The following is a 57,044-nucleotide window of genomic DNA, read 5'->3' as shown; positions in this document are numbered from 1 at the left end:
GTTTGACGAACAGGTCGAACTCCGGGGTGCCGGGGGCGGCGTCCGGGCCGAGGATCGAGCAGTTCAGCGAGTCGGCCTCGGCGTTGAACCGCACCGAACGGCCGGTCACCACCGGGTGGGTGCGCAGTTTGAGGGCGGTGCTCGCGGACCCGGTGAACGCGACCAGGTCCTGCTCGGTGAGATGGTCGAGGAGGTCGCCCGCGCCGCCGCAGAGGAACTGGACCGTCCCCTCCGGCAGGATGCCGGACTCGACGATCAGCTCGACCAGCCGGGCCGTCAGGTACGCGGTCTGCCCGGCGGGCTTGATCAGGCTCGGCACCCCGGCGAGGAACGCGGGCGCGAACTTCTCCAACGGCCCCCACACCGGGAAGTTGAACGCGTTGATCTGCACCGCGACGCCGTGCAGCGGCGTGCACAGGTGCTGCCCGACGAACGTGCCGCCCTTGCTCAGGGGCTCCACGTTCCCCTCGACCAGGACGGTGTCGTTCGGCAGCTCCCGTTTCGCCTTGCTCGCGTACGACAGCACCACGCCGATGCCGCCGTCCACGTCGATCATCGAGTCGGCGCGGGTCGCGCCGGTGCGCGCGGACAGCGCGTACAGCTCGTCGCGGTGCTCGCGCAGGTGCAGGCCGAGCTGCTTCAGCAGGACCGCGCGCTGGTGGAACGTCAGCTCCCGCAGGACCGGGCCGCCCACCCGGCGCCCGTACTCCAGGGCCGCGGCCCGATCGACGCCGGACGCGGAGATCCGGCCGATCTCGGCACCGGTCACCGCGTCGGTGAGCGGCGCGCCCTCGTCCGTGGGGACGTGCCAGGAACCGGACACGTAACTGGGCAGCGGCGCCATCGGGCCTCCTCGAATTACCGACCGTCCATTCAGTAAGTACATTACCTGGTGAGGGCCCGCCGGAGAAGACGCGGGCCCGCGCGCTACCGCGCCTGCGGTAGACGGATTGGCAACTTCCGTAGGACGACGGCGACGACACCGCTCCGTACGCTTCGGCTGTACTCGTCACTCGTCATGCGACCGAAGGAACTCCCATGTCCGTCCGCTCCCTGCTCACCGCCGCCGGGGCCGCGCTGCTCGGGGTGGGCGTGCTCGCCGCGCCCGCGGCCGCGCAGGTCTCCGCCGCCGACGAAGGCCCCGGACGGGGCGGCGCCCTCCTGGCCCTGCTGGTCGCGCTGGTCGGTCTCGTCATCGGCGGGCTGGCCCTGGCCCAGGCCGCCGGTCGCCTCGGCGGCGGCGACGGGCGGGGCGCGGCCGTCGCGGCGCCCGTGGCGGCGGTGCTCGGCGTGGTCCTCGCCGTCGTCCACCTGGCGCGGGCCGACGGCGGTGTCGGCAGCGGCTCCGGACGTGGCGGCGCCGTTCTGGCCCTGGTGATCGGACTGGTCGCCCTGGCGATCGGCGGATTGGCGCTGGCGCGCTCCCGCCGCTCCCACCGCACCGGTTGACCGCCTCCCCTCCGTCACCGGCCGCGCCCTACCACGGACGCGGTACCGCGCCCGCGGTAGCGGTACCGGCGGAGTGCCTGCCTACGTACGACGACCTCGGGGGGCCGGATCCCGAGGATTGGGGTGGAACGCCCAACGACCCGAGGAGAAGATGATGCCAACCGAGACGCCGCCTTCGGACGGGGCTCTGGCGAGGCTCGCCCGGTTCTGTTTCCGGCGCCGGCGCCTCGTCCTGCTGGCCTGGATCGCCGGCGTGATCGCCGTGGCGTTCGTCGGCTTCGGCTTCGGCGCCGCCCCCGACAACGACTTCTCCGGCGGGGACTCCGGGTCGGCCAAGGCGCAGGACCTGATCGAGCGGCACTTCCCCGAGCGGCAGGGGGACACGCTGACGCTGGCGATCAAGGCGGAGAAGGGCATCGACGACCCGGCCGTCCGGCAGCGCGTCGAGAAGGTCGTCGCCGAGCTGGACGCCGCGTCGATCACCGGGCCGGTGGTCTCGCCGTACCAGGACCGCACGCTGGTGACCCAGGACCGCCGCATCGCCCGCACGACGATCCCGCTGACCGACAAGACCGTCAAGAAGACCGAGGTCAAGCCGCTGGTGACCACGGTCAAGGACGCCTCGGGCGACGGGCTGACCCTCGGGCTCGGCGGCGACAAGGCGGAGAAGGCCGAGACGCCCCCGCAGGGCCCCGCCGAGAGCGTCGGCGTCGTGGCGGCGGCGGTGATCCTCTTCATCGCGTTCGGGTCGTTGGTGGCGATGGGTCTGCCCATCGTGACCGCGCTGATGGCGATCCTCGGCGGCATCGCCCTGATCAAGCTGGTCGGGCACGTGTTCCCCGCGCCGGACTTCACCGTGCTGGTCGCGGCGCTGATCGGGCTCGGCGTCGGCATCGACTACGCGCTGTTCATCGTCACCCGCTTCAAGGAGTGCCTCCAGGACGGCGACGAGCCCGAGGCCGCCACGGTCAAGTCCATCGCGACCGCGGGCCACGCGGTCCTGTTCGCCGGAACGACCGTCGTCATCGCGTTGCTGGGCCTGGTGTTCATGGGGCAGCGGCTGATGACCGGCGTGGCCATCGGCGCGTCCGTGACCGTGCTGGTGACGATGATCGCCGCGGTGACCCTGGTGCCGGCGTTCCTGGGCTTCACCGGCCGCCGGATCGCCAAGGCCCGGCTGCCGCGCCGAACGCTCCGCCGGAGCGGGCGGGCCGACGCCGCGTCCCCGGTCCGCCGCAGTCCCGCCGAACGCTGGGCGGGTGTGGTGCAGCGCAGGCCGCTGGTCGCGGCGGCGCTGGCCGGCGCGGGCCTGCTGGTCCTGGCCGTGCCCGCGCTGTCGATGCGGCTGAGCCTGCCCGACGCCAGTGTCCAGCCCCACGACCGGAGCAGCCACACCTCGTACCAGATCCTGTCGGAGGGCTTCGGCCCCGGCTACGGCGCGCCGCTGATCTTCGCCACGGAGGTCCGCTCCGGGACGGCGGACCTGCGTCCCGTCGTCGCGGCGGTGGGTCGGGCCGACGGCATCGCCCACACCACGCCGCCCCAGCTCAGCAAGGACGGGCGGGCCGCCACCTTCATGGCCTTCCCCGAGACCGGGTACCAGGACGAGGCGACCGTCGACCTGGTGCACCAGCTCCGCGACGACGTGCTGCCCGGCGCGGCGGGCGGCGCCGCGGTGCACGTCGGGGGGCCGAACGCCGGGGCGATCGACTTCGCCGACGAGACCGGCTCGCGGCTGCCCCTGATGATCGCGGTCGTCATCACGATGTCGCTGCTGCTGCTGGTCGCGCTGGTCCGGTCCGTCACGATCGCGGTGCAGGCGGCCGTGATGAACCTGCTGTCGATCGGCGCCGCCTACGGCGTCCTCGTCGCGATCGTGCAGTGGGGATGGTTCGGCTCCGCCCTCGGGTTCCCCACCGAGATGCCGGTCACGACCTGGGTGCCGATGATGATGTTCCCGGTCCTGTTCGGGCTGTCCATGGACTACGAGGTCTTCCTGATCTCGCGGATCCGGGAGGAGTACGAGCGCACCGGCGACACCCGGACGGCCGTCACCCGAGGGCTGGCCCGGACCGCCCGGGTCATCACGGCCGCCGCCGCCATCATGATCGCCGTGTTCACCACCTCCCTGCTCGGCCCGGACGTCTCCATCAAGCAGATCGGGCTGGGGATGGCCGTGGCGGTCCTCATCGACGCCACCGTCATCCGGATGATCCTCGTCCCGGCCGTGATGGAGCTGTGCGGCAAGGCCAACTGGTGGATGCCCGGCCGTCGGGCGTCCGGAACGGCCCCGGCCGCGCGGTCCGGGGTGGGGGAGGAGGCCAGGATCTGACCGTCCCCGAGCCCGAGTGCGACGGGCCCCTCGGCGGGCCTATCGCGCGGCTCGCCCATGCCCGCCGGGCGCGATCGCCGTCCGGCATCCCGAGAGCCCCCGAGCCGGCGCGGCCAGCCCCCGTGCCGCATCGGCCGGGGGCTCTCAGTTGTTCGTGTTGACCTGGGAATACGGAAACACCGGCGCCCGCGGCAGGTGGTCTTCCAGCGACCTTGACCATGACGTGTGTCACGCCTTGCCCTCAGCGTTCGTCATGCTCGGGCGTGTGAGGAACGCACTCGTAGGCCGTGACAAATCTTCTCTGGTAACCCTCGAAGGCCGGGGTAATGATGACCCGCATGGCACCGATCCGGAGACACCACCAGGCGGCCGTCACCCGTCGCGGCGCACCGCGGGCGGCTCCTGTCGGACGCCGGACGGCCGGCGCCGTCTCCGGCGGCTGAGGGGGCAGCCGATCACACGCCGTTCACCGAAGTAGCGGACTTCGGAGCGGTATGTCCATCCCAGGGCAGGTTTCACACACGGGGAGCGGTTGGGGTCGAGAGGCGTTCGAACGGTTCGTTCCGCCTCTCCCCGGCCGCATGAACACGAAGTGGGTTGGATTGCGATGACCAGGCCGATGTTAGAGGGCCGGGTGCCCGCAGCGGTGCCCGACGCCGAAGGAATTCTGCGGGACGTGCTCGGCGGCGGCGCGGACCGGGAACTGCTCGAATTCGCGGAGGGCGCCGGAGGGGACCCCGGTCTGCTCGCCGAACTCGCTCACGGGCTCCTTGAGGAAGGGCTCGTCAGGAACGCCAACGGAACGTTTCAATTGGTCGAACGGCGCCTTCCCCGTCGCGTCGCGCGGTTCGTGATGCGCCGGATGGGCGAGCTGAGCACGCCCTGCCGCCAGTTCCTCAAGGTCGCGGCGGTGCTGGGCCGGTCGTTCATGCTGGAGGACGCCTCCAGGATGCTCGAACGTTCCTCGGCCGCGCTGCTGTCACCGCTGGACGAGGCGATCGCGTCCGGGTTCGTCGTCGCCGCCGAGCAGCGGTTCGCGTTCCAGAGCGACTTCGTCTGGCAGGGGATCATCGAGTCGATTCCCGCTCCCGCGCTCGGCGCGCTGCGACGGGAGGCCATGGAACGGCCCGGCCGGTGCGCGCGGCCGTTCGACCACGAGTTCTGGGTGACCGGGCGTCCGACGTGGGCGAACGAGCCGTCCGCGCCCCCCGTCGAGACCGGACCGGACACCGGCGCCGCGTCGTCCGGGGCGCACGGTCTGATCATGTGCGGGCGGGCCACGGCCGGGATCAGGGTCGCCGAGCGTATCCTCGCGAGCCCGAGCGTCCCGGCCGCCGCCCGGCGCGACGCGGAGGCGTCCGTGATCCTGGGATATCTCGTCCTGGGCCGGGAGGAGGCCGAGAACCACGCCCAGCGGATCCTGCGGGAGCGCGGGCCCGGAGAGGGCGACGTCGCCGTGTTGATGGCGCTGACGGCGCTCTCCAGCGCGCGCTGGAACACCGGCGAACTGGCGTTGGGACTCAGTCTCGGGCGCGCCGCGGTCCGTCACGGCACCGGAGCCGACGCCGTCTGGCGGATGCATCTCCAACTCGCGCTGGCCGCGAAGCTGACCGACCTCCGCGAGTTCGACATGGCCGGATCGCTGATCGACGACGCGGAGGCCGGTCTGCGCGAGGCGTCCGAGCCGGTGTGGACGGCCGCGCCCGCGGCGGTGCGGTCGCGGTTGTTCCTCCAGGCCGGACGGATGAGGGACGCCCACCGTCAGGCGGAACTGGCGATCGCCGCGACCGGGCGGGACGCCGTGCCCGTGCTGAGGCCCCTCGCGTACTCCGTCCTCGGCACCATCGCGCTCTACCGGGGAGACCTGCCCGCCGCCGCCGAGCACCTGAAGCGGGTGCGGGACGAACCCGGGAGCGACCGGGCGGTGCTCTACCCCGCGCGGTACGCGTGGACGGCCCTCCGCCTCACCGCCACCAGAGACGGGGCGCGGGCGGCCTTCACGCTGCTGTCCGAGGAGTACGGCGGGCTCGCGACGCGACGGAGCCTGTACATCGAGGACCCGGGCGCCGCCGCCTTCCTCGTCCGCCTCGCGCTCGACGTCGACGACGCCGACCTGCGGCGGGACGTCCTCCGGACGGTGGACGGACTCGCAGAGGACAACCCCGGCATCTCGGTCATCAGCCTCGCCGCGCTTCAGGCGAACGCCTCGGCGAACGGTGACTCCGCCGCTCTGGAGCGCATCGTCACGCAGTCGCCGGATCCCTTCTCCGTGGCCCTGGCGACGGCGGAACTCGCCAAACACGACGCCACGGAATCTCCGGACGAGAAACCAGGGCCGCCGATATATCCGGGCATGCCGTTCGCGCGCTCGGCGAATGGCGACCCGCACCACAATTCCGCACCGGTCGGGCACGAGAACGGCGCCGCGTCCCCGTTCCACGGTGGAGCCGACGACTGCGACTGCCCGCTCACCGACATGGAACGGAAGATCATGTATCTGGTGAGCGTGGGGCTGACGAACCGGCAGATCGCCAAACGCGTCCATTTGTCGGCGCACACCGTGAACTACCATCTGCGCAAGATCTACCGGAAGATCGGTATCAACACCCGCGCCGAACTGGCGCGCGTGGCCACGCTCTACGCCGAGCGGGCCCGCTCGGCCGGCCACACCACCGAGGACGCGGAGAAGTGGATCTTCGGTCATGCCGGGGACGCCGCCCACTGAGGCGCGCCGGGCCGTCCGGCCGCGGTCGGGCCGGACGACGCGGCTCCCGACGCGGCCCCCGGTGCGGCCTCGGACGCGGTCTCGTGGGCGATGAAGTGCCTGGTCAGCTCGACACGGCTGTTGATGTTGAGTTTGGTGAACACGCGCCGCAGGTGGCTGTCGACGGTGTGCGGCGACAGGAACAACACGCTCGCCGCCTCCCGGTTCGTCTTGCCGTCGACGATCGCCCGCACGACGCGCAGCTCCGCGCTCGTCAGGCTCGCCCAGCCCGACTTGGGCCGGTCGGCGCCGACGCCGCGCATGTTGGAGACGCCGAGGCGGCGCAGCTTCCGCTGCACCCGGGTCACGTCACGCTGCGCGCCGCACTCCAGGTAGAGGTCCATGGCCGATTCGAGGAGCCGGGCCGTCCCGGACTTGTTCCGGGTGCCCCGCTCCTCGCGTGCCGCGTCCTCCAGCGCGGCGCCCGCCGCCAGCGGACGCGCCGCGAGCCGGTACAGCTCGACGGCGCGGTCCAGGGCAGCCGCGTCGCGGCGCAGCAGGCCCTCGGCGTGCTCGGCGCCGCCCTCCAGCGACGCCACGGCCGGGTTGCGCCCGGCGACCTGACGGGCGAGCTCGGCCGCCCGCGCCGCCTCCGCGTCGAGACCGACCTGACCGGCCAGGCGCACGAGCGTCGCGGCCGCCGCCGGGGCCTCCGCGAACAGCAGCGGGTCGGGAGCCACCCCCGCCTCGACGTTGATCAGCGTCTGGACGGCCATCGCCGGGCGCCCGCTCACCGCGTGGAACCGCGCGAGCGTCCAGTCCAGGGCGGTCCTGTCGGCGACCCCGTCGCCGGGGGCGAGCCGTTCGGCGGTGCGCAGCTGCTCGCTGGCGGTGGCGAGGTCGCCACGGCGCATGCTGATCCGGGCCAGCGCGAGCCGGGCGGGGAGGGAGTCGGCCGGTGCCCGCAGATTCGCCCGGCCGAGCGCCTCCTCGGCTTCGGCGCGCGCCTCGTCGAGCCGTCCCGCCGCCACCAGCAGCCCGGCGCGGAGGCCGTGCCACAGTCCCCGCGGCCACGGTTCACCGAGCGCCTCCGCCTCCCGCCTGACGGCGTCACCGGCGGCGGTCGCCTCCGCGAACCGGTCGGTGGCGGTGAGGGCGCGCAGCAGCCAGGTCCACAGGGGGCGCTCGCAGGTGCCGCAGGACGCCGAGGGCGCCGGCAGCGGCGGCCGTCCGCGCCACGGCGTGACGACCGCGCCGGGCACGCCGCCCCCGTGCCTCGCGGTCTCCGCGAGCGCTCCCTTCAGCTTGGCGCGATCGAGTTCGCAGACGTCGGACCGCGCGAGCGTCCGCCGGAGAAGCTCGCCGGACAGGACGTGGGAGCCGGTGTCGCGCAGCCCACGGCTCAGCTCGATCACGAGCCGCGCCTCGGCCGCCGCGTCGGTCCCCGGCCCCGCGCCGGGGCGCACGGCGGCGCCGGCGAGGCGCCCGGCCTCGGCGCCGCGCCCCGCACCGGCGAGCAGGCGCAGCGCGCGTGCCAGCGTTCGCGGTGCCTCGTCGGACAGGTCGCCCACTGCCGCGATGGCGCGGGCCGCCATCTCGTCGCAACCACAGCCGGACGCCCGCGGGGGTGGGGACGGTGAGACGGTGGACGGAACCGGCCTCGGTCGCCCGGAGGGCGCTTGCCGAAGCGCGTCCCCGACGACTTCGTGGACGAACTCCACCTTCATGCCGTCGCGCCGCACCAGGCCGACGTGCATCGCCTCGTCGACAAGGGACGACAGTTCGTCGGCCGGCTCGCTCAGGAGACCCGCCGCCTCCTCGACCGTGAACGTCCGGCCGATGCGCCTCCCGGACACGAGCAGGCGCCGGACGGAGGGTTGCAGGTCGTCCAGCAGCCGGCCGACGGCGCGGCGAACATCTTCGGGCGGCCGCTCGGCGACCACCGACGCCCTGCCGTCGACGATGACCACCTCGCCCGCCTCGACGAACGCGCCGAACAGCGTCTTCAGCAGCCACGGGTTGCCGCCGCAACGGGCCGCCCACCCGAGCGCGGACGGGCCCGGCTCGGCGCCGAGGACGCCGGTGCACAGCTCGGCCACCGCCTCGTCGTCCAACGCCTCCAGGGGGAGCCGCGCGGCGACGTGGTCGATGAGCCAGCCGACGGCGTGCTGCGCGAGCGACCGGGCGGGGGCGGGACGCCGCGCGAGCAGCCACAGCACCGGTGAGGACGCGAGCGACCGCACCAGCCCCCGCAGGGCCAGCCCGCTGACGTCGTCCACCCGGTGCGCGTCGTCCAGGACGATGAGGAGGGGCCGCCGCCGCGCCGCGTCCTCGACCAGTTCCCCGATGCGGTCCATCAACCAGAACGGGTTGCTGTCGGGGCGGGCCAGCTCGTCGAGGTCCGCCTCGCCGGACGTCACCTGCCGCAGGAAGTTGGTCAGCAGGTGGAGGGGGACCGGCCTGCCGGACCCGTCGGCGCGGCCCGTGACCACGGTCAGACCGCGTTCGGCCCCCGCGAGGGCCGCGGCCTTCAGCAGGCTCGTCCGGCCGATGCCGAACGGGCCCTCGACGACGACGCAGCCACCGGAGCCCCGCGCGGCCGCGTCCACATGGCCGTCCAGCGCCGACAGTGTCCGCGCACGCCCCACCAAAGGATTCATGATTGGCCTCATGTTGCTCTGGAGATTCGTCCGGCACCTGTCATGGGCTTGACAAAGGATTGTCATCGAGTACCAGCGTGATGGCGTGCCCGCGATATCTCAAGGGGCGGCCATTGACACATTCGACTAGTAGTCGGTCGCCAATGCCCGTACGACTTGTCACTACTCACGCGAGTAGTGGGCAGCGCGGCACGGCGCGATTAACGTCGAAGTCATGCCGATTTGAGGTCGCCTTCCGGAAAACCCGCGAGGCGACGCCGGCGCACGCATTTTCCGGCAGCCGGGAGTTGAGAGCATGACCGTCAGCGATCTCGGTGCGGCCGCGGACACGGCCGCCATCGACGCCGCGATCGGCGACTTCCTCGCCGACCGCCGGGCCGAGACCGGCCCGCTCGGCCCCGACGTCGCGGCGGTGATCGACGAGCTGGAGGGCTTCGTGCTGCGCGGCGGCAAGCGCCTCCGGCCGTGCTTCGCCTGGCTGGGCTGGGTCGGCGCGGGCGGCGACGAGCGCGGTCCGGGCGCCGCGGCGGTGCTGACCGCCTGCGCGGGCCTGGAACTGCTGCACGCGTCGGCGCTGATCCACGACGACATCATCGACGCGTCCCCGACCCGCCGCGGCCGTCCCGCCGTCCACATGGCCCTCGCCGGGCTGCACCGCGCCCGGAACCTCACGGGGAATCCCGACGCGTTCGGCACGGGCACCGCGATCCTCCTCGGAGACCTGGCCCAGATCTGGGCCGACGTCATGGTCCGCGCGTCCGGGCTCCCGCCGGACGCGCAGGCCCGCGTCGGACCGGTGTGGTCCGCGGTGCGGTCGGAGGTCATGTACGGCCAGCTCCTCGACTCGTTCACCCAGGCGAACGGGGACGAGGGCGTCCAGTCGGCCCTCCGCGTCGACCGGTACAAGACCGCCTCGTACACGGTGGAGCGCCCGCTTCAGTTCGGCGCCGCGATCGCCGACGCGCCCCCGGGCCTCGTCTCGGCCTACCGCGGGTTCGGCGCCGACATCGGCATCGCGTTCCAGCTGCGGGACGACCTGCTGGGCGTGTTCGGCGACCCGGCGGTGACCGGCAAGCCGTCCGGCGACGACCTACGCCAGGCCAAACGGACGGTCCTGCTCGCGACGGCCCTCGAACTCGCCGACGAACGGGATCCGGCCGCCGCGCGGTTCCTCCGCGCGAGGATCGGCACCGACCTGTCCGACGGCGACCTCGCCGCCGCCCGTGCCGTGCTCGTCGACGTCGGCGCCGTCGACCACGTCGAAGGGCAGATCGCGCTGCGCACCGCGAGGGCCCTGGCCGTGCTGGAGGCGAGCGACGTCACCGCCGCCGCCAAGGAGCGGCTCGCCGCGATGGCGATCAGGGCGACGCGGCGGGAGCGGTGATGGCGCGCCCCGACACACGCCCCGACACACGCGCACTCGACCGGGCCGGTCGCACCGGCGTAGGACGCGCCCACGGCAAGGCCATCCTGCTCGGGGAGCACGCCGTCGTGTACGGCGCTCCGGCACTGGCCGTCCCGCTTCCGCGGCTGACGGTCACGGCCCGCGCCACCCGGCTCCCGTCCCCCGCCGACGGGGTCTCCTTCGCGATGGCGAGACCGGCGTCCGCGCCGGTGCGGCTCCGCGCCGCGGACGGCCTGCGGCGCCTGGCGGCGGAGTTCGCGGCGATGACCGGCGTCCGGGAGCGGATGGGCGCCGAGGTCCTCATCGACTGCGCCGTCCCGCACGGCCGTGGGCTTGGCTCCAGCGCCGCGTGCGCCCGCGCGGCCGTCCTGGCGTTCGCGGATCTGTTCGACCGGCGGCTCGACGCCGGGGAGGTGTTCGACCTCGTCCAGACCTCGGAGCGGATGGCGCACGGCAGGGCCAGCGGCATCGACGCGCTCGCCACCGGTTCCTCAGTCCCCCTCCTGTTCCGCTCCGGCACCGCACGGGAACTGCGCATCGGGTTCGACGGACTGTTCGTCATCGCCGACAGCGGCACCTCGGGCAGCACCCGCGACGCGGTCGAGCTGGTGCGAAGGAGATTCGAGCGAGCGCCCGGGACGCGGGCGTCGTTCGTCGACCGGGTCGCGGACCTGACCGACGCGGCCGCCCGCGACCTCACGGACGGCCGGGCCGCCGACTTCGGCGCGCGGCTGACCGACAACCACGCGCTCCTCCGCGACGTGGGCGTCAGCACGGACCGGATCGACGCGCTGGTCGACGCCGCGCTCGCGGCGGGCGCGCTGGGCGCCAAGATCAGCGGCGGTGGGCTGGGCGGGTGCGCGGTGGCGCTGGCCGCCGACCCGGACCGCGCCCACGCGGTCGAGCGCGACCTCCACGACGCCGGAGCTGCCCGGACCTGGATCGTGCCCGCGGGGAGGTACGCCGCACATGCCGAGTGACCGCCGGACCGCCGTCGCCCACCCGAACATCGCCCTGATCAAGTACTGGGGCAAGCGCGACGAGCGGCTCGCCGTCCCCAACGTCGACAGCCTGTCGATGACCCTGGACGTCTTTCCGACGACCACCACCGTCCGGCTCGATCCCGCCTCCGGGACGGACGGTGTGACGCTCGACGGCACGCCCGCGGCGGGCGAACCGCGGCGCCGCGTCGTCGCCTTCCTGGATCTGTTGCGGGAGCTGTCCGGACGCGCCGAACCGGCCGCCGTGGACACGCGCAACACCGTCCCCACCGGGGCGGGCCTGGCCTCCTCGGCGAGCGGGTTCGCCGCCCTCGCCGTCGCCGGAGCCGCCGCCTACGGCCTGGACCTCGATCCCACCGCGCTGTCCCGGCTGGCCCGGCGCGGGTCCGTCTCGGCCGCCCGGTCGATCTTCGCCGCCTTCGCGGTCTGCCATGCCGGACGCGGCTCCGGCGCGGCCGCCGACCTCGGCTCCCACGCCGAGCCGCTCGACGTCCCGGAGTTCGACCCGGCGCTGGTCATCGCGCTGGTGGACACCGGTCCGAAGACCGTGTCCAGCCGCGCGGCCATGCGGCGGACCGTCGCGACCTCCCCGCTCTACGGGGCGTGGGCGGCCTCCGCCGGGGCCGACCTGGCCGACATGCGGGCGGCGCTGCGGCGCGGCGACCTCGCGGCGGTGGGGGAGATCGCCGAACGCAACTCCCTCGGCATGCACGCGACGATGCTGGCCGCGCGACCGGCGGTGCGCTACCTGTCGCCCGCCACGCTGGCCGTGCTCGACGGAGTGCTGCGGCTCCGGCGGGACGGCGTGCCCGCCTACGCGACCATGGACGCCGGGCCGAACGTCAAGGTGCTCTGCCATCCCCGGGACGCCGCCCGCGTGGGCGCGGCGGTGCGCGAGGCCGCCCCGGGATGCGCGACCGTCACCGCCCGGCGCGGACCCGGCGCCCGCCTCACCGCCGGGGCCGACCGGTGACCGCGCGGCGGACGATCACCCGGCGGGCGCCGGGCAAGCTGTTCGTCGTCGGGGAGTACGCGGTCGTGGAGCCCGGCCACCCGGCGATCCTGGTGGCGGTCGACCGGCACGTCGCCGTCACCGTGACCGGGTCCGGCGGCGACGACGTCGTGATCGACTCCGACCTGCGCCCCGAGCCGGCACGATGGCGGCGGCGCGACGAAGGCCTCGGCCCCGTGGACGGGCGGGCGCCGGACGGCCTCACCCACGTGGTGTCGGCGATCGAGGTGGTCGACGCGCTGCTCGCCGAACGCGGGCTGCGTCCGGCTCCGATGCGCGTCTCGATCCGGAGCGGCCTGCACCGCGCCGGGACGAAGCTCGGCCTCGGATCGAGCGGCGCCGTGACGGTCGCCGCCGTCTCCGCCGTGGCCGCCCACCGGGGCCTGGACCTGTCGCCCGCAGACCGGTTCCGGCTCGCGCTGCTCGCGTCGGCCCGCCGCGATCCCGGCGGCTCCGGCGGCGACCTCGCCGCCGCCGTCTGGGGCGGGTGGATCGCCTACCGCGCGCCCGACCGGGCCGCCGTCCTCGACCTGGCCCGGCGCCGGGGCGTCCAGGAGGCCCTCCGCGCCCCGTGGCCGGGCTTCGGCCTGCGCCGCCTCCCACCGCCCCGGGGACTCGCCCTGGAGGTGGGCTGGACCGGGAGACCGGCCGACACCGCCACGCTGGCCGGACGCCTGCGCACGCGGACATGGCGGGAAGGCGCCGCGCGGCACGACTTCCTGGCCCGCAGCGACGCGTGCGTCCGGGCCTCGATCCGCGCGCTCGAACGCCGGGACGACCACGAACTGCTGCGCCGCGTCCGGGACGCCCGGAAGATCCTCACCGACCTGGACGGCGAGGCCCGGCTGGGCGTCTTCACCGCCGAGCTCACGGCGCTGTGCGACGCCGCCGAGAGCGTCGGCGGCGCGGCCAAGCCGTCGGGGGCCGGGGGCGGTGACTGCGGCATCGCGCTGCTGGACGCCGGGGCGGAGAAGGACATCGCGCGGCTGCGGGACGGGTGGGCCGCCGCGGGAGTGGTTCCGCTGCCCGTCCGCGTCCGGCCACCGGAAGGGAACACCGAATGATCGCCGACCGCAAGGACGACCACGTCCGGCTCGCCGCCGAGCAGCAGCGCCGGTCCGGCGCGCACAACCAGTTCGACGACGTGTCCTTCGTCCACCACGCCCTGGCCGGGATCGACCGGTCCGACGTGTCGCTCGCCACGCGGTTCGGCGGCATCGCGTGGCCCGTCCCGCTCTTCGTCAACGCGATGACCGGCGGTAGCGCCAAGACCGGCGCCGTCAACCGGGAACTGGCGATCGCGGCGCGCGAGACCGGTGTCCCCATCGCGACGGGATCCATGAGCGCCTACTTCGCCGACCCGTCGGTGGCGGACACGTTCGCCGTGATGCGCCGGGAGAACCCGGACGGGTTCGTCATGGCGAACGTCAACGCGAACGCCTCCGTGGAGAACGCCCGCCGGGCCGTCGACCTGCTCCAGGCGGACGCGTTGCAGATCCACGTCAACGCCGTCCAGGAGACGGTGATGCCGGAGGGCGACCGGTCGTTCTCCGGCTGGGCTCCGCGCATCGGGGAGATCGCGTCCGGCGTCGACGTCCCGGTGATCGTGAAGGAGGTCGGTTTCGGGCTGAGCCGCGAGACCGTGGCGCTGCTGCGGGACCTCGGCGTCCGCGCGGCCGACGTCGCCGGACGCGGCGGCACCGACTTCGCGCGCATCGAGAACGACCGGCGCCTGAACGACCGGTCCGAGAACGGCGGGCCGGAGAACGGCGGGCGCGAGCGCGCCGACTACTCCTACCTGAACGGCTGGGGGCAGTCCGCCGCCGCCTGCCTGCTGGACGCCGCGGGCGTCGGCGTCCCGATGCTGGCGTCCGGCGGGGTGCGCCATCCGCTGGACGTGGCGCGCGGGCTGGCGCTCGGCGCGTCCGCCGCCGGGGTCTCCGGCAGGTTCCTCACCACCGTCCTGGACGGCGGCGCCGCCGCGCTCGTCGCGCGCATCACCGCGTGGCTCGACCAGCTCGCCGCGCTGATGACCGCGCTCGGCGCGCGGACCCCCGCCGACCTGGCCCGATGCGACGTGCTCGTCCGGGGCGAGCTGCGCGCGTTCTGCGCCGACCGGGGCGTCGACACCCGCCGCCTGGCCACCCGCTCCCGATCCTCCAGCACCGCACCCGACACGATTGGCGGTATCCGATGACCGACACGCACACGACCGCCGGCGTTCCCATGAGATGGGTCGGCCCGGTCAGGATCTCGGGCAACGTGGCGACGACCGAGACGGAGGTACCGCTCGCCACCTTCGAGTCGCCGCTCTGGCCGTCCGTCCGGCGCGGCGCGAAGGTCTCCCGGCTGGTCGACGGCGGCATCGTCGCCACCCTCGTCGACGAGCGGATGACGCGTTCGGTGTTCGTCAAGGCCAGGGACGCGCAGACCGCGTACATGGCCGCGCTGGAAGTGGACGCGCGGTTCGACGAGCTGCGCGAGGTCGTGCGCGGCTGCGGCCGGTTCACCGAGCTCGTCGGGTTCCGCCACGAGATCACCGCCGACCTGCTGTTCCTCCGGTTCGAGTTCACCACCGGCGACGCGTCCGGGCACAACATGGCGACGCTGGCGGCCGACGCGATCCTCGCGCACCTGCTGAAGGCCATTCCCGGGATCTCCTACGGCTCGATCTCGGGGAACTACTGCACCGACAAGAAGGCGACCGCGATCAACGGCATCCTCGGCCGGGGCAAGAACGTGGTCACCGAACTGCTCGTGCCGCGCGACGTCGTCCGGGACGTCCTGCGCACGTCGGCGACCGCCGTGGCCGAGCTGAACGTGCGCAAGAACATGGTCGGCACGCTGCTCGCCGGGGGGATCCGCTCGGCCAACGCGCACTACGCGAACATGCTGCTCGCGTTCTACCTGGCGACGGGCCAGGACGCGGCCAACATCGTCGAGGGCTCCCAGGGCGTGACGGTCGCCGAGGACCGGGACGGCGACCTGTACTTCTCCTGCACGCTGCCGAACCTCATCGTCGGGACGGTCGGCAACGGGAAGGGCCTCGAATTCGTCGAGGAGAACCTGACACGGCTCGGCTGCCGGGCCGAACGCGAACCCGGAGAGAACGCGCGCCGCCTCGCGGTCATCGCGGCCGCGACGGTGCTGTGCGGCGAGCTTTCGCTCATGGCGGCGCAGACGAACCCCGGCGAGCTGATGCGGGCGCACGTCCGGCTGGAACGCGAGAACGCGACCACGAGGATCGGAGGCTGACATCCCATGTCCGAAACCGCTGAGGTGAAGGAACTCTGCGCGGTCATCGAGGAATGCGCCCGGATGCTGGACGTGCCCTTCGCCCGCCCCAGGGTGTCGTCCGTCCTGAACGCCTACGAGGACGCGTTCGGGCACGCCGCGACCGTCGTCGCCTTCCGGGTGGCGACCGGCGTCCGGCACGTCGGGGAACTCGACTGCCGCTTCACCACCCACCCCGACGACCGGGACCCCTACGCCTCCGCGTTGGCGAAGGGCCTCACCCCGGAGACGGACCACCCCGTCGGGGACCTGCTCTCGGACGTCCAGGCCCGGTGCCCCATCGACAGTCACGGCATCGACTTCGGTCTCGTCGGCGGCTTCAAGAAGGTCTACGCGTTCTTCACCCCGGACGACCTCCAGGACCTGTCGAAACTCACCGCCATGCCGGCCATGCCGCGCGCCCTCGCCGACAACGCCGGCTTCCTCGCCCGGCACGGCCTGGACGACCGCGTCGGCGTGATCGGAATCGACTACCGGAGCCGGACCGTGAACGTGTACTTCAACGAGGTGCCGGACGCGTGTTTCGAGCCGGAGACCATCCGTTCGACGCTCCGCGAGATCGGAACGGCCGAGCCGAGCGAACGGATGCTGCGGCTCGGGCGTGAGTCGTTCGGGCTGTACGTGACCCTGAGCTGGGACAGTCCAGAGATCGAACGGATCTGCTTCGCCGTGACGACCACCGATCTGGCGACGCTTCCCGTCCGGATCGAACCGGAGATCGAGAGATTCGTGAAGAGCGTCCCGTTCGGGGGCGACGACCGCAAGTTCGTCTACGGCGTCGCGCTGGCCCCCGAAGGGGAGTACTACAAACTCGAATCCCATTACCGGTGGAAGCCCGGGGCCATGGACTTCATCTGATCCGCGCCCGCGAGCAACGATCCGAGCAGTTCACCGAGGATCCGCGGGCCGTTCTGGGTGAGGATGGATTCCAGGTGGAACTGCACGGATCGGAACCCCGCGCCGCGCAGCGCGTGGACCTCGCCCGTCCGGCGGCTCCGGCTGACGTCGACCGGCCGGCCCTCCCAGAGGACGACGTCGTCCTCGGCGCACGCGGCGTAGGTGTTGTAGAAGCCGACGAGCTCTGGCCGGCCGAACAGGTCGATCGGCTTCTGCACGCCCTGGTTGGGCACCGCCCGCCGCACGATCTCCAGGCCCAGCTCGGCCGCGAGGATCTGGTGACCGAGGCAGATGGACAGGAACGGGACGTCACCGCGGAGCAACTCGCGGGTGAGCGCCCGCAGCGTGTCCATGCGCGGGTCCACCATGTCGCGCGGGTCGCCGGGGCCGGGGCCGACGATGACGAGGTCGAACCCGTCCGGGGGGCACGGCTCGTCGAACCGCCTGATCGTGGTCTTCAGGCCGAGGGCCCGCAGCTGATGGCCGAGCATCCCCATGAAGGCGTCCTCGTTGTCGACGACCAGCGCGTGCCGCCCGTCGAGCGCCGGGTGCGGTCCGTCGCGGCGGGTCCCGTCGAGCCAGAACCGCGACAGCGTGGCGTTCCGGCCCCGCAACGCCCGGCGCACCCGCGGATCGGCGGCAGGTGACGTGCGCGCCGCGGGCGAGGGCCCGCCGCGCGCCCCGGCGCCGTCCGCCGCGAGGCCGAGCGCCGCGAGCATCCCCGCGGCCTTGGCCCGGGTCTCGGCCACCTCGGAGGCGGGGTCGGAGTCGCGGACGAGGGTGGCGCCGACGCCGAGCCGCAGCCGCCCGTCGGCGGCCACCTCGGCCGTCCGGATCATGATCGCCGAGTCGAGCGTGCGGCCGCCGGCCGGGTCGCGTCCGATCAGCGCGAGAACGCCGCCGTAGTGGCCGCGGCCCGCCGTCTCGTGCCGGGCGATCACCCGGAAGGCGTTCTCGATGGGGCTGCCGGTGACGGTCGGCGCGAGCAGCGTCTCCCGCAGCACCTCGCGCACGTCGAGGTCGCCACGTCCGGTCAACACGTATTCGGAGTGGGTCAGCCGCGCCATTTCCTTCAAATACGGGCCGTGCGCCCGGCCGCCGTCGCCGCACATCCGGGCCATCATTTTCAGTTCCTCGTCGACCACCATATAAAGTTCGTTGGCCTCTTTCGGGTCGTGCAGGAACGCCAACAGACCGGAAATGTCGGGGCCGGACGGCGGATGGCGGTAGGTCCCGCTGATCGGGTTCATCGAGATGGTGCCGCCGGCCATGCCGACATGCAGTTCCGGGGACGCGCCGACGAACGTCCGCGCGCCGGTGTGGAACAGGAACGTCCAGTACGCCCCGGGCTCGCCGGCCAGCAGCCGCCGGAAGACGGCGAGTTCGGTGCGGACGGAACACTCCTCCAGCCGCGCGACGAACGTCCGCCTGATGACGAAGTTCGACCCGGCGCCCCGCCCGATCTCCTCGTCGAGCACCCGCCTGACGATCGCCGCGTACGCGTCTTCGCCGATGTCGAAACCCGCGTCCGACACGCGCACGTCCCGTTCCGGCAGCGCCGCCAGCGCCGCGTCGCGGCTCAGCTCGGCCTGCTCGTGGACCCGCATGGCAAGCAGCGGAGCGCGGTCGTCGCGGCAGGCGAACCCGCGCTCGGTGATCTGCCGGTACGGCACCGCCACGAGCAGGTCGTGGCGCGCGTCCCCTGCCGCGCCGGACGCCGGGGCGCCCGGCAGCGGCAGCCCGGCGAGACCGTCCACGGCGACGACCTCACCGGTCAGGACCTCCACCGGAGCGTCGCGCGCCGCGCCGGGCCGGTGCAACAGCGCGAAGGCGCGCCCGTCCCCGCCGAGGGCCGCCAGCGCGTCCCGGACGCCGCCCGCATGCGAATCCGTCCCGAACATATCGATCCCTTCGCCTGCGACCAGAACACGCCTTTCGATACTGCGGGGGCCGGAAGGAGTCGCACAATGACGTGAAGCCGCCCGAACATGCGATGGGCGTGTTCCCGTCAACGGATCGACGGCATTGGCGTGAACACCTTAATCGGCGGTACTACTCACGCGGGTAGTGGGCGGCCCGGTACTTCGCCTTTAGCATCGTGGCATACCCGTTCACGAGAGCGATGGAAAATGACTGAGGATCTGTTGGTCCAGAAATATGGCGGCAGTTCGCTGCGGACGCTCGACCGCGTCCGGCACGCCGCCCGCCGCGTCGCCGAGACCCAGCGGACGGGCAGGTCCGTGGTCGTGGTCGTCTCCGCCCGCGGCACCGGGACCGACGATCTGCTGCGGCTGGCCGCCGACATCGGCCCGGCCCGTTCGGGCCGCGAACTGGACCAGCTCCTCGCCACCGGCGAGTGCGAGTCGGCGGCGCTGATGGCCCTCGCCCTCGACGCGCGGGGCACCCCGGCGATCTCGCTGACCGGCCACCAGGCCGGGATCCGCGCCACCGGCCGGCACGGCGACGCGCTCATCTCCGAGATCGGCGCCGCCCGTGTACGGGCCGCGCTGGACGGCGGCGAGGTCGCCGTCGTCACCGGCTTCCAGGGGGTGGACCGCGCCGGGGACGTCGTCACGCTCGGGCGCGGCGGCTCCGACACGACGGCCGTGGCGCTGGCCGCGCGGCTGCGCGCGTCGGCCTGCGAGATCCACACCGACGTGGACGGCGTCTTCACCGCCGACCCCCGCGTGCTGCCGGCGGCGCGGCGGCTGCCGTGGGTCCGGCCCGACGTGATGGCGGAGATGGCGTTCGCCGGGGCGCGGATCCTGCACACCCGCTGCGTGGAACTGGCCGCGATGGAAGGAGTCGAGGTGCGCGTGCGGAACGCCTCGTCCCGGGCGCCCGGGACGACCATCGCCGAGCGGTGGGACGAACGACCGCTGGAGACCCGCCGGGCCGTCACGGCGGTGACGCACGACACCGACGTCGCCCGCGTCCTGGTGCACTGCCGGGACGGCCGCCGCGACCTCGCCCCCGAGGTGTTCGAGGCGCTCGCCGCCCACGGGACGGTGGTGGACCTGGTGGCCAGGTCCGGGCCCTACGAGCACGAGTTCCGCATGGGCTTCACGATCCGCCGCGGCGAGGCCGACACCGTCCGGGCCGCGCTGCACGAGGTCGCGACCGCGTTCGGCGGCGGCGTCCACGTCGACGAGGACGTCGGCAAGGTCTCCGTCGTCGGGATGGGGCTGCTCAGCCGCCCCGAGTACACGGCCACGCTCATGTCGGCGCTGGCCGCCGCCGGGATCCCGACGAGCTGGATCTCCACCTCCCAGCTGCGGCTGTCGGTGATCGTGCCGCGGGAGCGCACCGTCGACGCCGTCGCGACCCTGCACCGGGAGTTCCGCCTTGACCGGCACGAGCCGCCGGACGCCACACCCGCGGGCTCCGGCCGTTCCGCCACCGTCTGAGAGAGGCAGGGCCAGTGGCTGTGCACAACGCTTCGTTCGCTCGCGGTCTCCGCCTGCGGCGCCTGTTCCGGCACGGTGACGGGCGCCTGCTCGTCGTGCCGCTCGACCACTCCGTCTCCGACGGGCCGCTGCGCCGCGGCGACCTGGACCCCCTGCTCGGCGAGCTCGCCGGGACGGGCGTGGACGCCGTCGTCCTGCACAAGGGCAGGCTCCGGCACGTCGACCACGCCTGGTTCGGTGACATGTCGCTGATCGTGCATCTGAACGCCAGCACCCGCCTCGCCCCGGACCCGGACGCCAAGTACCTGGTCACCCATGTCGAGGAGGCGCTGCGGCTGGGCGCCGACGCGGTCAGCGTGCACGTCAACCTCGGGTCGCGGGAGGAGGCCCGGCAGGTCCGCGACCTGGCGACCGTGGCGGGGGAGTGCGAGCGGTGGAACGTCCCGCTGCTCGCCATGATGTACGCCCGCGGCCCGCGGATCAGCGACCCGCGGGCGCCGGAGCTGGTCGCGCACGCCGCGTCGCTGGCCGCCGACCTCGGCGCGGACGTCGTCAAGACCGACTACGCGGGCACGCCCGAACGGATGACCGACGTGGTGCGCGCCTGCCCGATCCCCGTCGTCGTGGCGGGCGGTCCGCGCCTGACCGAGCCCGACGCCGTGCTGGCCAACGTGTCCGACGCGCTGCGCGGCGGCGCCGCCGGGGTGGCGGTGGGCCGCAACGTGTTCCAGGCCGAGCGGCCCGGCCGGATGGCGGCCAGGATCGCGCGGCTGGTGCACGAGTCGCCGCGTCCCCCGGGCCACGACAACGTGGACGACCGCCTCGCCCTGACGCCCTGACATCCGCCGAGACCCCGACGTTCCGCTGAGGAGACACCTGTGAAACTGTGCTGGCTGGACATCCGCGACGCCGACGGGGCCAAGGAGGCGATCGTCGAGGAGGCCGTCCATCAGCGGGTGGACGCCATCGTGGCCGCCGACCCGGCCGACCTGGAACCGCTGCCTCCGACGGTGCGGAAGGTGCTCTTCCCGCACGACCGGGCACTGCCGGAGAAGCTGGAGCCCGCTGACCTGGTCATCGTCGACCCGGCCAGGCACGGGGAGCCCGCCGAGTTGGCGCACCGGCATCCCGGCGTGGAGTTCGGCCGGTTCGTGGAGATCACCGACGCCGACAGCCTCGACGACGCCTGCCGCTCGGCGCGCCAGGAGCGGTGGAGCGTGCTGCGGTTCCGCGACCCGACCAAGATCCCGTTGGAGATCGTGCTGGCCGCCGCGGCCGGGGCGGACGGCAGCATCGTCACCGAGGTCGCCGACGTGCAGGAGGCGAAGATCGTCTTCGGTGTGCTCGAACACGGCTCCGACGGCGTGCTGCTCGCCCCCCGCGCCCCGGGCGAGGCCACCGCCCTACGGTCCGCCGCGGTCAGCGGGGCCGCCGACCTGTCGCTCGTGGAGCTGGAGGTCACCGGGATCCGGCGGGTGGGGATGGGCGAACGGGTGTGCGTCGACACCTGCACGAACTTCCGCCTGGACGAGGGCATCCTCGTCGGCTCCCACTCCACCGGCATGATCCTGTGCTGTAGCGAGACCCACCCGCTGCCGTACATGCCGACCCGGCCGTTCCGCGTCAACGCGGGCGCGCTGCACTCGTACACGCTGTCGGACGACGGCCGCACCAACTACCTCAGCGAGCTGTCCGCCGGAGGCAAGGTCCTCGCCGTGGACGCGTCCGGCCGGGCCCGCGTCGTCACGGTGGGCCGGGTCAAGATCGAGACCCGGCCGCTGCTCGCGATCGACGCGGTCGCGGACTCAGGGGTGAACGTCAACCTCATCGTCCAGGACGACTGGCACGTGCGGGTGCTCGGACCGGGCGGCACGGTGCTGAACGTCACGGACCTGACCGCGGGCACGAAGGTCCTCGGTCACCTGCCGGTCGAGCAACGGCACGTCGGCTACCCGATCGACGAGTTCTGCATCGAGAAATGACGAGCGAAATGACGGAGTTGCGGGCGGGTCCCGTTCTCGACTTCCACGTGCGCCTGGCACCCCGTCCGGGGGCCGCCGAGCGGCTCCTGTCGACGCTGGACGGGTGCGGCATCGACCGGGCGGTGGTCTGCGCGGGCGGCACCATCGACCTCGAACGCCTGTCCCGCCAGCTCGTCGAGGGCGGGCACGTCGAGACCGACGCGGGCAACGACGCGGTGCTGGAGACGTGCGCGGGCACCGACGGGCGCCTGGTGCCGTTCTTCTTCGCCAACCCGTACCGTCCGCCCGCGGACTACCGGGAGAGGGCCGCCGAGTTCCGCGGGCTGGAGGTCTCGCCCGCCGTGCACGGCGTCGCCCTCACCGATCCGCGCGTCGACGCGCTCGTCGGCGTGGCCGCCGAGGTCGGCCACCCGGTGTACACGGTGTGCCTGGCGCGGCCCGGCGCGGGCGTCGCCGACCTGGTCGTCCTGGCCCGCCGGTTCCCGGACGTCGGGTTCGTGCTCGGGCACAGCGGCGTCGGCAACATCGACCTCCACGCCCTCACCCTGATCCGGGACGAGCCGAACATCCTGCTGGAGACCTCCGGCGGTTACACGTGCGTGGCCGAGGCGGCGCTGAGCCGTCTCGGCGCCGACCGGGTGCTGTTCGGCTCCGAGTACCCGCTCCAGCACCCCGCCGTGGAACTGGCCAAGTTCCGTGTGCTCGACCTGCCGCCCGAGCGGTGGCGGCGGGTCGCCTGGGACAACGCGCATCGACTGTTAGGAGAGGAGAAGCCGTGACCGAGAGCGATTCGGGCCTGCCCCAGCTCGGCCGGTGGAACGGGCCGGAGGACCTTCAGCGCCTCCAGGAGAAGCAGCTCGCGCAGACCGTCGTGTGGGCGTCCCGGTCGCCGTTCTACCGCGACCGGCTGGACGCGGCGGCCCTCCCCACGACGGTCGCCGACCTCGCCGACCTCCCGCTGACCACCAAGCAGGACCTTCGGGACAACTACCCCTTCGGGATGCTCGCGGTCCCGCGGGAACGCCTCGCCACCTACCACGAGTCGAGCGGGACCGCCGGACGGCCCACGCCGTCCTACTACACGGCGGAGGACTGGACCGACCTGGCCGAACGCTTCGCCCGCAAATGGATCGGGATCTCCGGCGAGGACGTCTTCCTCGTCCGCACGCCGTACGCGCTGCTGCTGACGGGGCATCTCGCGCAGGCCGCCGGACGGCTGCGCGGTGCGACCGTGGTGCCCGGCGACAACCGGTCCCTGGCGATGCCGTACGCCCGCGTGGTCCGCGTCATGCACGACCTGGGCGTCACGCTGACCTGGTCGGTGCCGACCGAATGCCTCATCTGGGGCGCCGCGGCGACCGCGGCCGGGCACCGTCCCGGCGACGACTTCCCGGCGCTGCGCGCGCTGTTCGTCGGCGGCGAGCCGCTCACGTCCGCCCGCCGCGCCCGCATCAGCCGGATGTGGGGCGTCCCGGTGATCGAGGAGTACGGCTCCACCGAGACCGGCAGCCTCGCTGGGGAGTGCGAGCACGGCCGGATGCACCTGTGGGCCGACCGCGCGCTGTTCGAGGTGTACGACCCGAAGACCGGCACCGTCTCCGCGGACGGCGAGGGCCAGCTCGTGGTCACGCCACTGTTCCGCGAGGCGATGCCCCTGCTGCGCTACAACCTGGAGGACGACGTCTCGGTCTCGTTCGACGGCTGTGACTGCGGATGGGACCTGCCGACCGTCCAGGTTCTCGGCCGGGCGGCGTTCGGCCACCGGGTCGGGGACGCGACGGTCACCCAGCACCGGCTGGAGGAACTCGTCTTCTCCCTCCCGGACTCCTACCAGGTCGTGTTCTGGCGGGCGCGAGCGGAACCGGACGCGCTGCGCGTCGAGATCGAGGTGCCGGAGGAGCACCGGGAGGCCGCCCAGACAGAGCTCGCCGCCTCGGTGCGGTCCGCGTTCGGCGTCGGCTGCGAGGTCACCGGGCTGGCCCCGGGGACCCTCGTGCCGCACGAGGCGCTGACCACCATGCCCGACGTGGTGAAACCGCGAAGCCTGTTCGGACCCGACGAGGATTGGGGCAAAGCGCTCCTCTACTACTGAGGAGACGACCACTACCCGTGGGGGGAACGACATGGCGCAGTTGACGGTGGCGGTGGCCGGAGCCGGGATCGCGGGACTCACGCTCGCCGCCGCCCTCTGCCGGAACGGAATCGACTGCCACGTCTACGAGCAGGCCGAGCGCCTCGCCGAGGTGGGGGCGGGAGTGCAGGTGGCGCCCAACGCCACCCGGCTGCTGCGCCGCCTCGGCCTGGCCGACCGCCTGAGCGCCGTCGCGGTCGCGCCGGAGGCGATCGAGGCGCGCCGCTGGGACGACGGCGCGCTGTTGCGGCGCACCCCGCTGGGCGACCTGTGCCGCCGCAGGTTCGGGGCGCCCTACTACACGCTCCACCGCGCGGACCTGCACGACGCGCTGCTCTCGCTCGTCCCGCCGGACCGGGTGCACCTCGGCGCCCGGGGCGTCGCCGTGACCCAGGACGCCGGGGCCGCGCGGCTGCGTATGGCCGACGGGGCGGAGATCGCGGCGGACCTGGTCGTGGGCGCCGACGGCATCCACTCCGTCGTGCGCGAGCACCTCGTCACCGACCGGCCCCGGTACTCCGGGCACACGATCTACCGGGGTCTGGTCCCCGCCGAGAAGGTGCCCCACCTGGTCGCCGAGCCGCGCGTGCGGCTGTGGTTCGGACCGGAGCGACACTGCGTGTGCTATCCGGTGTCGTCCGGCGAACAGGTGAGCTTCGGGGCGACCGTCCCCGCGTCGGACTGGCGGGAGGAGTCCTGGTCGGCTCGGGGTGACGTCGCCGACCTCGCGGCCGCGTACCGGGGCTGGCACGCCGACGTCGCCGAGCTGATCGGCGCGGCGGAGACGGTCGGCAGGTGGGCGCTGCACGATCGCGAGAGCATCGACCGGCTGGGCGCGGGACGGGTCGCCGTCATCGGTGACGCGGCCCACCCGATGCTGCCGTTCCAGGCGCAGGGCGCGAACCAGGCCGTCGAGGACGCCGTCGTGCTCGCCCTCTGCCTGTTCGGCGTGGACCCGGAAGGCGGCCTCGACGCCCTGGGCGCGGCCCTGCGCCGTTACGAGCGGATCCGCCTTCCTCGGACCACGCGAATCCAGCGCCAGTCACGCGACAGCGTGAAGACCTTCCACCAGGCCCACGGCGACGCGGAGACCCGTCGCGACACCGCGCGGGACTCCTCGGTGCTGGACGACCACCGGTGGTTGTTCGAGTACGACGCCGAGCAGGCCGCCATGACCAGCGGGAGCTGATGATGGAGTTGACCGGAATCGAATCGACGGTCGCACTGGTCACCGGTGCGGCGCAGGGCATCGGCGCCGCCGTGGCCGCCACCCTGGCGGGCGCCGGCGCGCACGTCGCGGCCGTGGACCGCAACGCCGACCGGCTCACCACCACCGTCGCCAAACTGGAGGCCGAGGGAGGGACCGCCCGCGGCTACACCGTCGACGTGCGCGACAGCGCGGCGGTGGACGCGCTCGTGCGCCGCGTCGAGGACGAGCTCGGCCCCATCGGCATCCTCGTCAACGCCGCCGGGGTCCTGCACACCGGCCGGGTGGTCGAGCTGCCGGACCGGCAGTGGGACGAGACTTTCTCCGTCAACGCGGGCGGCGTGTTCAACGTGTCCCGCGCGGTGGCCCGGCGGATGATCGACCGCCGTCGGGGCGCGGTCGTGACCGTCGCGTCCAACGCCGCCGGGGTGCCGCGTGTGGAGATGGCCGCCTACGCCGCGTCGAAGGCCGCGTCCGCGCAGTTCACGCGGTGCCTGGGGCTGGAGCTGTCCGGCTACGGCATCCGCTGCAACGTCGTCTCGCCCGGGTCGACCGACACGCCCATGCTGCGCTCGATGCTCGGCGAGGAGGGCGATCCGCGGCAGGTCGTCGAGGGCTCCCCGGCCGCGTACCGCGTCGGCATCCCGCTGCGGAAACTGGCCCGGCCGCGGGACGTGGCCGAGGCGGTCGCGTATCTCGTGTCCGACCAGGCGGGCCACGTCACCATGCACGACCTCTACGTGGACGGCGGCGCCGCGCTGCACGTCTGACGGCCCCCGACGAACCAGGAGGCTGACCATGGCCATGTCCCCGATCGCGCCCTACCGCATGCCGGGCGAGGACGACCTACCGCCCGCCGCGGTGCCCTGGCGCCCGCGCCCCGACCGGGCCGTCGTGCTGGTGCACGACATGCAGCGGTACTTCCTGCGTCCCTTCCCGGCCGGGCGGTCACCGCTGACCGGGCTGCTCGCCAACACCGCGAAGCTGCTCGCGACGGCACGCGCCGCGGGCGTGCCGGTGATGTACACGGCGCAGCCGGGCGGGATGACCCGCGAGGAGCGCGGGCTCCTGCACGACTTCTGGGGTCCTGGCATGGGCAAGGAGGAGGCCGAGCGGGCCATCGCCGACGACGTCGCCCCCGAACAGGGGGAGACGGTGCTGACCAAATGGCGTTACAGCGCGTTCTTCCGCAGCGACCTGGAGGAACGGATGCGGCGGTCGGGCCGCGACCAGCTGGTCGTCTGCGGCGTCTACGCGCACATGGGGTGCCTCCTCACCGCCTGCGACGCCTACAACCGCGACATCCAGCCGTTCCTCGTGGCGGACGCGCTGGCCGACCTGACCCTCGACGACCATCTGATGGCGCTCCGCTACGCCGCGGACCGCTGCGCCGTCCCGCTGTCCACGGCCGACGCGCTCGCCGCCCTGGAGACCGGTGATGGCGCCTAGCCGGCGGGGCTCGGGATGGCTGCCGTGCCTGCTGCTGGCCACGTTCGTCATCGGGACGGACGACTTCGTCATCGCCGGCGTCCTCCCGGTCATCGCCGCGGACCTCCGGGTGAGCGAGGCGGCCGCGGGCCAGCTCGTGACCGGCTTCTCCGTCACCTACGCGGTGGCGGCCCCCGCCATGGCCCTGCTCACCGCGCGGCTGCCCCGCAAAGCGCTCCTCGTCGGCGGGCTGGCGGCCTTCGCGGCGGCCAACCTCGCGACCGCGCTGGCCCCGAACTACGCGACGCTCATGGGAGCGCGGGTGCTGACCGCGCTGATCGGGGCCACCCTCACCCCGGCGGCCTTCGCCGTGGCCGAGCGGCTGTCGGCGCCCGAGCGGGCCGGACGCGCCATCGGCATGGTCGCCGCGGGGCTGACCCTGTCGCTGTTCGTGGGCGTGCCCGTCGGCACGCTGCTGGGCGAGAACCTCGGCTGGCGGTCGACGTTCGTGGCGGTGGGCGTGTTCACCTGCCTGGTGGTCGCGGCCGGTTCCGTGCTGCTGCCCCGGGTGCCGGGCGCCGTCCCCCTCGGGATGGGCGGGCGGTTGCGGAACCTCGGCCGTCCCGCGGTGCTGCTGTGCGCGGCGGGCACCGTGGTCGCCGCCGGAAGCGGCCTGATGACCTACACCTACATCGCCCCCCTGACCGAGGACCTGACCGGGCGGGGCGGCGGGATCCTGGCCCTGTTCATCGCCGTGGTCGGCGTGGCCGGCGCGGCGGGCACCGTCGCCGGCGGCCTGCTCACCGACCGCTGGGGCCCCGACCGCACGCTGCTGGCCTCGGTCGCGGGCGTGGTCGCCGCCACGGCGGTCTTGGCCGCCCTCGGGACGGGCGGACCGGAGACGGCGCCGGTGTGGCCGGTGGCCCTCACGCTCGCCCTCTGGGGATTCTCGGCGTGGAGCTTCACCCCGCCGATGAACACCCGGATCATGCGGCTGGCGGGCGAGGCGGGCACCGAGGCCGTGGCCCTCAACACCAGCGGACTGTACGTGGGAATCGCGATGGCGGGCGCGGCGGGCGGTGCCGTCCTCGCCGCCTATGACGGCACCGGGGTCGCCGTCGCCGCGACCGCGGTCGGCGTGGTCGCCTACACGGTGCTGGCCGCGTCCGTCCGCCGCTTCCCCGTCCGGGACGAACGTCCGACGTCGACAGGCAGGAAGGGAAACACCCATGTCCGAGCGTAGTCATGTCGTGGTCATCGGAGGAACGTCCGGGATCGGCCGCCATTTCGCCCGAACCCGGGCCGGGCACGGCGACGACGTGGTCATCACCGGCCGCGCGGAGGACCGGACGAAGGGGATCGCCGACGAGATCGGCGGGAACACCCGCGGGCTCGCGCTGGACCTCGCCGCCCCCGAACGGGTCGGGGACGCCCTCGCCGACGTGGAACGCGTCGACTGGCTGGTCCTCACGGCGCTCGACCGCGACCACAACATGGTCCGCGACTACCGTCCGGCCGACGCGACGCGCCTGCTGACGGTGAAGCTCACCGGCTACACCGCCGTCCTCCACGCCCTCGCGCCGCGGATGACCGACGAGAGCGCGGTCGTGCTGCTCGGCGGGCTCGCCAGCCACCGGCCCTATCCGGGGTCCACGACCGTGACGACGGCCAACGGCGGTGTCGCCGCGCTGGTCCGGACGCTGGCGGTGGAGCTCTCCCCGATCCGCGTGAACGCGCTGCACCCGAGCATCGTCGCCGACACGCCGTTCTGGAGCGACAAGCCCGCCGCACGCGAGGCCGCCCGCGCCAGCGCGCTCACCGGGCGCGGGGTGACCATGGAGGACTGCACCGACGCGATCACGTTCCTGCTGCGCAACCGCGCCATCAACGGCGTGAACCTCAACATCGACGGCGGCGACGTGCTGCTCTGACGCGGCTTTCCGGCCGTTCGTCCCAGCCGCTGGTTCTCATGAGACCGTGCCGGCGACCCGCCACGGGCCCCACCGGCCGGTCGCGCCCTGCCCGTGCTCCCGCTCCGCGCGGGAGTACCGGGTCAGGTCGCGGGACGAGAACAGCGCCATGCCCACGTGGAAGCCCGCGACCGGCACCGGAAGCCGCGCCCGGTGCGCCGGCCGTCCGTCGACGTGCCACTGGACTTCCGCGTTCTCGGGCAGGTAGCTGATGGCGTAGCGGTGCCGGCGCCCCGGCTCCGTCGACACCTCCAGGTCCACGCGGTTGACGAAGTGCTCGTGCGGACGGGGCACGCCGGGAACCGCCAGGCGTTCGAGCACCGCGAAGACCGTGTCGTTGGTCGCGGCCGCGTTGAGCACGACACCGCTCTCCAGGTCGAAGACGTTCACCGTGCCGTACGCGTCGAGGAGGTCGTACGGGATCTGGCCGTAGGTCCGCACCGCCATGTCGACCTCGAACGTCAGCCGTCCCGCCGCCGGCGTGAGGAAGCGCCGCACGGACCGGTACATCTGCTTGGCGTTGTTCTGTTTCGGGTCCGTGTCGTGGAAGCGGCTGAACGGGTCGACGGTCAGTTCGAAGCACCCGTCGCCGGTGCGCACCCGGGCGTTGCGGTCCCGGTACTCGTGCCTCTCGCCGTCCGCCCCCCGCATCTCCATGATCCGCCAGCGGGCCGGGTCGAGCTCCTCGCCGGTGAAGTCGTCGTACGTCCAGGTGCTGATCTCCGGTGCCGAGGTCATGCCGCCACGATCGGCCGGGCGCCGTCCGCGGGCCATCACACGTTCACGCGGTTCGGCCGGAGCGGCACGCCATTTCTCCGGGGCACGCCGAAGATCCCGTGAATGGGCCATGTTCGCGCGGCGGCGCTCGCTGAGACTGCCTACTGACCGCCACGCCACGACGTCGGCGCTGCGCGTCGGCGCACCGGCGTCCTCGTCACGCAGGAGGTGTCATGGTCACGCAGAGTCCGCCAGCGGACGGTGACCGCTATGTCGCTGCCCATTCCAGCGCCGAGTTCCAGACCCTGCGGCGCCGATCACAGGCCTTCCTCCTCTGGGCGAGCGTCGTGTTCTTCGGGTGGTGGTTCACCGGAAGCGCGCTCGCCACCTTCGCGCCGGACTTCTTCCGGCGGGAGGTCGGCGGGCCCGTGAACCTCGGCCTGCTGTTCGTCCTCCTCTCGTTCGTCCTCGTGGTCACGCTCTCCGGGCTGTACCTGCGGTACGCCCGTACCCGGCTGGACCCCCTCGGTGAACAGGTCCGGGCGGGTCTGGAAGCGGGGCCGGATGTGGGTCCGAAGGGAGAAACCCGATGACCGTTCTCGCCGATCCACCGCCCCCGGTCGACAACACGTGGGCGGCGCCCGCGGTCGCCGTTCCGGCGACCCTCGCCATCGCGGTCGTCGTGTTCCTCCTCGTGCGGGCCGTGCGCGGCGGCATCCGCGACCAGGGCGACTTCCTGCTCGCGGGACGCCGAATCGGCCCCGGCCAGAACGCCCTGGCGCTGGCCGCGGCCCCCCTCATGTACTCGACCCTGTTCATCATCACCGGTCATGTCGCGTTGAGCGGCTACGACGCGGTCCTCCTCCTGACGTCGTTCACGATGTCGATGATGCTCGGGGTGCTGCTCTTCGCCTCGCACATGCGGAACCTGGGCGCGACCACGCTCGGCGACGTGTTCGCGATGCGCGCGAGGGAGCGGCCCGCGCGCATCGCCGCGTCGGTCGTCACCCTGACGATCTACGCCATGTTCACGGTCATCACGCTGGCCGCGATCGCCTTCATCCTCAACCGGTGGTTCGGCCTGGACTCCCTCGTCGGGCTGGCCGGGTCGGTCCTCGTCGTCGGCCTGGTCACCGTCCTGTACGTGTACATGGGCGGGATGCCCGGGGTCACCCGGCTGCTGACGTTCAAGGCGGTCGTGGCGCTCGGCGTCGTGGCGATGCTGACCACGCTGGTGCTGGTCAAGTTCGACTTCAACCTCGTCAGGCTGCTCGACACGGCCGAGGCCAGGTCGGCGCCGCAGGGCGACTACGACCTGCTCGGCCCCGGCCGCCTGTTCGGCGAGGGGTCCGACCGGTGGGTCCACCTCTCCAAGCTCTTCTGCGTCGTCGTCGGCGTGGCCGCGATTCCGTTCCTGTTCATGCGCAACTTCGCGGTGACGAACGGGCCGGACGCGCGGCGGTCGGCCGGGTGGGCCGCGATGATCGTCGTGGCGGTCTACGCCTGCATGGCCGTCGTCGGGCTGGGCTCGGTCGCGGTCCTCGGCCGGGAGAACATCGGTGTGATCAAGGCGCACCGCGACATCAGCCTGCCGAAGCTCGCCGACGAGCTCGGCGGGCCCCTGATGGTCGGCGCGCTCGGCGCGGTCGCCGTGCTCACGGTGGCCGGGGTCTTCGCCGCCCTGCTGATCAACGCGGTGACCTGCGTCACCCGGGACGTCAACGCCCTGCGCGGACGGCGGCCCGCTCCGGGGCGGGAGCTGGCGGACGTCCGCCGCAACGTCATGATCGTCGGGATCGTCTCGGTGGTCGGCGGCGTCGCGATGCTGCCGGTGCGGACCCACATCTTCATTCCGACGTCGATCGACGTGGCGGGCGCCACGATCCTGCCGGTGGTCGTGTACGCGCTGTTCTGGCGGCGCTTCAACACCGCGGGCCTGAAGTGGGCGGTCTACGGAGGACTCGCCTCGACCATGTTCATGGTCGTGTTCTCCAACGGGATGTCGGGCGCCGAGGACGCCATCTTCGCCGGGTCCGACTTCAAGTTCATCGACATCGAGCCGGGGCTGATCTCGGTGCCGCTCGCGTTCCTCCTCGGCTTCCTCGGCACGGTCCTGAGCGGTGAGCGTGACGACGCCGCGTTCGCCGAGATTCAGGTCCGGTCGCTGACGGGCGCCGTCGTCCCGGCGCGGCGCGGCGCGTCCGTCGGGGCCGTCCTCGACGTCGGCGGGAACGGCCGGGACGTGAACCGCGGGGACGGGAACGGCCGGGACGGTGACGGCCGGGCGAACCGGACGACCAGCGAAGCGCGCTGAGCGAGCGCATGTTCGGAGGCATGGTGCATCCGGTACCGGTTCTCGTGGTGGGCGCGGGCCCGGTCGGCATGGTCGCCGCCCTGGTCCTCGCCCGCCACGGTGTCCCCTGCGTCCTCGCCGACCAGGGCTTCGAGACGTCCGACCATCCGAAGCTGGACTACGTCAACGCCCGCAGCATGGAGTTCCTCCGGCACCTCGGCGTGGCCGGGGACGTCCGCGCCGCGGGCGTGGGACCCGAGCATCCGGCCGACGTGATCTGGTCGACCGGCCACGCCGGGGAGCCGATCACCACGTGGGAGCTTCCGTCGGTGGCGGAGGAGTGCCGCCGCATCGCCGAGCACGACGACGGCACGCGCCCCGTGGAGCCCGGCCAGCGGATCTCCCAGATCGAGTTGGAGCCGGTCCTGCGGGCGCACTGCCGGCGTGAACCGCTCATCGACCTGCGCCGCGGGCTGCGGTTCGACACCCTCACCCAGGACGGCGACGGCGTCACCAGCCACCTGGTCGACGTGATGAGCGACGACCAGGTCCAGGTGCGGTCCCGGTACGTGATCGGGTGCGACGGCGCGTCGAGCCGGGTCCGCGCGGCGGCGGGCATCGGCCTTGAGGGCTTCGACGTCCCCGGGTTGCCGAGCGCCTTCATGGTGCACTTCAAGAGCCGCGACCTGGCCACCCTGCACCGGCACGGCCGGTTCTGGCACTACTTCGCCTTCCGGTACGTCGTCCTCGCCCAGGACGAGGCGGACACCTGGACCGTGCACGTCAACGGCATGGACCCGGGCGAGTTCGACACGCCGCCCGCCGATCCGGCGGGGTTCGTGCGCGACATCACGCGGACGGACCTGAGGATCGACAAGGTGCTGCTCACCTCCCGCTGGCGCCCCGACTTCATGATCGCGGACCGGTACCGGGCGGGACGGGTCCTCCTCGCCGGGGACGCCGCCCACCGGATGTTCCCGACCGGCGCCTACGGCATGAACACCGGCGTCGGCGACGCGGTCGGCGCCGCCTGGAAGGTCGCCGCCCTCGTCCGGGGGTTCGGGGGGCCCGGTCTCCTCGACGCCTACGACGCCGAGCGCCGCCCGGTCGGCCTGCGCAACATGCACACGTCCCACCGGCACCTCGGCGTCCACCTCAGGGCGGGGGCGCTGTTGCGCGACGGCGCTCCGCTCGCCGCCATCGCGTCGACGCTCCAGGCCGAGCGCGGCGAGAACGAGTACACGGGGGTCGAGTTGGGCTACCGCTACGCCGACTCGCCGGTGGTCTGCCACGAGGAGGGGCCCGAACCGCCGTGGAGCCCCCACGCGTACACGCCGACGACCTGGCCCGGGGGGCGTCCGCCCAGCCTTCTCCTGGACGACGGGACGCCGATCTTCGACCGTTTCGCGGCGGCCTTCACGCTCGTCGACTTCGTGGGCGACGGTCGCGCCGTCCCGCTCCTGGCGGCCGCGGCCGCCCAGAGACTGCCGGTCCGGCACGCCGTGGTGCGGGACGCCCGCGTCCGCGAGGTGTGGGAGCGCGATCTCGTCCTGCTCCGGCCCGACCACCATGTGGCCTGGCGCGGGAACGCGACCGGCGCCGACCCGGCGGCGGTGGTCCGGCGCGTGCGAGGCGCCGGACGCTGACATGAACGAACGCCACTTCACGATCTTGTCGGCCCGCGCGTTCCGGCGCGGCGGGCCGGTCGAAAGGAGAGTCCCCCGATGACGTACCTGAGGCGACCGCGCGGCCGGCGGCTGGGATACGCGGTGACCATCGCCACCGCGACCGCCGTGGCCGGATCGCTCACCAGTGCCGTGGCGGCGGCCCCCCGGGACGCGGCGGGCTTCGACCTCGACCACGGGAACGCCCTGATCGAGGTCGTCTACCCGAAGTTCCAGCGCGTGTCCCGCGAGCAGAGTTCGGGCCGTGCGGTGTCGCTGACCGTGGACCACGCCATGCTGATCGAGATGCCGTGGTTCGACGCCCTGGCCCCGTACCACCCGAAGGCCGTGGGCATCTTCTCGAACATCGGGCGCCGTCCGAGCACGGAGCACACGACCCGCAACAAGAACATCGCCGTCATCTACTCCGCGTTCACCTCGCTCAACGCGATCCTTCCGGAGTACAGGAGCCGCTGGATCGAGATGATGGAGTCGGCGGGGCTCGACCCGAACGACACCGAGGAGGACCCGACCACGGCGAGCGGCATCGGCATCCTCGCCGCCAAGAACGCCATCGCCGCGAGGAGGGGCGACGGGTCCAACCGGGACGGCGCCGAGGGCGGGCGCACGTACAACCGGCGACCCTACGCCGACTACACGGGCTACCGGCCGGTGAACGGTCCGTACCGGCTCCGCAACCCGTCGCGCTGGCAGCCGAACGTGACCTCGACGCGCAACGTCTACCGGACCCAGCAGTTCGCGACGCCCTACTTCGGGCGGTTGAAGCCGTTCTCCTACGACAGCCCCGACCGGTTCGAGGTCTCGCCGCCGAAGAACAGCGATCACCGCGACCGCCGGGCGTACCGGCGCCAGGCCGACAAGGTCCTGGAGGCGTCGGCGAAACTGGACGACCGGAAGAAGATGACCGCCGAGCTCTTCAACGACAAGGTCCTGACGTTCGGGGCCGTCGCGGGGACCCCGGTCGTCACCACCGGCAAGTACGACACCGAGAAGATGGTCCACTACATCGTCACGTCCGACGTCGCGTTCGTCGACGTCACCATCGCCACGTGGCACTTCAAACGCAGGTTCGACTCGGTGCGGCCGTTCAGCGCGATCCGTCACCTATACGGGGACGAGAAGGTCACGGCCTGGGGCGGGCCGGGGAAGGGGACCGTCGACGACATCACGGGGAACGAGTGGCAGGCGTATCTGCACTCGAACTCGGCCGACCACCCCGAGTACCCCTCCGCGACGGCGTCCCTCTGTCAGGCGTTCGCCGAGCAGGTGCGCCGGTTCACCGGCACCAACAAGATCAACATCTCTGTTCCCACCCCCAAGGGCTCCTCGCTCGTCGAACCGGGCGTCACCCCGGCCACCGACATCACGCTGCGCTGGAGCAACTGGACGGACTTCGCCGACGACTGTGGCGAGAGCCGGGTCTGGGCGGGGGAGAATTTCCCATCGGCGATCAGCGCGGCGTCCCAGTACGCCCCGGCGATCGGCGCGTTGAGCCACGAGTTCGTCCAGCGCAAACTGAACGGCCGTTGATCCTCGGCGGTCCCGGGCGCGCCGGTACCCGCTTCGGTGTCCGCGGATGTTCTCGATCGCAAGGCGGTTCACCGGCGAATACGTCGCGCCCGGATGCGATGGTCCGCCATGCACGTGACCGCCCGGTCACAGAAAGTGCGTCTTTCCGGGAACTCGATCGTCGTTGATCTGTTAGCCGTCCGAAATTTCGGCGCGGTCCGGGGCCGAGTGAAGGGCCCCCGGCGCCTCTTACCAGTTCCGGCCAAAACGTTCCGTCCGCCTTTACCTCGCGCATCACGGGTTTCATGAGGTCGCGGAGTGTGCCGGCCGGTGCTCCGGTTCACCGCCCGGGTTCCGTCGCCGACGGTGACGAACCCGGGCGGTGATCCGCCCGCCGCCGGGACGGACCGGCGATCGAGGAATCATCACCATGTGTCGCGGGAGGAATGCGATCCGTCACACATTCTGGGTACTGCTCCTGACATTAGCATGCCGCCGCTGTCAGTGAACGTGTTCGGTCGGAGCGGCCGGGGCACTTCTGTCGTGAGGGATCCGGGCGAGTTATAGTCGATCAGGGGCTCGTCCGCATAGTGGGGGATTCTGCCTATGATCTTTCACGCACTCCGCGTAAGGTCACGTCCACCCGTTTCGACGGCGCGCGACATCGGCCCGGAACTTTCGAGTGAGATCTTCGCTCCCGTCGAACGAGAGGGCGGGCCGCTTCTCCCTCCCTCCGCCCGCCGTGGTTTCCGCGCCGCTAATCCGAAATGGTCTCGCGTATTCGGCGGGACATGCCGGGCGTGAGCTTATCCGTGCGGCGGACCACGAGGAATCGCTCGTCGGCCACGAGCAGCCGGGACTCTCGCGCTCAGGCCGACCCCAGGAGGACGCTCCCATGACCGATGTCCTGCCGCCGTGTCCCGCGGCGTCGAAAACGTACTCCGTGCTCGTCGCCGAACCCGAGACGTCGGCCCGTGCCGTGCTCGCGGCGGCGCTCGGGGCGGCTCCCCGACTGGACGTGGTGGGCGAGGTGGCCGACGCCGACGAGGTCGTGCTCCGCGCGGCGCGGACCCGTCCGGACGTGGTGGTGATGGGCGCCGGGGCGCCCGGAATGAGCGTCGCCGCCGCGACCCGGCGCCTCCGCAACGCCACCGACCCGCCCGAGATCGTCGTCCTCGCCGACCCCGCGGACCACGCCCGCGGCCGTGAGGTCCTCAGGGCGGGGGCGTCCTGCCTGCTCCCCCGGGACTCGCCGCCCGAGCGGCTCGTCTGCGCGATCCCCGCCGTGGCGGCCGGTTACGTGGTCATGGCCCCCGCCTTCGCCGACCAGATGATGGAGGGCTCCACGCGCAGGGACCTGCACGACGTTCTCGGCCGCACCCTCGCCGCGATCAACCGCAAGGGCGAGCTGGTCGCGCGGCTCCTCGTCGCGCAACCGGACCGGGCCAGGGCCGAGCTGGAGACCGTGCTCGCGCTCGCGCGCCGGTCCATCGCCGAGGTCCGCGCGCTGGCCGCCGGTTACCACCTCGGCGACCTGGCCACCGAGATCGAACAGGTCCGCGCCGATCTGGAGGTCATGGGGGTCCGGGTGGAGACGGCCCGCGTCCCGCCGGCTCTGCCCCGCCCGATCCAGGAGGCGTTCGGCTGGGTCGCGCGGGAGGCGGCCGCCAACGTCATCCGGCACAGCGAGGCCGGTCACTGCCGGATCGAGATCTGGACCGGCGGCCGGACCGCGCACCTGCGGATCACCAACGACGGCGCCCGCCGGGCCGGTCCGGGCGCCGCCGGGACCGGCCTCGCCGGGCTGGCGGCACGGCTGCGCGTCGTCGGCGGCGCGCTCGTCCACGGCCCCGGTCCCGATCTGACGTATCGCGTCGAGGCGACGGCCCCGCTCGGCGGATAGAGCGGCTGTGGAGGAAAGATGGCGATCAAGGTTGTCCTGGCCGAGGACGAGGCGCTCACCAGGGAGGCCCTCACCGAACTTCTCCAACTGTCGGACGGCATCGAGGTCGTCGCCCACACGGGCCGGGGCGACCGGGTGCTGGACCTCGTGAACGAGCACCGCGCCGGGCTCGCCGTCCTCGACGTGCACATGCCGGGCATGAACGGCATCGAGGTCGCCGAGCAACTGAACCGGGAACGTTCCGGGTTCCCGGTGGTGATCCTCACCTGCGACGCCCGCCCCGGGCACCTGCAACGGGCGCTCAAGGCAGGAGTTCGCGGCATCCTCACCAAGGAGACCTCGATCGGCGAGCTGGTCAGGGTGATCCGCGAGGTGTACGCGGGCGGCCGGCACTTCGCCCCCGACCTGGTCGCCGAGATGCTGGCCGTCGGCGAGAACCCGTTGACGGCCCGCGAGGTGGAGATCCTGAAGGCGGCCGAGGACGGCCGCCCCCTCAGCGTCATCGCCTCGCAGCTGCATCTCAGCCCCGGGACGGTCCGCAACCACATCCACTCGGCGATCAACAAGTTGGAGGCGGGGAACAGGATCGGCGCCGTGCAGGCAGCGTCGCGGGCCGGCTGGCTGTGAGCCGGCCGGGGGCGACTACCGTGCGCGCGGTAGCCGGTCCCTCGTCCACAAGGAGGAGTGACCCGCCGCATACCTCCGGTTAGGGTGCGCCCATGAGCACAGAACGGTCCCGGGTCCCGGTCGCCGCCAAGGACTGGACGATCGCGGTCGGCGTCGCCGCGGTCCTGCTGATCGTCGGGCTGTCCGGGGACCACCACGCCGCGGATCCCGACGCGCTCGGCTATGGGCTGCTGGCGGCGGGCGGCCTGGCGCTGGCGGCGGGCCGGCGCGCGCCGGTCGCCGTGCTGGCCGTCACCTGGCTCTGCGTGATCGGGTACAACGCGGTGGGGTTCGAGGTGCCCGCGGTCGCGTACCTGTTCGCGGTGTACGCGACCATGCGCGCCGGGCATCGCCTGGTCACGCTGCTGATGTCGGTGGCGCTGCTCGCGGCGCTGCCCCTCGCCATCATGGTGTCGCCCGGGGACGGGCCGGCGGGCGAGGCGTTCGCGCAGGCCCGCGGCGTCCTGGAGATCGCGTGGCTGGTCGCCGCGGCCGCCGCGGGGGAGGCTCTGCGGCAGGCCGAGCGCCGCGCGGACGAGGCCGAGCGCACCCGCGAGGAGGCCGCCCGGCTGCGCGCCACCGAGGAGCGCCTGCACATCGCGCGGGAACTGCACGACTCGCTGACGCACCACATCTCCATCATCAAGGTGCAGGCCGGGGTCGCCGTCCACCTGGCGCGCAAGCGGGGCGAGGAGGTGCCGGAGGCGCTGCTGGCGATCCAGGAGGCCGGCCGGGAGGCGACCCGCGAACTGCGGTCCACACTGGAGACCCTCCGCGACGTCTCCACGTCGCCCGCGCACGGACTCGACCGCGTCCCCGACCTGATGGAACGGGCCCGGGGGATAGGGCTGAAGACGACGCTCCGGATCGACGGGCAGAAACGCGCCGTGCCGGAGGCGGTCGACCAGACCGCGTACCGGATCGTCCAGGAGTCGCTCACCAACACCGCCCGCCACGCCGCCGCCGCGACCGCCTCGATCTGGATCGACTACCGTCCCGACGCCCTCGCCATCCGGGTCGACGACGACGGGACGGCCACGCCCGGCTCCGCTCCCGTGCCCGGTGTCGGGCTGCTCGGCATGCGCGAGCGCGTCACCGCCCTCGGCGGGCGGCTGCGCGCCGAACCGCGCGACGAGGGCGGCTTCACCGTCCAGGCCGAGCTTCCCGTGGGGCGGCCGTCGTGATCCGGGTCCTGCTGGTCGACGACCAGCCGCTGCTGCGCAGCGGGTTCCGCTCCCTCCTCGCCGGCGAGGAGGACATCGAGGTGGTGGGCGAGGCGGCCGACGGCAGGGAGGGCCTGGCCCTCGCCAGGAAGCACCTGCCCGACCTCGTCCTCATCGACATCCAGATGCCCGTCATGGACGGCATCGAGGCGACCCGCCAGATCGCCGCCGACCCCGCCCTCGCCGGCCTGCACGTGGTGATCCTCACCAACTACGGCTTCGACGAGTACGTCTTCGACGCGCTGCGCGCCGGGGCCGCGGGGTTCCTCGTCAAGGACATCGAGCCGGAGGACCTGCTGCACGCCGTCCGCGTCGCCGCCCGCGGCGACGCGCTGCTCTCCCCGTCGATCACGCGCAAGCTGATCGACCGGTATGTGGCGCGGCCGCCGCACACCGGCGCCGACGCGAACCTGAAGGGCCTGACGAACCGCGAACGGGAGGCCGTCGCCCTGGTCGCGCAGGGGCTGTCCAACGACGAGATCGCCGACCGGATGGTGATCAGCCCGCTGACCGCGAAGACGCACATCAACCGGGCCATGACCAAGCTCCAGGCCCGGGACCGGGCCCAGCTCGTGGTGCTCGCCTACGAGTCCGGCCTGCCGGTCCCGGGCGGCCGCTGACACCCCGCTCGGCGGGCCCGTGACCGTTCAGCGGGTCGTCGCGGTCCCCTTGGCCCACGCCTCGATGAGTTCGGTGGCCTGGTCGGGGTTCAGCCTCGGGTCGCACAGCGACGTGTAGCGGCGTCGCAACTCGTCCTCGTCGCGCACCGGGCCTCCGACGCATTCCGTGACGTCGTCCACCGCGACCTCCAGGTGGAGTCCCGAGGGCCGCCGCCCGTGCTCCTCGACGATGTCGCGGAACCGCAGCGCCTCGGTGATCATGGCGGTGAGATGACGCGTCTTCAGGCCGAGGGACGATCTCACCGTGTTGCCGTGCATGGGATCGTTCAGCCAGATGACCGGATGCCCGGCGTCGGCCACCCGGCGGACGATGGGCGGCAGGGCCTGCCGAATCCGGTCGTGGCCCATGCGGGGGATCAGGACGAGGCGGCCGGGCTCGCGCCGCGGATCGAGCGTGTCGCAGACCCGCAGGACGTCGTCGGGGTCCGCGGTCGGCCCGAGTTTGCAGCCCACCGGGTTGGCGACGCGGGAGAGCAGGGCGACGTGGGCGTCGTCTGGGCCGCGGGTCCGTTCCCCGATCCACGGCAGATGCGTCGAGGCGAGGTAGGGGTCGCCCGTCTCCGGGTCGCGGCGGATCAGCCGGGACTCGTAGTCGAGGACCAGAGCCTCGTGGCTCGACCACGGCCCGTCCGCCATGGTCGTGTCACCCGTGCCGTCGCCGCGCGTCCGGCGGTACTCCCGCATCACGTGCTGCACACCGGCGCTGGCCTCGTAGGCCCACACCATGCGCCGGGGGTCCGCCCTGCGCGACACCGGGCCGGCCGGCTCCGAGTTGATCATGTGTCCGCGGAAGGACGGGACGGTCACCCCGCCGTGCTCCTCGGTCTCCCGCGACCTGGGCTTGGCGAACTGCCCGCCCATGCGCCCGACGCGGACGACGCTCCGGCCGGTGAGCTCGTGGAGCCGATCCGCCAGCCGGTCGATGAGACGCAGCTTCCCGGTCACGTGCCGGGGCGCGCACTCGTAGAAGCTCTCCGCGCAGTCGCCGAGTTGGAGCAGCAGCTCGTCCGTCGCGGTCAACCCCGCCAGGGTGTGCCGCAGCCGCCGCACCTCCGCGGCCGTCACCAGCGCCGGGGCGGAGGCCAGCCACCGGACGGCCTCGGAATGGTCGGGGTGGTCGCGCCAGTCCGGCTGCTGGGCCGCCGGCCTGTCCTGCCACGACCCGGGGTGCGGGGAACGCGCCGGGGAAGTGGATGGCTGCATGTGTGCTCCCGTCGAGCGTCCACCGGATCGAGGCGTGTGCGGACAGCGTGACCCGGCGGCGGGGACGCGCACATCGCGCGTTCGCGCCATCGGGCGGGCGGGATCTCCCGGCCGAGGGTCCGAACTCCGAGGGCAAAATCGCCGAGTGTGTGGTCTGCTCACCGGACCGCGAGTCATGTGGAGGTGGTGTGCCCACAGAGAGGACAAATCGCTGGCTGTGGCGTCTAGCGTGATGGCTTATCGGCGGCGCATACTCGCCTAATGGGCGACGACATCGGCGACGTCGGCGGCGACGCGATGGCCGCCGACGAGGAGTGCCTGAGTTCCGGGCTGGAGCGGCTCGTCACCGCCGGTGGGCTGGACGAGTTGCAGGAGCGCTACTTCGACTGGGTCACCGGTCACGTGCCGTCCTTCGCCTACGGCCTCTACCTGTTCGACCGGCGGACGGGCCGTCCCCGGGCGTCGTCCGTGCGCGGGCTCAGCCGGTTCTACGCGCATCGCTACGAGCAGTTCGGCCGGGCCCTCGATCCGGTCCTGCGCGGGGCCCTGGCGGCCGGGCGGGCCTGGGACGACTCGCTGGTGAGGCCGCCCGACCGGTGGCGGGAGGCGCCGATCGTCCAGGGGCTGTTCCGGCACTACGACATGGCGCACGTCATGTGCGCGCCGCTGATCAGCGGCGGGGAGGTCATCGGGACGATCAACTTCGCCCGCAACGGGACCGAGCCCGCCTTCGACGACGGCGACCGGCGCCGGGCGACCGTGGCGGCGCGGATGTTCCAGGCGGCGGTCGCGGCGACGGACCTGGTGGCGGCGATCGACGCCGAGCGGGCGGCGTGGCTGGGCGCGCTGGAGGCGAGCGGCCAGGCGATCGTGGTCACCGACCTGGACCGGGCCGAGCGGCACGCGAACCGGGCCGCGCGTGCGCTGCTGGACGCGGCGGACGGCGCGTGGCCCTCCCTCGACGCGGCGATCGACGGCGGGGAGTCGACACGGCGGCTGACGGTGCGCCCCCCGGCGAACGACGCCGCGAATGACACGGCGAACGACGCGGTGAAGGACGCCGGGGCGGACGGGCTCGCGACCGGCATCACCGTGACGTCGGCGCCCCTGCCCGAGCGTCCCTCGTTGATCGTGTCGATCCTGTCGGCGGAGTCCCGGACGGCGGCGCTCGCCCCCGCGGTGCGCCGTCTCCTCACCGAGCGCGAGGCGGCGATCGCCGAGCTCGTCGCCGCCGGGAAGCGTGACCACGAGATCGCCGGCAGCCTGCACATCAGCCCGAACACCGTCAAGCACCACCTCAAGTCGATCTACCAGAAGCTCGGGGTGCGCTCCCGGGTGGAGCTGGCGGCCCTGCTGCTGCGGTGATCCCCCTTTCGGGTGGTCCGCGCCTCCCCACGAACGGGCGATGTCGCCGGGGAAGGCCCGGCTCGTAGCGTCCGAGCATGGGATCACACAACAGTGTCACCGAGCTGAACGAACTGTTCGTCGAGGCGATGAACGCCGGTGATCTGGACGCCGCGCTGTCCTGTTGGGACGAGCACACGGTGTTCCAGACGGGTCCGGGCACGGCGCCCGCGCGGGGCATGGACCGGCTCCGCACGGCGATCTCGGAGTTCCTCGCGTTGAAGCCGCACCTGACGATCGAGGAGCTGCACCGGGTCGAGGCCGACGACATCGTCCTGGTCGCTCTGCGCTGGGAGCTGTCGGGGACGGGCCCGGACGGGGAGCCGGTCGAGATGAGCGCGATCGACTCGAACGTCTTCCGGCGGCGCCCGGACGGCACCTGGCGCATCCTGATCGACAACCCCTTCCACTCCGTCCACATCGGACTGGAGAAATGACGGCCGTCGGCACCGGTCGGCTGACCATCGACCGGCCCCTGCCCGCGATCGTCGGCGGACAAGCGCGGCCGGTGCCGGCGGTCCTCCCGGCGGTGGAACCCGCCACCGGGAGGACCTGGGCGCAGGTCGCCGACTGCGACGGCGCGGTCGTGGCCGAGGCGGTCACCGCCGCGGCCACCGCGTTCGAGACCTGGCGGTCGACGTCCCTGGCGGAGCGGCAGGCCGCGCTGTGGGCGATCGCCGACCGGCTGACCGCGACGGCGGCGGACTGGCCGGCGCTGCTGGCCACCGAGAACGGGCGGGCGATCCGCGAGGCGGCGCTGATCGACGTGCCGACCGCGGCGGAGATCTTCCGGTATTTCGCGGGGATGGCGCGGGCCGTCCACGGCGAGACGATCCAGGGGGCGCCGGAGTCGTCGCACGTCTACACCACGCGGGAGCCGCTCGGCGTGATCGCCGCGATCGTGCCGTGGAACTCGCCGCTCATCTCCGTCGCCCACAAGCTGGCGCCGGCGCTCGCGGCGGGCAACACGGTCGTGGTGAAGCCCTCGGAGCTGGCGTCGGTGAGCACCGTCCGGTTCGTGGAGGCCATCGCGGACCTGCTGCCGCCCGGCGTCGTCAACGTGGTCACCGGCTACGGCGCGACCGCGGGCGACGCGCTGGTCACCGACCCCCGCATCGCCAAGATCAGCTTCACCGGCGGGACGGAGAGCGCGCGGACCATCCTCGGTCGGGCGGGCGCCCGGCTGACTCCCGCGCTGATGGAGTTGGGCGGGAAGGGCTCGCTCGTCGTCGGGCCGGACGCCGACCTCGACACGTTGACCGAGGACGTGCTGACCGGCGTGTTCGCGGCCAACGGCGAGGTGTGCTTCGCCGCTTCCCGGCTGCTCGCGCACGCCGACGTGCACGACGAACTCCTGGAGCGGATCACGGCGCGGGCCGACCGGATCCGGGTCGGCGACCCGCTCGACCCGGCGACGCAGCTCGGCCCGCTCATCAGCGTCGCCCACCGGGACCGGGTCTCCGAGGCCGTCGACCGGGCCGTCGCGGAGGGCGCGACCGTGTGCGCGGGCCACCGCGTCCCGGAGCTGGACGGTGAACTCGGCGGCGGCGCGTTCTACCGGCCGACGGTCCTCGCCGACCCCGACGGCAGGACGAGCGCGTCCTGCGACGAGTTCTTCGGGCCCGTCCTCACCGTCGAACGCTGGACGGACGAGGACGACGCCGTCGCACGCGCCAACGCGGTGGCGTACGGCCTCGCCGGTGGCGTGTGGACGACCGACCTGGCGCGGGCGCACCGCATCGCCCGGCGGCTCCAGACCGGGATGGTCTGGGTCAACACCTGGTTCGCGACCCCCCTCGGCCAGCCGCAGGGCGGGGTCAAGGCCAGCGGCTTCGGCCGGGAGGGCGCCGCGGAGACGGTCCGCGAGTACCAAGCGTCGAAGGTCGTCAACGTCAGTCTCGACACCGCGCGTCCCCCGATGTGGGACTGACGCGCCGCACGAACGTGGAGGAACCATGGACTTTCGGCTGGACGAGCGGAGCCGCCGGATGGCGGAGATCGGGAAGCGGCTCGCGGGCGTGCTCGCGCCGGGCGCGGCCGACGCCGACGAGCGGCGGCTGATCCCGGCGGAGAGCTTCGCCGAGCTTCGCTCGGCGGGCCTGTACGGAGCGGGCCTTCCCACCGACCTCGGTGGGCTCGGCGCGGGGTCGACCGCCTGGCTGGCGACCGTCGAGCAGCTCGCGCAGGGCGACGCGTCGACCGCCCTCGGATTCAACATGCACTACGTGGCGACCCGGCTGGTGGGGGAGCTGCCGTCCTTCGACGCCGCGGCGCGCAAGCACGTCGCGTCGCTGGTGATCGACGACGGCGCGCTGATCTCGGCGCCGCTGTCGGAGCCGTCGTCGTCGAGCCTGCTGCCGGGCTCGTTCCTGCCGACGGTGACGGCGACCCGCACCCCGGACGGCGGCCTGCGCGTGAGCGGGACGAAGATGTACGCCTCGATCTGGGAGGCGAGCGACTACGCGTTCATGCTCGCCCGCCCCGACTGGTCCGACGACCCGACACTCGTCGTCGCGTTCCTGCTCCCGGTCGCGCAGCCGGAGAACATCGTGGTCGAGGACGTCTGGGACACGCTCGGGATGCGGGCGACGCGCAGCAACAAGGTGACCATCACCGACGCGCACGTCCCGGCCGAGCTCGTCCTCGGGCCGATCGACGACTTCGTCACCAACTGGATCGTCGCGCGGGCGGCCGTCACGTGGGGCGGCTACACGGCCTGTTACCTCGGCCTGGCCGAGGCGATGGTGAGCTGGCTCACCGAGGCACTCGGCACGCGCACGGCGAAGGGCTACGCCCAGCCGATGGGCTACCACCCGACGATCAGCTCGGCGGTCGGGCGCCTCTCCACGCACGTCGAGGCCGCGCGGCTGATGATGTACCGGGCCGCGTGGAAGGCGGACACGGAGGGGCCGGGGCTCGGCACCTGCCACGCCTACCTCCAGGCGAAGCTGATGCTCGCGGACGCGATCGGACGGGTCATCGAACTCGGCACCACCGCGGGCGGCCTCACCGCGCTGATGCGGCCCCGGGGCTACGAGCGGATGCTGCGCGATGTGACCACCGCCGCGATCATGCCGCCGAACGCCTACGCCTGCGCCGAGATGGCCGGCCTCATCACCATGGGACTGGACCCGGCACAGGCCCCCTCCCTGGCCCCTCTTCCGGTTCCCGCACCGGCGCCGGACCGGGCCTGACGGCGGGGGTGACCGAGATGCAGCAGGCCACGGAGGACGTCGCCGCGCTCCGCCGGACCTTCGGGTGCTTCCCGTCGGGCGTGACGGCGGTGTGCGCCCTCGTCGACGGGGAACCGGCGGGCATGGCGGCGAGCTCGTTCACGTCGGTGTCCCTGGACCCGCCGCTGGTGTCGCTCTGCGTGCAGAACACCTCGGAGACCTGGCCGAGGCTGCGGCGCGCGCCACGGCTCGGGCTGAGCGTGCTCGCCGAGAACCACAACGAGGTCTGCCTGCGCCTGTCCCGCAAGGAGGGCGACCGGTTCGACGGGGTCGACTGGGAGCCCAGGCCGGACGGTGGCGTGTTCGTCCTCGACGCCGCCGCCTGGCTGGACTGCCGCCTCCACGACGAGATCCCGGCCGGCGATCACCTGATCGTCCTGCTGGAGGTCCTCGGCCTGCTCGCCAGGCCGGAGACCCCTCCGCTGGTGTTCCACACCAGCCGGTTCCGTCGACTGGCGCCCGTCTGAGAAACGCACGACGAACGGGCACCGGAGATGTCTCCGGTGCCCGTTCTCGTGGTGTCCGGGGTGGGGTCACACGTCCCGGACGCTGAGCAGCTTGGTCACCCCGCGTCCCGCCGTGTTCAGCAGGTTCGCGAAGCGCTCGGCCCTGCCGGGGGCGACCGGGCCGGTGACCGACAGGGCGGCGACCGTCGCGCCGGTGGCGCCGGCGAGGGGGATGGCGACGCTCATGTAGCCGATGCGGGCCTGCTCGTACTCGACCGCGTACCCGAGTTCGCGGGCGCGCCTCAACTCCTGCTCCAGCAGGCCGGGCGCGATCGTCGTGCGCGGGGTCGTGCGGGCGAGCGGCGCGGCCACGACCTCGTCGAGGAGGCTGCGCGGCCCGAACGCCAGCAGGGCCTTGCCGGTGGCGGTGCAGTGCAGCGGCATGCGCCCGGCGACCCGGGAGGGGCGGCCGACCCGCCGGTGCCCGGAGACCTTCTCCAGGTACAGGACCTCCAGCCCGTCGACGACGGCGAGATGGACGGTCTCGCCGGTGGCCCGGAGCAGATCCTCCATGAACGGCCGGGCGAGGTCCCGCAGGATGCGCTGCCGCGGGACCCGCTGCCCGATCTCGAACAACCGCATGCCCAGGCGGTACTTGCCGTGCCGCCGCTCCAGCAGACCCCAGCGCACCAGCTCCTGACTGAGCCGGTGCACGGACGCCTTGGCCAGGCCAGTCCGGCGCGTCAGCTCGGACAGGCCGAGCTCCTCGTCGTCGAGGCCGAAGGCTTCGAGGATGAGCTGGACCTTGCCCAGCACGCTCGCGGTTTCGGTGGTGGGCTCCAACACGGCGTCCATTGAACGATGGTTCACCTGGCAAAACGCACTGTCAACGGGCGGAGTCCGGTCAGCGGACCGACAATGGCCGCCCGGTCATGAAGTGGGACGCGGGGTGGCGGTCAGCCCGCGACCTCGGCGAGGAACGCGAGGCTGAGCGGGTTGTAGCGGGCGGCCTGCTCGTGCTGCGGCCAGTGGCCGGTGTCGTCGAACAGCTCAAGCCGCGAACCGGGGATCGCCTCGTGCATGGCCTGCGCCTCCGGGACGTCGCCGAAGGGGTTCTTCCGGCCCCAGACGATCAGCGTCGGCGCCGTGATCCGGGCGAGCTGCTCGGGGGTGAGCAGATTGCGCCGCCGGACCTCCATCGTCTGCAGGCACAGCAGGTTGTCGATGTTCGCGACGAAGTCGGGCCGGTGGTAGATCCGGTGCCGGACGTCGACGAGCTCCTCGGTGGCGTCGTCGGCGGACGCCATGAGCAGCCGCAGGCGTGCCCGCGTCAGCTCGACGTCGTCGACCGCCACGGCCTGCCGGGTGCTGCCGTCGATCCGCTTCATCACCTCGGGGTTCGCGACGGTGCCTCCCGCGCAGAGCAGTTGGAGGCTGGCGACGCGGTCCGGGTGCTCGACGGCCGTCCGGGCGCCGACCCAGCCGCCGAGCGACTCCCCGACGATGTGCGCGCGGTCGGCGCCGACGGCGTCGAGGTAGCCGAGAAGGTGCTCGACGTACCGGGGGATCTCGTACGGGTGGTCGGGCTTGCCGGTGTAACCGTGCCCGAGCATGTCGATGGCGTGGACCCGGTACCGCTCGGCGTGCGCGGCGATGTTGCGGGTGAACGCCTCCAGGTGGCCGCTCGTGCCGTGCAGGAACACCACCGGCTCCCCGGAACCGGCCTGCAACGACCGGGTGCGGACCCCCGCCGCGTCGACATAGGAGACGGTGAACGGAATCGGCGACAGTTCGGTCCAGATGGACGCGGGCATGGACATGGACATGGCACGACCAATCTTCGGCGGAACGGTTTCAGGGTTGGTTGATGCGGTGCACCTGGGTGCCGCCGCGGCGGACGGCCCACCAGGCCAGGCCCACGACGAGGCCCGCGATCAGGACCGCGACGAGCGTGAAGAGGACGGATCTCATGGTCACTCCTGTTCGGCTTCCTGGCGGGCGACGTCCGCGAGGAAGGCCGCGACGACGGCGTGGTAGCGCTCGGGTCGCTCCTCCTGCGGGTGGTGGGACACGTGGTCCATCACGTGCAGGTTCCCTCGGGGCACCATCCGGGCGAGCATCATCGGGTAGTCGGGGGTGAGGAAGGCGTCCTCCCGCCCCCACAGGAAAAGCGTCGGCGCCAGGATCCGGCCGAGTTCGGCGGTGAGGTCCTGCCAGTCGCCGCGCGGGGAGTCCGACATCGCCGCGAGCGCCCGTTCCTCCGCGTCGAGGCTCTGCTCGTACCGCAGGTCGAGGGTCTCCTCGGGCAGCCGCGACCCGTCGTACCACTCCAGGCGGGTGATCAGGTCCCGCATCTTCTCCCGGGTGGGGCCCTCGCCGCCGTAGTAGACGTCCCGGGCGTTGCGTCCGCGCCGACCGCCTTCGGGGAGCGGCGCGAGCGGACCGTAGAACACCGGCATGCTGCCGGTGATCACCAGCGACCTGACCCGCTCGGGATCCCCGGCGGCGAGGTTCAGCGCGATCGTCCCGCCCCACGAGTTGCACACGAAGTCGGCGCGGTCGACGTCCAGCGCGTCGAGCAGCGCGACGGTCTTCGCCGCGTGGAAGTCCCACATCGGGCCGGTGATCCGGCACTTCTCCGACCTGCCGTACTGCAGGATGTCGGGGATCACGACCCGGCGGTCGGCGGCGAACAGCGGCGCGACCTGCCGGAAGTCGCTCCACCCGGTGCAGCCGGGGCCGCCCCCGTGCAGCAGGACGGTGTCGGGCCCCGAGCCCATCTCCAGGTAGTGGTACCGGACGCCGCCGGCGTCGACGTACGTCCCCTCGGGCGCTCGTGTCATCACTCTTCCCCCTTCTCCGCACCCAGCGCGTTGGCCACCGCGACCCGGGCGAGCACCTCGGACAGTCGGCGCATCGCCGTCACGGAGACCGTGTTCATTCCTTGGGCGAAGTCGGCCGTGCCGTCCGCGGGCACGACCTTCGGCATCCCGACCCGGGCCGTCGGCACACCACGGCCGCGCAGGATGTTGGCGTCGGTGGCTCCGCTGTTGTCCGGGATCGCCCGGTGCGGACGGCCCGAGGCGGCCTCCCAGGCCCGGATCGCCTCCTTGATCACCCACGATTCGGGGTCGGTGGTCGATCCCGGGATGTGGGCGACCAGCTCGCAGTCGAGGTCGACGCCCGTCGCGTCGGCGACCTCGTCCAGGAACGCCGAAAGCTCCCGGCGGACGTCGAGCGGCCGTTCCCCGGGCGCGAGCCGGACGTCCAACCGCAGCCGGCAGGCCGCCGGGGTGACCGCGGGCATCCGCTCCCAGCCGCCTGCGACGGACCCGATCACGCCCTGCGGCGCGGCCGTCGCCGTCCGGTGCCGGGCCGGGAACCCGGCGAGCCACCGCTCCAGCCGGACGGCCACCTCCGCCGCCGAGACGATCGGGTTGGCGTACGGCAGCCGGTGCCGGCTGCCCGCGTAGGTGTGCACGCCGTGCACGACGATCTCGAACCAGCACAGCCCGACCTCGTCGTGGGCGACGAAGTCACCGGGCTTGGCGATGATCGCGTGGTCGGCGTACCAGCCGCGTTCGAGGAGGAAGGACGCGCCGACCCCGTGCCCGGTGTTCGCCCGGCCCGCGCCGATCGCGTTGGTCGGCATTCCGCCCGCGCCGAACGCCAGCACCAGGTCCCCGGCGGGCGCGATCCCGAGCTCGGCGACCGCCTCGGCGTACGCCTGCCCGGTCACCAGCACGCACGCCGCGTGCCCCTTCGGGTTGCCCGCGCCGAGACCGCGCACGAGGTCGCCGTCGGTCTCCGCGTCCGGCAGCATGTCCGGACGCAGCCGCGGGCCGATCCACGGGACGTCCTCCGCCGGATCGCCCGTGGTCAGCGTGTCGATCGGGGCGTAGAGCATCAGGTCCGGGCCGGTGCGGGCACCGCGGACCCGGCCGACCGCGTTGGCCTGCTCGGCGTCGATGGACTGCACCCGCCCGTCGATCCCGGACGCGCGCAGCTCCTCCGCCAGCCAGCCGGCCAGCGGGCCCTCCCGGCCGGTGGGGCTCGGAATCGAGGTGACGCCGACCGCCGCCGCCCGCAGCCGCTCCGGGGTGACGCGCCGCAACACGGCGGCGAGCAGATCAGTCACGGTCGGCCTCCGGCGGGATCACGGCCACGGCCATCCCGGTCAGCCACTCGGGCATCTCGGCGTACGCGAGTGTCCTGCCCGGCGCGAACCCCAGCGCGGCGGCCATCGTCACCCAGGCGCGCAGCTCCTGGCCGCCGTTGCCGGCCGCCTCCTCGATCCGCTCGGTGCTCCAGTCGGCGTACTCCGCCAGCTCCCCGCGTTCGAGCGCGCCGAGGAACTCCGCGTCGAAATCGGGGCTGATCGCCGCCCGCGCCGCGGTGATGATCTCCCGGCGCCGCCGGTCGTACCGGTGCCAGTCGCCGCGCCCGTTGAGCCACGCCTCGACCAGGAACTCCTCGTCCTCGCTCGCCGGCTCCTGCCAGCGGGACGGCCACGGCAGCCGGTGGGACAGTCCGCCGGAGGCGACGACCACGACGCGGGCCGCCCGGGGCATCGTCGCGACGGCGCGGGCGATGCCCGCGCCGAGCTCGGCGCACCGGCCCATTCGCGGCAGCGGCGCGGCGAACGCGTTGATGACCAGCGGGATGATCGGGACGTCCAGGTCGCGCAGCACGTACTGCACCGCGTGCGACTGGCCGTGGTCGATCTGCAGCCGGGCGGAGACGGCGACCTCCGTCCCGTGGTCCACCAGGTCCTCGGCGAGGGCCCGCGCGAACTCCGGGTCGGTGCGCTGCGGGCCCTCCGGCGTGCCGGACTCGCCGGACGCGATCACCTCGCCCACGCCGAGGGTGAACGACGGGATCAGATCGAGCCAGAACCCGCGGAAGTGGTTGGAGCCCACGATGATCGCGACATCGGGACGGGCGGCCGCGACCGCGTCCCGGGCCTCGGCGAGCGCGGCGCGGAACCGCTCCGCCCGGTCGACGTGCCGGACCTGGTCCCAGTGGGTGTTCATGAGCGTCGAATGCGAGGCGCCGACGCCGAGCACGATGCGGGCCATCACGCCTCGACGTCCCCGAGGTCGAGACCCTCGTCGCGCAGCCGCGCCGCCCGGGCCTTGGTGACGTCCTCGGCGAGCCTGCGCCATTGCAGCAGCGACTCGTCGGGCCGGTAGAGGCGCTCCGGCGGGGCGTCGGTCACCTCGACCATCCACTTGTCCTGGCCGGAGAACTGGCCGTGGAACAGCCACCGGACCGCGCCGAGGTACTTGGCGTAGAACGGCAGCGTCCGGAGCCCCCGCCGGAACTCGGCCATCACGCCGACGTACAGGTGATGGTCCGCGTCGACGGGCACGTAGAACTCGTAGTGGATGAAGTGCGGGTAGGTGATCCGCAGGACCCCGGGCATCGACACCGACGCGAACCCGGGGAAGTCCTGGGCTTCGATCGTCGCGTTGACCTTCTGGGAGCCGCCGGTGTTGCCGATGTTCCTGTGTCCCGCGTTCTTCTTCGGCGGCTTCAGCTTGTACCAGGCCTGCCCGCTCCACCTGCCGAGACCGGGGAAGTCGGCCTCCCAGTACTGCTCGTCCTGGACGCGGTAGATCCAGCGGCCGCGTCTGACGATGCGCGTGTCGTTGTACACCGGCATCGCCTTGAACAGCCGCCAGAGCGAGGTGCGGTGCAGGTACTTCGCGTGGCCCTCGTCGTAGCCGTTCTCCACCGCGAACCGCCAGTTGCCCACGCGCCGCTGGATCCGCACACCGACCACGGCGGGGTTGCTCACCAGTTCCTCGGGCAACTGCTCGTCGATGGGAGGCGCGTCCTCGCCGTCCCCGACGAAGATCCAGACCATGCCGAGGCGCTCGGCGGTCTCGAACGTCGGCTGGGTGACCTTGCCGCAGATCGGTGAGGCCGGGCCGTCGGTGATCGCCGCGACCAGGTCGCCGCTGCGCAGGTCGAACGTCCACCCGTGGTAGACGCACGACACCGTTCCCGGGAATTGTTGGGCGCCGTAGCTGAGCGGCACCCCGCGATGGGGACAGCGGTCCTTGAGCGCGTGCACCGCGCCGCCGTCGCGCATGAGCATGACGCGCTCGCCGAGCAGCGTCACCGCCGTGGGCCTGCCGGTGATCCTCGACGAGAACGCGACCGGGTACCAGTAGCCGCGGAACCCCGCGTCGGCCGCCTGGTAGTGCGGCCAGGTCGACCAGTCCTGGCGTCCCGGAAGCCGTCCTCGGCGGGAACGCCGGGACCTCGTGCCCGGCGTCCGCGCGGGAGTGTCCGCCACCATCGGCGTCTCCTCTCGATCCCTCTCGACCCGGCGCGGTGGACGGAACCACCGCACGCTCGTGAGGTGAGGAGAACACCCGGCCCGGGACGACGGACAGCACCCCAGTCCGCCTACCGGAACACGTTCCGGTAGGCGGTCCGCGGGCACGTGCGAAGGTCGGTACCGGGTTCGGGGCCGAGGTCGCCCGCGACCTGCCGCTTGACGATCGCGTACGCCCGCCACGTACGGGTGGCTTCTTCCTCGGCGCTCGCGACGACCGCCTCTCGCGGGCCTCGCCGTGGTCGACGCTCCGATACGGCGTGATCAGTACTACAGACCAAATGGTCGGTATGGGCATGGGCCCCTGACGTGCCCACATGTTGCGCCGGGACGGGTCCGCATGTCACCCTACTTACAGACCGATCGGTCAGTAAATCGATCGCCCGGAACTGCGGTGGAGGAACCATGACGGGCCAGGACGTCGCCGAGCGCGAGCTCGCCGCGCGACCGGGGGCGTGGTGAGCGCGGCGACGCGTGACGCCTGGCGGGTCGCGGCCTCGGTCACCGACCCGGAGATGCCGATGCTGACCCTCCACGACCTCGGCGTCCTGCGGGACGTCACGGTCGTGGACGGGCGCGTGATCGTCACGATCACCCCGACCTACTCGGGCTGCCCCGCGATGGCCGCCATGCGCGACGACCTCCTCCACCGCCTCGCCGACGCCGGCTTCGAGGACGCCGAGGTGCGCGTCAGCCTGCACCCGGCCTGGTCGAGCGACTGGATCACCGAGCGGGGCCGGGTCGCGCTGGCCGAGCACGGCCTGTCGCCCCCCGGCCCGGCCCCCGCACGGAGCGGACCGGTTCCGCTGACGCTGCTACCGCGTCGCCGCGCGCTCACCTGTCCCCGCTGCGGCTCGTCCGACACCGAGCTGACCTCGGAGTTCGGGCCCACCGCCTGCAAGGCCCTGTACCGGTGCGCGGCGTGCCTGGAGCCGTTCGAGCACGTGAAGGAGATCTGACATGACGGTCGACCATGCCGTGGCCCCCTCCCGCGCGGCCTTCCACCGGTTGACGGTCGCGGACGTCGAACGTCTCACCGACGACTCCGCGGCCATCACCTTCGACGTCCCGTCCGACCTGCGCGGCGCGTTCGACTTCGCCGCCGGCCAGTCGCTCACCCTGCGCCGGACGATCGACGGCGCGGAGCACCGCCGCTCGTACTCGATCTGCGCGCCCGCCGGGGCGCGGCCGCGGATCGGTGTCCGCGAGATTCCGGGCGGGCTGTTCTCCTCGTGGCTCGTCCGGGAGGTGCGGCCCGGCGACGGCGTCGAGGCGCAGCGCCCGAGCGGCGGGTTCCGCGCCGACCCGGGCACCGGCGGTCGCCACCTGTGCGTGGCCGCGGGTTCGGGGATCACGCCGATGCTGTCGATCGCGTCGACCGTGCTCGCCGACCCCGACGCGGAGGTGACGCTCCTCTACGGCAACCGGACCAGCGGAAGCGTCATGTTCGCCGAGGAACTCGCCGACCTCAAGGACCGCTACGGCCCCCGGTTCCAGCTCGTGCACGTCCTGTCGCGCGAGCCGCGCGGCGTGGAGTTGTTCTCCGGCCGCCTGGAGGCCGACCGGCTGCGCCGCCTCCTCGCCGCGTTCGTGCCCGTCGCCGCCCTGGACCACGTCTGGTTGTGCGGCCCGCTCGGCATGATCGCGGATGCCCGGGAGGTGCTCGCCGAGGCCGGGGTGGACGCGTCCCGGATCCACGTCGAGCTGTTCTACGTGGACGAGCCGCCTCCCGAGGTCCGGCGCCCCGACGAGATCGTGAGCGGCGAGACGAGCGACGTCACCATCGTGCTCGACGGCCGTGCCACGACCGCCGCCCTGCCCCGCGACCGCACCCTCCTCGACGGCGCCACCGCCGGGCGCAACGACCTGCCGTTCGCGTGCAAGGGCGGCGTGTGCGGCACCTGCCGCGCGAGGGTCCGTGCCGGCGAGGTCGACATGCGCCGCAACTACGCCCTCGAACCGGACGAGGTCGACGCCGGTTTCGTCCTCACCTGCCAGTCCTTCGCCGTCAGCGACGCCGTGACCGTCGACTACGACGCCTGACCCCCGGGAGACCCATGATGGAAGCCCTCATCGTCGATGGCGCCCGCACGCCCATCGGCCGGTACGGCGGCGCGCTCGCCCACGCGCGGCCCGACGACCTCGCGGCCCTCGTCGTCGGCGAGGCCGTCCGCCGCGCCCGCGTCGACCCCGCCGAGATCGACGAGGTCGTCCTCGGAGCCGCCAACCAGGCCGGGGAGGACAACCGCAACGTCGCCCGGATGGCCGCGCTGCTCGCCGGTTTCCCGGACGCCGTTCCGGGCTTCACCGTCAACCGGTTGTGCGCCTCCGGCCTGACCGCCGTCGCCACCGCCCGGCAGATGATCGCCGCCGGGGACGCGGACGTGGTCGTCGCGGGCGGCGTGGAGTCGATGACCCGCGCGCCCTGGGTCCAGGAGAAGCCCGCCAAGGCGTTCGCGAAGCCGGGTCCCGCGTTCGACACCTCGATCGGCTGGCGCTTCACCAACCCCCGGCACGGCGCGGACAGCACGCTGTCCATGCCGCAGACCGCCGAGCGGGTCGCCGAGCGGTGGGGGCTGACCCGCGAGGAGCTGGACGCGTTCGCGGTGCGCTCGCACGAACGCGCCCTCGACGCGATCAAGGACGGCCGGTTCGCGGACGAGATCGTCCCGGTGCACGTCCGGAACGACCTGGTCGACACCGACGAGGGTCCCCGTCCCGGCACGACACTGGAAGTGCTGGCCCGGCTGCGCCCCGTCAACGGCCCCGGCGGCCTCGTGACCGCGGGCAACGCCAGCTCCCTCAACGACGGCGCCGCGGCGGTCGTCGTGGTGAGCGAGAGATACGCCGAACGACGAGGGCTTCGCCCGCGCGCCCGCGTCGTCGCGGCGGCGAACGCGGGCGTCCCACCCGAGATCATGGGAATCGGCCCGGTGCCCGCCACCCGCAAGGTCCTCGACCGCGCGGGCTGGACCCTGGACGACGTCGAAGCCGTCGAGCTCAACGAGGCGTTCGCCTCCCAGTCCATCGCCTGCGTGCGCGACCTCGGGCTCGACCTCGACATCGTCAATGCCGACGGCGGCGCCATCGCCCTCGGCCACCCGCTCGGCTGCTCCGGCACCCGCCTGGTCGTGACGCTCCTCGGCCGCCTCGAACGCGCGGGCGCCCGGCGCGGCCTCGCCACCATGTGCGTCGGCGTCGGCCAGGGCACCGCGCTCCTCCTGGAGTGCCCGTGACCGCGGTCCGGGTCGAGCAGTCGGACGACCGGGTCGTGCTCCGCCTCGACCGTCCCCACGTCCGCAACGCCATCGACCAGCGGATGGTGGACGAGCTCCACGCGGCGTGCGCCCTCCTCGAAGCCGACCCGCGCGTCGCGCTGATCATCGGGGCGAGCGGCACCTTCGCCGCCGGAGCCGACATCGCCCAGCTGCGGGAGCGCCGCCGGGACGAAGCCCTGCGCGGCGTCAACTCCGGGATCTTCGACCGGATCCACCGTCTCCCCATGCCCACGATCGCCCTGATCGACGGCCACGCGCTCGGCGGCGGCGCCGAACTCGCCTACGCCTGCGACTTCCGGATCGGCACTCCCGCGGCGCGCATCGGCAACCCCGAACCGGGCCTCGGCATCCTGGCCGCGGCGGGCGCCTGCTGGCGGCTGGCGGAACTGGTCGGCGAACCCGTCGCCAAGGAGATCCTGCTCGCGGGCCGCGTCCTCGACGCCGACGAGGCCTTCGCGCTGCACCTCCTCAACGAGGTCGTGCCCGCCGACGAACTGGAGGCGGCCGGACACCGCTGGGCGGACCGCGTCCTCGCCCAGGCCCCGCTGGCGATCCGACTGACCAAGAAGCTCTTCCACGCGCCCCGCGCCGCCCACCCGCTCATCGACGACGTCGCGCAGGCCGTCCTGTTCGAGACCGAGGAGAAACACCGCCGCATGACCGCGTTCCTCGAACGCAAGAAGAAGGGTCGCTCATGAATGTTCGGATCGCGTCGGCGTGTACGGCGGCGGCCGCATGGGCGCCGGTATCGCCCACGCGTTCCTGACGGCCGGATCCACCGTGACCGTCGTCGAGTCGAGCGACGCCGCGTCACACGCGGCCCACGACTCAGTCCGCGACATAGAAAAGCCGCTTGTTGACGAACTCGTCCATGCCGAGCGGACCGAGTTCGCGGCCGAAGCCTGAGCGCTTGACGCCACCGAACGGGATCTCGGCACCCTCGCCGGCGATCGAGTTGACGTTGGCCATGCCGACCTCGAGCCGCTGCGCCATCGCGGTGGCACGGGCCTCATCCCTGGCGAACACCGAGCCGCCCAGGCCGTACTGGGTGTCGTTGGCCAACGAGAGTGCCTCGTCGTCGGACTCCGCCTTGTAGACGACCGCGACCGGGCCGAAGAGCTCCTCGTGGTACGCCCGCATGTCACGGGTGACGCCGGTCAGGACCGCCGGTGAGTAGAACGCGGTGGGCGCCTCGCCGAGCACGCCGCCCGCGTGCAGCGTCGCCCCCTTGGAGACCGCGTCCCGGACCTGCGCGTCGAGGTCCTCCGCGGCGCGGCGCGACGACAACGGCGCGTACGAGCCCGGCTCCATCGCGGCCGCCCGCTCGGTGATCCTGGCGACGAAGTCGTCGTACAGATCAGCGTGGACGATCATCCGCTTGTTGGCGTTGCACGTCTGTCCGGCGTTGAAGACGCGGAAGTCCCAGGCGTCCCCGACGACGGCGTCGAGGTCGTCCGTGTCGAGCACCACCATCGGGTCAGAGCCGCCCAGCTCGAGCACGCATTTCTTCAGGTTCTTGCCCGCGAGCGCGGCGACGACCGAGCCGGCCCGCTCGGAGCCCGTCAACGAAACGCCCTGG

Annotated in this window: 50 protein-coding genes (2 of these 50 running past the window's edge); 38 read left to right on the top strand and 12 right to left on the bottom strand. The window is 72.9% G+C overall.

The genetic code is table 11. The features are described from left to right. On the bottom strand, positions 1–844 hold the beginning of the coding sequence (gene paaZ, locus D0T12_RS18975; RefSeq protein ID WP_117400911.1) for a phenylacetic acid degradation bifunctional protein PaaZ. It extends 1,193 nt beyond the left edge of the window; only the first 844 of its 2,037 coding nucleotides appear in the window; it begins with the start codon at positions 842–844; the stop codon falls past the left edge of the window. A gap of 194 nt (positions 845–1,038) precedes the next feature. Here paaZ and D0T12_RS18970 point away from each other — a divergent pair, with 194 nt between their 5' ends. The 3 genes from D0T12_RS18970 to D0T12_RS18960 all read left to right on the top strand — a co-directional run bounded on the left by D0T12_RS18970 (position 1,039) and on the right by D0T12_RS18960 (position 6,506). Further along, a complete protein-coding gene (locus tag D0T12_RS18970) occupies positions 1,039–1,449 on the top strand; it encodes a DUF6223 family protein (protein ID WP_117400910.1) in 411 nt (136 codons plus the stop codon). Positions 1,450–1,600: 151 nt separating this feature from the next. After that, positions 1,601–3,781 carry an MMPL family transporter gene (locus D0T12_RS18965; RefSeq protein WP_117400909.1) on the top strand — a complete coding sequence of 727 codons (2,181 nt, stop codon included), beginning with the start codon at positions 1,601–1,603 and terminating at the stop codon, positions 3,779–3,781. Positions 3,782–4,388: 607 nt separating this feature from the next. Continuing rightward, on the top strand, positions 4,389–6,506 hold the full coding sequence (locus tag D0T12_RS18960) for a helix-turn-helix transcriptional regulator (RefSeq protein ID WP_147339551.1): 2,118 nt from the start codon (positions 4,389–4,391) through the stop codon (positions 6,504–6,506). Here the strand turns inward: D0T12_RS18960 and D0T12_RS18955 are convergent. After that, positions 6,482–9,145: a helix-turn-helix transcriptional regulator gene (locus D0T12_RS18955; RefSeq protein ID WP_117400907.1), complete on the bottom strand. Its 2,664-nt coding sequence runs from the start codon at positions 9,143–9,145 to the stop codon at positions 6,482–6,484. The two genes, D0T12_RS18960 and D0T12_RS18955, sit on opposite strands and share 25 nt — an antisense overlap. A gap of 295 nt (positions 9,146–9,440) precedes the next feature. On the opposite strand from D0T12_RS18955, the gene D0T12_RS18950 reads away from it, so the two are divergent. The 7 genes from D0T12_RS18950 to D0T12_RS18920 are packed head-to-tail and all read left to right on the top strand — an operon-like array spanning position 9,441 to position 16,715. Further along, on the top strand, positions 9,441–10,529 hold the full coding sequence (locus D0T12_RS18950; protein WP_117400906.1) for a polyprenyl synthetase family protein: 1,089 nt from the start codon (positions 9,441–9,443) through the stop codon (positions 10,527–10,529). Beyond that, positions 10,529–11,530, top strand: a complete 1,002-nt coding sequence (mvk, locus tag D0T12_RS18945) for a mevalonate kinase (RefSeq protein WP_117400905.1) — start codon at positions 10,529–10,531, stop codon at positions 11,528–11,530. The genes D0T12_RS18950 and mvk overlap by 1 nt, the downstream gene beginning before the upstream one ends. Continuing rightward, positions 11,520–12,524: a diphosphomevalonate decarboxylase gene (mvaD, locus tag D0T12_RS18940; RefSeq protein WP_117400904.1), complete on the top strand. Its 1,005-nt coding sequence runs from the start codon at positions 11,520–11,522 to the stop codon at positions 12,522–12,524. Before mvk ends, mvaD begins: the two co-directional genes overlap by 11 nt. Beyond that, a complete protein-coding gene (locus D0T12_RS18935; protein ID WP_199487540.1) occupies positions 12,521–13,627 on the top strand; it encodes a phosphomevalonate kinase in 1,107 nt (368 codons plus the stop codon). Before mvaD ends, D0T12_RS18935 begins: the two co-directional genes overlap by 4 nt. Beyond that, positions 13,624–14,760 (top strand): type 2 isopentenyl-diphosphate Delta-isomerase, encoded by a 1,137-nt coding sequence (gene fni / locus D0T12_RS18930; RefSeq protein WP_117400902.1) that lies wholly within the window; start codon positions 13,624–13,626, stop codon positions 14,758–14,760. The genes D0T12_RS18935 and fni overlap by 4 nt, the downstream gene beginning before the upstream one ends. Then, a complete protein-coding gene (locus tag D0T12_RS18925) occupies positions 14,757–15,818 on the top strand; it encodes a hydroxymethylglutaryl-CoA reductase (protein ID WP_117400901.1) in 1,062 nt (353 codons plus the stop codon). The genes fni and D0T12_RS18925 overlap by 4 nt, the downstream gene beginning before the upstream one ends. A gap of 6 nt (positions 15,819–15,824) precedes the next feature. After that, complete coding sequence (locus D0T12_RS18920; RefSeq protein ID WP_117400900.1) at positions 15,825–16,715, top strand: aromatic prenyltransferase; 891 nt, start codon at positions 15,825–15,827, stop codon at positions 16,713–16,715. On the opposite strand, the gene D0T12_RS18915 is transcribed toward D0T12_RS18920, so the two are convergent. Next, positions 16,679–18,655 carry an anthranilate synthase family protein gene (locus tag D0T12_RS18915; protein ID WP_117400899.1) on the bottom strand — a complete coding sequence of 659 codons (1,977 nt, stop codon included), beginning with the start codon at positions 18,653–18,655 and terminating at the stop codon, positions 16,679–16,681. The genes D0T12_RS18920 and D0T12_RS18915 overlap by 37 nt on opposite strands. Before the next feature lie 228 nt (positions 18,656–18,883). On the opposite strand from D0T12_RS18915, the gene D0T12_RS18910 reads away from it, so the two are divergent. The 10 genes from D0T12_RS18910 to D0T12_RS18865 are packed head-to-tail and all read left to right on the top strand — an operon-like array spanning position 18,884 to position 28,840. Next, positions 18,884–20,161, top strand: a complete 1,278-nt coding sequence (locus tag D0T12_RS18910) for an aspartate kinase (RefSeq protein ID WP_199487539.1) — start codon at positions 18,884–18,886, stop codon at positions 20,159–20,161. A 14-nt stretch (positions 20,162–20,175) separates the two neighbouring features. After that, on the top strand, positions 20,176–21,000 hold the full coding sequence (locus D0T12_RS18905) for a 2-amino-3,7-dideoxy-D-threo-hept-6-ulosonate synthase (protein ID WP_117400898.1): 825 nt from the start codon (positions 20,176–20,178) through the stop codon (positions 20,998–21,000). 39 nt (positions 21,001–21,039) lie between these two features. Next, positions 21,040–22,143: a 3-dehydroquinate synthase II gene (locus D0T12_RS18900; RefSeq protein ID WP_117400897.1), complete on the top strand. Its 1,104-nt coding sequence runs from the start codon at positions 21,040–21,042 to the stop codon at positions 22,141–22,143. Positions 22,144–22,151: 8 nt separating this feature from the next. Further along, entirely contained in the window at positions 22,152–22,922 is a 771-nt protein-coding gene (locus tag D0T12_RS18895) for an amidohydrolase family protein (RefSeq protein WP_199487538.1), read from the top strand. Beyond that, a complete protein-coding gene (locus D0T12_RS18890) occupies positions 22,919–24,235 on the top strand; it encodes a phenylacetate--CoA ligase family protein (RefSeq protein ID WP_117400896.1) in 1,317 nt (438 codons plus the stop codon). The genes D0T12_RS18895 and D0T12_RS18890 overlap by 4 nt, the downstream gene beginning before the upstream one ends. A 31-nt stretch (positions 24,236–24,266) precedes the next feature. Continuing rightward, positions 24,267–25,463 (top strand): FAD-dependent monooxygenase, encoded by a 1,197-nt coding sequence (locus D0T12_RS18885; RefSeq protein ID WP_117400895.1) that lies wholly within the window; start codon positions 24,267–24,269, stop codon positions 25,461–25,463. A 2-nt stretch (positions 25,464–25,465) separates the two neighbouring features. Next, on the top strand, positions 25,466–26,251 hold the full coding sequence (locus D0T12_RS18880; RefSeq protein ID WP_117400894.1) for a 2,3-dihydro-2,3-dihydroxybenzoate dehydrogenase: 786 nt from the start codon (positions 25,466–25,468) through the stop codon (positions 26,249–26,251). A 28-nt stretch (positions 26,252–26,279) separates the two neighbouring features. After that, complete coding sequence (locus D0T12_RS18875) at positions 26,280–26,930, top strand: isochorismatase family protein (protein WP_117400893.1); 651 nt, start codon at positions 26,280–26,282, stop codon at positions 26,928–26,930. Further along, positions 26,920–28,152: an MFS transporter gene (locus D0T12_RS18870; RefSeq protein WP_199487537.1), complete on the top strand. Its 1,233-nt coding sequence runs from the start codon at positions 26,920–26,922 to the stop codon at positions 28,150–28,152. Before D0T12_RS18875 ends, D0T12_RS18870 begins: the two co-directional genes overlap by 11 nt. After that, a complete protein-coding gene (locus tag D0T12_RS18865; protein ID WP_117400892.1) occupies positions 28,139–28,840 on the top strand; it encodes an SDR family NAD(P)-dependent oxidoreductase in 702 nt (233 codons plus the stop codon). Before D0T12_RS18870 ends, D0T12_RS18865 begins: the two co-directional genes overlap by 14 nt. A 36-nt stretch (positions 28,841–28,876) precedes the next feature. Here D0T12_RS18865 and D0T12_RS18860 read toward each other — a convergent pair whose 3' ends face one another. Further along, positions 28,877–29,617: a DUF6081 family protein gene (locus D0T12_RS18860; RefSeq protein WP_117400891.1), complete on the bottom strand. Its 741-nt coding sequence runs from the start codon at positions 29,615–29,617 to the stop codon at positions 28,877–28,879. Between the two features lie 212 nt (positions 29,618–29,829). Here D0T12_RS18860 and D0T12_RS18855 point away from each other — a divergent pair, with 212 nt between their 5' ends. The 8 genes from D0T12_RS18855 (at position 29,830) to D0T12_RS18820 (ending at position 39,495) form a co-directional block, all read left to right on the top strand. After that, complete coding sequence (locus D0T12_RS18855; protein WP_117400890.1) at positions 29,830–30,189, top strand: DUF485 domain-containing protein; 360 nt, start codon at positions 29,830–29,832, stop codon at positions 30,187–30,189. Next, positions 30,186–31,910, top strand: coding sequence for a solute symporter family protein (locus D0T12_RS18850; protein WP_117400889.1), 1,725 nt, complete (start codon positions 30,186–30,188; stop codon positions 31,908–31,910). Before D0T12_RS18855 ends, D0T12_RS18850 begins: the two co-directional genes overlap by 4 nt. A 20-nt stretch (positions 31,911–31,930) precedes the next feature. Then, complete coding sequence (locus D0T12_RS18845; RefSeq protein WP_199487536.1) at positions 31,931–33,535, top strand: FAD-dependent monooxygenase; 1,605 nt, start codon at positions 31,931–31,933, stop codon at positions 33,533–33,535. 78 nt (positions 33,536–33,613) lie between these two features. Next, the gene (locus tag D0T12_RS18840) at positions 33,614–35,104 is read left to right on the top strand and encodes a DUF6851 domain-containing protein (RefSeq protein WP_199487535.1); all 1,491 of its coding nucleotides are present in this window, start codon (positions 33,614–33,616) and stop codon (positions 35,102–35,104) included. Positions 35,105–35,978: 874 nt separating this feature from the next. Beyond that, positions 35,979–36,986 (top strand): histidine kinase, encoded by a 1,008-nt coding sequence (locus D0T12_RS18835; protein WP_117400888.1) that lies wholly within the window; start codon positions 35,979–35,981, stop codon positions 36,984–36,986. Between the two features lie 18 nt (positions 36,987–37,004). After that, positions 37,005–37,613 carry a response regulator transcription factor gene (locus D0T12_RS18830; RefSeq protein WP_117400887.1) on the top strand — a complete coding sequence of 203 codons (609 nt, stop codon included), beginning with the start codon at positions 37,005–37,007 and terminating at the stop codon, positions 37,611–37,613. 92 nt (positions 37,614–37,705) lie between these two features. Next, complete coding sequence (locus D0T12_RS18825) at positions 37,706–38,836, top strand: sensor histidine kinase (protein ID WP_117400886.1); 1,131 nt, start codon at positions 37,706–37,708, stop codon at positions 38,834–38,836. Next, a complete protein-coding gene (locus D0T12_RS18820) occupies positions 38,833–39,495 on the top strand; it encodes a response regulator (RefSeq protein WP_117400885.1) in 663 nt (220 codons plus the stop codon). Before D0T12_RS18825 ends, D0T12_RS18820 begins: the two co-directional genes overlap by 4 nt. A 27-nt stretch (positions 39,496–39,522) precedes the next feature. On the opposite strand, the gene D0T12_RS18815 is transcribed toward D0T12_RS18820, so the two are convergent. Then, entirely contained in the window at positions 39,523–40,758 is a 1,236-nt protein-coding gene (locus tag D0T12_RS18815) for a 3-deoxy-7-phosphoheptulonate synthase (RefSeq protein WP_117400884.1), read from the bottom strand. Positions 40,759–41,019: 261 nt separating this feature from the next. Between D0T12_RS18815 and D0T12_RS18810 the strand changes: the two genes are divergently transcribed. The 5 genes from D0T12_RS18810 to D0T12_RS18790 all read left to right on the top strand — a co-directional run bounded on the left by D0T12_RS18810 (position 41,020) and on the right by D0T12_RS18790 (position 45,862). Continuing rightward, positions 41,020–42,123, top strand: a complete 1,104-nt coding sequence (locus D0T12_RS18810; RefSeq protein ID WP_117400883.1) for a LuxR C-terminal-related transcriptional regulator — start codon at positions 41,020–41,022, stop codon at positions 42,121–42,123. A 77-nt stretch (positions 42,124–42,200) separates the two neighbouring features. Beyond that, entirely contained in the window at positions 42,201–42,599 is a 399-nt protein-coding gene (locus D0T12_RS18805) for a YybH family protein (protein ID WP_117400882.1), read from the top strand. Next, a complete protein-coding gene (locus D0T12_RS18800) occupies positions 42,596–44,092 on the top strand; it encodes an aldehyde dehydrogenase family protein (RefSeq protein ID WP_117400881.1) in 1,497 nt (498 codons plus the stop codon). Before D0T12_RS18805 ends, D0T12_RS18800 begins: the two co-directional genes overlap by 4 nt. Before the next feature lie 25 nt (positions 44,093–44,117). After that, positions 44,118–45,356, top strand: coding sequence for an acyl-CoA dehydrogenase family protein (locus D0T12_RS18795; protein ID WP_117400880.1), 1,239 nt, complete (start codon positions 44,118–44,120; stop codon positions 45,354–45,356). A 17-nt stretch (positions 45,357–45,373) separates the two neighbouring features. Further along, positions 45,374–45,862, top strand: a complete 489-nt coding sequence (locus D0T12_RS18790) for a flavin reductase family protein (protein WP_117401114.1) — start codon at positions 45,374–45,376, stop codon at positions 45,860–45,862. Positions 45,863–45,928: 66 nt separating this feature from the next. Here the strand turns inward: D0T12_RS18790 and D0T12_RS18785 are convergent, their stop codons facing one another. From D0T12_RS18785 to D0T12_RS18760, 6 genes are all read right to left on the bottom strand, one after another. Further along, positions 45,929–46,696, bottom strand: a complete 768-nt coding sequence (locus D0T12_RS18785; RefSeq protein WP_117400879.1) for an IclR family transcriptional regulator — start codon at positions 46,694–46,696, stop codon at positions 45,929–45,931. A gap of 101 nt (positions 46,697–46,797) precedes the next feature. Beyond that, positions 46,798–47,667 carry an alpha/beta fold hydrolase gene (locus tag D0T12_RS18780; RefSeq protein ID WP_199487534.1) on the bottom strand — a complete coding sequence of 290 codons (870 nt, stop codon included), beginning with the start codon at positions 47,665–47,667 and terminating at the stop codon, positions 46,798–46,800. Positions 47,668–47,814: 147 nt separating this feature from the next. Beyond that, on the bottom strand, positions 47,815–48,684 hold the full coding sequence (locus D0T12_RS18775; RefSeq protein ID WP_117400878.1) for an alpha/beta fold hydrolase: 870 nt from the start codon (positions 48,682–48,684) through the stop codon (positions 47,815–47,817). Then, complete coding sequence (locus tag D0T12_RS18770) at positions 48,684–49,979, bottom strand: M20 family metallopeptidase (RefSeq protein WP_117400877.1); 1,296 nt, start codon at positions 49,977–49,979, stop codon at positions 48,684–48,686. The genes D0T12_RS18775 and D0T12_RS18770 overlap by 1 nt, the downstream gene beginning before the upstream one ends. Beyond that, positions 49,972–50,919, bottom strand: coding sequence for a DODA-type extradiol aromatic ring-opening family dioxygenase (locus D0T12_RS18765; RefSeq protein ID WP_117400876.1), 948 nt, complete (start codon positions 50,917–50,919; stop codon positions 49,972–49,974). Before D0T12_RS18765 ends, D0T12_RS18770 begins: the two co-directional genes overlap by 8 nt. Beyond that, positions 50,919–52,148 (bottom strand): Rieske 2Fe-2S domain-containing protein, encoded by a 1,230-nt coding sequence (locus D0T12_RS18760; protein WP_117400875.1) that lies wholly within the window; start codon positions 52,146–52,148, stop codon positions 50,919–50,921. The genes D0T12_RS18765 and D0T12_RS18760 overlap by 1 nt, the downstream gene beginning before the upstream one ends. Positions 52,149–52,645: 497 nt before the next feature. On the opposite strand from D0T12_RS18760, the gene paaD reads away from it, so the two are divergent. From paaD to D0T12_RS37410, 5 genes are read left to right on the top strand one after another with little or no spacing between them, the layout of a single operon-like run. Beyond that, entirely contained in the window at positions 52,646–53,146 is a 501-nt protein-coding gene (gene paaD, locus D0T12_RS18755) for a 1,2-phenylacetyl-CoA epoxidase subunit PaaD (protein WP_117401112.1), read from the top strand. 1 nt (position 53,147) lies between these two features. Further along, positions 53,148–54,230 carry a 1,2-phenylacetyl-CoA epoxidase subunit PaaE gene (paaE, locus tag D0T12_RS18750; protein ID WP_117400874.1) on the top strand — a complete coding sequence of 361 codons (1,083 nt, stop codon included), beginning with the start codon at positions 53,148–53,150 and terminating at the stop codon, positions 54,228–54,230. Between the two features lie 14 nt (positions 54,231–54,244). After that, positions 54,245–55,423, top strand: coding sequence for a thiolase family protein (locus tag D0T12_RS18745; protein ID WP_117400873.1), 1,179 nt, complete (start codon positions 54,245–54,247; stop codon positions 55,421–55,423). After that, positions 55,420–56,163 carry an enoyl-CoA hydratase/isomerase family protein gene (locus D0T12_RS18740; RefSeq protein WP_233526155.1) on the top strand — a complete coding sequence of 248 codons (744 nt, stop codon included), beginning with the start codon at positions 55,420–55,422 and terminating at the stop codon, positions 56,161–56,163. Before D0T12_RS18745 ends, D0T12_RS18740 begins: the two co-directional genes overlap by 4 nt. A 19-nt stretch (positions 56,164–56,182) precedes the next feature. Continuing rightward, positions 56,183–56,371, top strand: a complete 189-nt coding sequence (locus tag D0T12_RS37410; protein ID WP_199487531.1) for a 3-hydroxyacyl-CoA dehydrogenase NAD-binding domain-containing protein — start codon at positions 56,183–56,185, stop codon at positions 56,369–56,371. On the opposite strand, the gene D0T12_RS18730 is transcribed toward D0T12_RS37410, so the two are convergent. After that, positions 56,294–57,044: the 3' portion of an NAD-dependent succinate-semialdehyde dehydrogenase gene (locus tag D0T12_RS18730; protein WP_117400871.1), read on the bottom strand. It continues 608 nt past the right edge of the window; the window shows 751 of its 1,359 coding nt (coding positions 609–1,359); its start codon lies beyond the right edge, outside the window; the stop codon is at positions 56,294–56,296. The two genes, D0T12_RS37410 and D0T12_RS18730, sit on opposite strands and share 78 nt — an antisense overlap.

The sequence above is a fragment of the Actinomadura spongiicola genome (genome assembly GCF_003432485.1).
GTDB classification, from domain to species: Bacteria; Actinomycetota; Actinomycetes; order Streptosporangiales; family Streptosporangiaceae; genus Spirillospora; species Spirillospora spongiicola.
Note: the sequence above shows the minus strand (reverse complement) of the source record. Positions and strands in the feature narration are given on the sequence as shown.

Excerpts from the sequence above, each read along its gene's own strand:
- D0T12_RS18965 (WP_117400909.1), top strand. The coding sequence starts at position 1,601 with ATGATGCCAACCGAGACGCCGCCTTCGGACGGGGCTCTGGCGAGGCTC.
- D0T12_RS18885 (WP_117400895.1), top strand. The coding sequence starts at position 24,267 with ATGGCGCAGTTGACGGTGGCGGTGGCCGGAGCCGGGATCGCGGGACTC.
- mvk (WP_117400905.1), top strand. The coding sequence starts at position 10,529 with ATGGCGCGCCCCGACACACGCCCCGACACACGCGCACTCGACCGGGCC.
- D0T12_RS18895 (WP_199487538.1), top strand. The coding sequence starts at position 22,152 with ATGACGGAGTTGCGGGCGGGTCCCGTTCTCGACTTCCACGTGCGCCTG.
- D0T12_RS18765 (WP_117400876.1), bottom strand. The coding sequence starts at position 50,919 with ATGGCCCGCATCGTGCTCGGCGTCGGCGCCTCGCATTCGACGCTCATG.
- D0T12_RS18760 (WP_117400875.1), bottom strand. The coding sequence starts at position 52,148 with ATGGTGGCGGACACTCCCGCGCGGACGCCGGGCACGAGGTCCCGGCGT.
- D0T12_RS18825 (WP_117400886.1), top strand. The coding sequence starts at position 37,706 with ATGAGCACAGAACGGTCCCGGGTCCCGGTCGCCGCCAAGGACTGGACG.
- fni (WP_117400902.1), top strand. The coding sequence starts at position 13,624 with ATGATCGCCGACCGCAAGGACGACCACGTCCGGCTCGCCGCCGAGCAG.
- D0T12_RS18800 (WP_117400881.1), top strand. The coding sequence starts at position 42,596 with ATGACGGCCGTCGGCACCGGTCGGCTGACCATCGACCGGCCCCTGCCC.
- D0T12_RS18815 (WP_117400884.1), bottom strand. The coding sequence starts at position 40,758 with ATGCAGCCATCCACTTCCCCGGCGCGTTCCCCGCACCCCGGGTCGTGG.
- D0T12_RS18850 (WP_117400889.1), top strand. The coding sequence starts at position 30,186 with ATGACCGTTCTCGCCGATCCACCGCCCCCGGTCGACAACACGTGGGCG.
- D0T12_RS18745 (WP_117400873.1), top strand. The coding sequence starts at position 54,245 with ATGATGGAAGCCCTCATCGTCGATGGCGCCCGCACGCCCATCGGCCGG.
- D0T12_RS18805 (WP_117400882.1), top strand. The coding sequence starts at position 42,201 with ATGGGATCACACAACAGTGTCACCGAGCTGAACGAACTGTTCGTCGAG.
- D0T12_RS18775 (WP_117400878.1), bottom strand. The coding sequence starts at position 48,684 with ATGACACGAGCGCCCGAGGGGACGTACGTCGACGCCGGCGGCGTCCGG.
- D0T12_RS18835 (WP_117400888.1), top strand. The coding sequence starts at position 35,979 with ATGACCGATGTCCTGCCGCCGTGTCCCGCGGCGTCGAAAACGTACTCC.
- D0T12_RS18915 (WP_117400899.1), bottom strand. The coding sequence starts at position 18,655 with ATGTTCGGGACGGATTCGCATGCGGGCGGCGTCCGGGACGCGCTGGCG.
- mvaD (WP_117400904.1), top strand. The coding sequence starts at position 11,520 with ATGCCGAGTGACCGCCGGACCGCCGTCGCCCACCCGAACATCGCCCTG.
- D0T12_RS18955 (WP_117400907.1), bottom strand. The coding sequence starts at position 9,145 with ATGAATCCTTTGGTGGGGCGTGCGCGGACACTGTCGGCGCTGGACGGC.
- D0T12_RS18840 (WP_199487535.1), top strand. The coding sequence starts at position 33,614 with ATGACGTACCTGAGGCGACCGCGCGGCCGGCGGCTGGGATACGCGGTG.
- paaE (WP_117400874.1), top strand. The coding sequence starts at position 53,148 with ATGACGGTCGACCATGCCGTGGCCCCCTCCCGCGCGGCCTTCCACCGG.
- D0T12_RS18830 (WP_117400887.1), top strand. The coding sequence starts at position 37,005 with ATGGCGATCAAGGTTGTCCTGGCCGAGGACGAGGCGCTCACCAGGGAG.
- D0T12_RS18960 (WP_147339551.1), top strand. The coding sequence starts at position 4,389 with ATGACCAGGCCGATGTTAGAGGGCCGGGTGCCCGCAGCGGTGCCCGAC.
- D0T12_RS18870 (WP_199487537.1), top strand. The coding sequence starts at position 26,920 with ATGGCGCCTAGCCGGCGGGGCTCGGGATGGCTGCCGTGCCTGCTGCTG.
- D0T12_RS18865 (WP_117400892.1), top strand. The coding sequence starts at position 28,139 with ATGTCCGAGCGTAGTCATGTCGTGGTCATCGGAGGAACGTCCGGGATC.
- D0T12_RS18860 (WP_117400891.1), bottom strand. The coding sequence starts at position 29,617 with ATGACCTCGGCACCGGAGATCAGCACCTGGACGTACGACGACTTCACC.
- D0T12_RS18925 (WP_117400901.1), top strand. The coding sequence starts at position 14,757 with ATGACCGACACGCACACGACCGCCGGCGTTCCCATGAGATGGGTCGGC.
- D0T12_RS18875 (WP_117400893.1), top strand. The coding sequence starts at position 26,280 with ATGGCCATGTCCCCGATCGCGCCCTACCGCATGCCGGGCGAGGACGAC.
- D0T12_RS18880 (WP_117400894.1), top strand. The coding sequence starts at position 25,466 with ATGGAGTTGACCGGAATCGAATCGACGGTCGCACTGGTCACCGGTGCG.
- D0T12_RS18910 (WP_199487539.1), top strand. The coding sequence starts at position 18,884 with ATGACTGAGGATCTGTTGGTCCAGAAATATGGCGGCAGTTCGCTGCGG.
- D0T12_RS18920 (WP_117400900.1), top strand. The coding sequence starts at position 15,825 with ATGTCCGAAACCGCTGAGGTGAAGGAACTCTGCGCGGTCATCGAGGAA.
- D0T12_RS18855 (WP_117400890.1), top strand. The coding sequence starts at position 29,830 with ATGGTCACGCAGAGTCCGCCAGCGGACGGTGACCGCTATGTCGCTGCC.
- D0T12_RS18970 (WP_117400910.1), top strand. The coding sequence starts at position 1,039 with ATGTCCGTCCGCTCCCTGCTCACCGCCGCCGGGGCCGCGCTGCTCGGG.
- D0T12_RS18845 (WP_199487536.1), top strand. The coding sequence starts at position 31,931 with ATGGTGCATCCGGTACCGGTTCTCGTGGTGGGCGCGGGCCCGGTCGGC.
- D0T12_RS18795 (WP_117400880.1), top strand. The coding sequence starts at position 44,118 with ATGGACTTTCGGCTGGACGAGCGGAGCCGCCGGATGGCGGAGATCGGG.
- D0T12_RS18810 (WP_117400883.1), top strand. The coding sequence starts at position 41,020 with ATGGGCGACGACATCGGCGACGTCGGCGGCGACGCGATGGCCGCCGAC.
- D0T12_RS18950 (WP_117400906.1), top strand. The coding sequence starts at position 9,441 with ATGACCGTCAGCGATCTCGGTGCGGCCGCGGACACGGCCGCCATCGAC.
- D0T12_RS18790 (WP_117401114.1), top strand. The coding sequence starts at position 45,374 with ATGCAGCAGGCCACGGAGGACGTCGCCGCGCTCCGCCGGACCTTCGGG.
- D0T12_RS18780 (WP_199487534.1), bottom strand. The coding sequence starts at position 47,667 with ATGTCCATGTCCATGCCCGCGTCCATCTGGACCGAACTGTCGCCGATT.
- D0T12_RS18785 (WP_117400879.1), bottom strand. The coding sequence starts at position 46,696 with ATGGACGCCGTGTTGGAGCCCACCACCGAAACCGCGAGCGTGCTGGGC.